Source organism: Rhizobium mulingense, from assembly GCF_029194105.1.
Lineage (GTDB): Bacteria > Pseudomonadota > Alphaproteobacteria > Rhizobiales > Rhizobiaceae > Rhizobium > Rhizobium mulingense.
On record NZ_JARFVE010000006.1, the window covers coordinates 1 to 55,108 of the forward strand.

The 55,108-nt window shown below is 60.7% G+C and carries 54 protein-coding genes, 1 tRNA gene and 2 pseudogenes (1 of these 57 cut by a window edge); 30 read left to right on the top strand and 27 right to left on the bottom strand.

Annotated elements, in window-relative coordinates:
• Positions 1–89: 89 nt before the first annotated feature.
• From PYR71_RS14920 to PYR71_RS14935, 4 genes are read left to right on the top strand one after another with little or no spacing between them, the layout of a single operon-like run.
• Positions 90–1,628 carry a GMC oxidoreductase gene (locus tag PYR71_RS14920; protein ID WP_275619904.1) on the top strand — a complete coding sequence of 513 codons (1,539 nt, stop codon included), beginning with the start codon at positions 90–92 and terminating at the stop codon, positions 1,626–1,628.
• Positions 1,629–1,637: 9 nt separating this feature from the next.
• Complete coding sequence (locus PYR71_RS14925; RefSeq protein ID WP_275619905.1) at positions 1,638–3,293, top strand: GMC family oxidoreductase; 1,656 nt, start codon at positions 1,638–1,640, stop codon at positions 3,291–3,293.
• A 24-nt stretch (positions 3,294–3,317) separates the two neighbouring features.
• Positions 3,318–4,487: a Gfo/Idh/MocA family protein gene (locus PYR71_RS14930; RefSeq protein WP_275619906.1), complete on the top strand. Its 1,170-nt coding sequence runs from the start codon at positions 3,318–3,320 to the stop codon at positions 4,485–4,487.
• A gap of 6 nt (positions 4,488–4,493) precedes the next feature.
• Positions 4,494–6,578: an FAD-dependent oxidoreductase gene (locus PYR71_RS14935; RefSeq protein ID WP_275619907.1), complete on the top strand. Its 2,085-nt coding sequence runs from the start codon at positions 4,494–4,496 to the stop codon at positions 6,576–6,578.
• Between the two features lie 16 nt (positions 6,579–6,594).
• Here the strand turns inward: PYR71_RS14935 and PYR71_RS14940 are convergent, their stop codons facing one another.
• The 4 genes from PYR71_RS14940 to PYR71_RS14955 form a co-directional block, all read right to left on the bottom strand.
• A complete protein-coding gene (locus tag PYR71_RS14940) occupies positions 6,595–6,777 on the bottom strand; it encodes a hypothetical protein (RefSeq protein WP_064683424.1) in 183 nt (60 codons plus the stop codon).
• A 209-nt stretch (positions 6,778–6,986) separates the two neighbouring features.
• Positions 6,987–7,778: an exodeoxyribonuclease III gene (xth, locus tag PYR71_RS14945; RefSeq protein ID WP_275619908.1), complete on the bottom strand. Its 792-nt coding sequence runs from the start codon at positions 7,776–7,778 to the stop codon at positions 6,987–6,989.
• Positions 7,779–7,809: 31 nt separating this feature from the next.
• Positions 7,810–8,211, bottom strand: coding sequence for a GFA family protein (locus PYR71_RS14950; RefSeq protein WP_275619909.1), 402 nt, complete (start codon positions 8,209–8,211; stop codon positions 7,810–7,812).
• An 11-nt stretch (positions 8,212–8,222) separates the two neighbouring features.
• The gene (locus PYR71_RS14955; protein ID WP_275620210.1) at positions 8,223–8,690 is read right to left on the bottom strand and encodes a hypothetical protein; all 468 of its coding nucleotides are present in this window, start codon (positions 8,688–8,690) and stop codon (positions 8,223–8,225) included.
• Between the two features lie 290 nt (positions 8,691–8,980).
• Between PYR71_RS14955 and PYR71_RS14960 the strand changes: the two genes are divergently transcribed.
• Complete coding sequence (locus PYR71_RS14960; protein ID WP_275619910.1) at positions 8,981–9,487, top strand: hypothetical protein; 507 nt, start codon at positions 8,981–8,983, stop codon at positions 9,485–9,487.
• Between the two features lie 92 nt (positions 9,488–9,579).
• Here the strand turns inward: PYR71_RS14960 and PYR71_RS14965 are convergent, their stop codons facing one another.
• From PYR71_RS14965 to PYR71_RS14975, 3 genes are all read right to left on the bottom strand, one after another.
• Positions 9,580–10,203 (bottom strand): response regulator, encoded by a 624-nt coding sequence (locus PYR71_RS14965; protein WP_010029651.1) that lies wholly within the window; start codon positions 10,201–10,203, stop codon positions 9,580–9,582.
• A 4-nt stretch (positions 10,204–10,207) separates the two neighbouring features.
• The gene (locus tag PYR71_RS14970; RefSeq protein ID WP_183916253.1) at positions 10,208–11,596 is read right to left on the bottom strand and encodes a sensor histidine kinase; all 1,389 of its coding nucleotides are present in this window, start codon (positions 11,594–11,596) and stop codon (positions 10,208–10,210) included.
• Positions 11,597–11,660: 64 nt separating this feature from the next.
• Positions 11,661–11,837, bottom strand: coding sequence for a hypothetical protein (locus PYR71_RS14975; RefSeq protein WP_183916251.1), 177 nt, complete (start codon positions 11,835–11,837; stop codon positions 11,661–11,663).
• Positions 11,838–11,999: 162 nt separating this feature from the next.
• Between PYR71_RS14975 and PYR71_RS14980 the strand changes: the two genes are divergently transcribed.
• Complete coding sequence (locus PYR71_RS14980) at positions 12,000–12,845, top strand: class I SAM-dependent methyltransferase (protein ID WP_275619911.1); 846 nt, start codon at positions 12,000–12,002, stop codon at positions 12,843–12,845.
• 58 nt (positions 12,846–12,903) lie between these two features.
• Here PYR71_RS14980 and PYR71_RS14985 read toward each other — a convergent pair whose 3' ends face one another.
• Positions 12,904–13,176: a hypothetical protein gene (locus tag PYR71_RS14985; RefSeq protein ID WP_183916247.1), complete on the bottom strand. Its 273-nt coding sequence runs from the start codon at positions 13,174–13,176 to the stop codon at positions 12,904–12,906.
• 198 nt (positions 13,177–13,374) lie between these two features.
• Between PYR71_RS14985 and PYR71_RS14990 the strand changes: the two genes are divergently transcribed.
• The 7 genes from PYR71_RS14990 (at position 13,375) to PYR71_RS15020 (ending at position 17,997) form a co-directional block, all read left to right on the top strand.
• A complete protein-coding gene (locus PYR71_RS14990; RefSeq protein ID WP_275619912.1) occupies positions 13,375–13,773 on the top strand; it encodes a DUF1236 domain-containing protein in 399 nt (132 codons plus the stop codon).
• 116 nt (positions 13,774–13,889) lie between these two features.
• On the top strand, positions 13,890–14,711 hold the full coding sequence (locus tag PYR71_RS14995; RefSeq protein WP_275619913.1) for a DUF1236 domain-containing protein: 822 nt from the start codon (positions 13,890–13,892) through the stop codon (positions 14,709–14,711).
• 52 nt (positions 14,712–14,763) lie between these two features.
• Complete coding sequence (locus PYR71_RS15000; protein WP_183916241.1) at positions 14,764–14,928, top strand: hypothetical protein; 165 nt, start codon at positions 14,764–14,766, stop codon at positions 14,926–14,928.
• On the top strand, positions 14,925–15,506 hold the full coding sequence (locus tag PYR71_RS15005) for a BA14K family protein (protein WP_275619914.1): 582 nt from the start codon (positions 14,925–14,927) through the stop codon (positions 15,504–15,506). Before PYR71_RS15000 ends, PYR71_RS15005 begins: the two co-directional genes overlap by 4 nt.
• 114 nt (positions 15,507–15,620) lie before the next feature.
• The gene (locus PYR71_RS15010) at positions 15,621–15,935 is read left to right on the top strand and encodes a hypothetical protein (RefSeq protein ID WP_097579025.1); all 315 of its coding nucleotides are present in this window, start codon (positions 15,621–15,623) and stop codon (positions 15,933–15,935) included.
• Positions 15,936–16,031: 96 nt separating this feature from the next.
• Positions 16,032–16,907, top strand: coding sequence for a hypothetical protein (locus PYR71_RS15015; RefSeq protein ID WP_275619915.1), 876 nt, complete (start codon positions 16,032–16,034; stop codon positions 16,905–16,907).
• Positions 16,908–17,004: 97 nt separating this feature from the next.
• A complete protein-coding gene (locus PYR71_RS15020) occupies positions 17,005–17,997 on the top strand; it encodes a L,D-transpeptidase family protein (RefSeq protein WP_275619916.1) in 993 nt (330 codons plus the stop codon).
• A gap of 45 nt (positions 17,998–18,042) precedes the next feature.
• On the opposite strand, the gene PYR71_RS15025 is transcribed toward PYR71_RS15020, so the two are convergent.
• On the bottom strand, positions 18,043–18,834 hold the full coding sequence (locus tag PYR71_RS15025) for a phenylalanine 4-monooxygenase (RefSeq protein WP_275619917.1): 792 nt from the start codon (positions 18,832–18,834) through the stop codon (positions 18,043–18,045).
• A gap of 124 nt (positions 18,835–18,958) precedes the next feature.
• Here PYR71_RS15025 and PYR71_RS15030 point away from each other — a divergent pair, with 124 nt between their 5' ends.
• Entirely contained in the window at positions 18,959–19,420 is a 462-nt protein-coding gene (locus tag PYR71_RS15030) for an Lrp/AsnC family transcriptional regulator (RefSeq protein ID WP_010030248.1), read from the top strand.
• Positions 19,421–19,462: 42 nt separating this feature from the next.
• Here the strand turns inward: PYR71_RS15030 and PYR71_RS15035 are convergent, their stop codons facing one another.
• Positions 19,463–19,963: an Lrp/AsnC family transcriptional regulator gene (locus tag PYR71_RS15035; RefSeq protein ID WP_275619918.1), complete on the bottom strand. Its 501-nt coding sequence runs from the start codon at positions 19,961–19,963 to the stop codon at positions 19,463–19,465.
• Between the two features lie 128 nt (positions 19,964–20,091).
• On the opposite strand from PYR71_RS15035, the gene hppD reads away from it, so the two are divergent.
• The 4 genes from hppD (at position 20,092) to maiA (ending at position 24,306) form a co-directional block, all read left to right on the top strand.
• Positions 20,092–21,201, top strand: coding sequence for a 4-hydroxyphenylpyruvate dioxygenase (gene hppD, locus PYR71_RS15040; RefSeq protein WP_183916226.1), 1,110 nt, complete (start codon positions 20,092–20,094; stop codon positions 21,199–21,201).
• 79 nt (positions 21,202–21,280) lie between these two features.
• Positions 21,281–22,642, top strand: coding sequence for a homogentisate 1,2-dioxygenase (hmgA, locus tag PYR71_RS15045; protein WP_275619919.1), 1,362 nt, complete (start codon positions 21,281–21,283; stop codon positions 22,640–22,642).
• Positions 22,643–22,660: 18 nt separating this feature from the next.
• Positions 22,661–23,686 (top strand): fumarylacetoacetate hydrolase family protein, encoded by a 1,026-nt coding sequence (locus tag PYR71_RS15050; RefSeq protein ID WP_275619920.1) that lies wholly within the window; start codon positions 22,661–22,663, stop codon positions 23,684–23,686.
• Positions 23,683–24,306 carry a maleylacetoacetate isomerase gene (maiA, locus tag PYR71_RS15055; RefSeq protein ID WP_275619921.1) on the top strand — a complete coding sequence of 208 codons (624 nt, stop codon included), beginning with the start codon at positions 23,683–23,685 and terminating at the stop codon, positions 24,304–24,306. Before PYR71_RS15050 ends, maiA begins: the two co-directional genes overlap by 4 nt.
• 58 nt (positions 24,307–24,364) lie before the next feature.
• Here the strand turns inward: maiA and PYR71_RS15060 are convergent, their stop codons facing one another.
• Positions 24,365–24,835, bottom strand: a complete 471-nt coding sequence (locus PYR71_RS15060) for an MEKHLA domain-containing protein (protein ID WP_275619922.1) — start codon at positions 24,833–24,835, stop codon at positions 24,365–24,367.
• Positions 24,836–25,173: 338 nt separating this feature from the next.
• Between PYR71_RS15060 and PYR71_RS15065 the strand changes: the two genes are divergently transcribed.
• Together PYR71_RS15065 and PYR71_RS30840 are read left to right on the top strand one after the other, a co-directional pair.
• Positions 25,174–26,508: a COG3904 family protein gene (locus PYR71_RS15065; protein WP_275619923.1), complete on the top strand. Its 1,335-nt coding sequence runs from the start codon at positions 25,174–25,176 to the stop codon at positions 26,506–26,508.
• 78 nt (positions 26,509–26,586) lie between these two features.
• Positions 26,587–27,854, top strand: a pseudogene (locus tag PYR71_RS30840) (patatin-like phospholipase family protein).
• Between the two features lie 146 nt (positions 27,855–28,000).
• On the opposite strand, the gene PYR71_RS15080 reads toward PYR71_RS30840, so the two are convergent.
• From PYR71_RS15080 to PYR71_RS15095, 4 genes are all read right to left on the bottom strand, one after another.
• Complete coding sequence (locus PYR71_RS15080) at positions 28,001–31,801, bottom strand: vitamin B12-dependent ribonucleotide reductase (protein WP_275619926.1); 3,801 nt, start codon at positions 31,799–31,801, stop codon at positions 28,001–28,003.
• 627 nt (positions 31,802–32,428) lie between these two features.
• Positions 32,429–32,923 carry a xanthine phosphoribosyltransferase gene (gene gpt, locus PYR71_RS15085; protein ID WP_183596633.1) on the bottom strand — a complete coding sequence of 165 codons (495 nt, stop codon included), beginning with the start codon at positions 32,921–32,923 and terminating at the stop codon, positions 32,429–32,431.
• Between the two features lie 200 nt (positions 32,924–33,123).
• The gene (locus tag PYR71_RS15090) at positions 33,124–33,966 is read right to left on the bottom strand and encodes a universal stress protein (RefSeq protein ID WP_275619927.1); all 843 of its coding nucleotides are present in this window, start codon (positions 33,964–33,966) and stop codon (positions 33,124–33,126) included.
• Between the two features lie 105 nt (positions 33,967–34,071).
• Entirely contained in the window at positions 34,072–34,848 is a 777-nt protein-coding gene (locus PYR71_RS15095; protein WP_275619928.1) for a competence/damage-inducible protein A, read from the bottom strand.
• A 247-nt stretch (positions 34,849–35,095) separates the two neighbouring features.
• Here PYR71_RS15095 and PYR71_RS15100 point away from each other — a divergent pair.
• Positions 35,096–35,181, top strand: a tRNA-Leu gene (locus tag PYR71_RS15100).
• Between the two features lie 316 nt (positions 35,182–35,497).
• A complete protein-coding gene (locus PYR71_RS15105; RefSeq protein ID WP_275619929.1) occupies positions 35,498–37,492 on the top strand; it encodes a hypothetical protein in 1,995 nt (664 codons plus the stop codon).
• Positions 37,493–37,958: 466 nt separating this feature from the next.
• Here the strand turns inward: PYR71_RS15105 and PYR71_RS15110 are convergent, their stop codons facing one another.
• Positions 37,959–38,333 carry a VanZ family protein gene (locus tag PYR71_RS15110; RefSeq protein ID WP_275619930.1) on the bottom strand — a complete coding sequence of 125 codons (375 nt, stop codon included), beginning with the start codon at positions 38,331–38,333 and terminating at the stop codon, positions 37,959–37,961.
• A gap of 199 nt (positions 38,334–38,532) precedes the next feature.
• On the opposite strand from PYR71_RS15110, the gene ilvA reads away from it, so the two are divergent.
• From ilvA to PYR71_RS15125, 3 genes are all read left to right on the top strand, one after another.
• Positions 38,533–39,783: a threonine ammonia-lyase gene (gene ilvA, locus PYR71_RS15115; RefSeq protein WP_275619931.1), complete on the top strand. Its 1,251-nt coding sequence runs from the start codon at positions 38,533–38,535 to the stop codon at positions 39,781–39,783.
• Positions 39,784–39,820: 37 nt separating this feature from the next.
• Complete coding sequence (locus PYR71_RS15120) at positions 39,821–40,141, top strand: HlyU family transcriptional regulator (RefSeq protein ID WP_275619932.1); 321 nt, start codon at positions 39,821–39,823, stop codon at positions 40,139–40,141.
• 240 nt (positions 40,142–40,381) lie between these two features.
• Positions 40,382–41,692: a GGDEF domain-containing protein gene (locus PYR71_RS15125; protein WP_275619933.1), complete on the top strand. Its 1,311-nt coding sequence runs from the start codon at positions 40,382–40,384 to the stop codon at positions 41,690–41,692.
• On the opposite strand, the gene PYR71_RS15130 is transcribed toward PYR71_RS15125, so the two are convergent.
• Positions 41,663–42,439 (bottom strand): glucose 1-dehydrogenase, encoded by a 777-nt coding sequence (locus PYR71_RS15130; protein WP_275619934.1) that lies wholly within the window; start codon positions 42,437–42,439, stop codon positions 41,663–41,665. The genes PYR71_RS15125 and PYR71_RS15130 overlap by 30 nt on opposite strands.
• 93 nt (positions 42,440–42,532) lie before the next feature.
• Between PYR71_RS15130 and PYR71_RS15135 the strand changes: the two genes are divergently transcribed.
• On the top strand, positions 42,533–43,108 hold the full coding sequence (locus PYR71_RS15135) for a TetR/AcrR family transcriptional regulator (RefSeq protein ID WP_183916195.1): 576 nt from the start codon (positions 42,533–42,535) through the stop codon (positions 43,106–43,108).
• Positions 43,109–43,163: 55 nt separating this feature from the next.
• Here PYR71_RS15135 and PYR71_RS15140 read toward each other — a convergent pair whose 3' ends face one another.
• Positions 43,164–43,778 (bottom strand): FMN-dependent NADH-azoreductase, encoded by a 615-nt coding sequence (locus PYR71_RS15140; RefSeq protein WP_275619935.1) that lies wholly within the window; start codon positions 43,776–43,778, stop codon positions 43,164–43,166.
• A 139-nt stretch (positions 43,779–43,917) separates the two neighbouring features.
• Between PYR71_RS15140 and PYR71_RS15145 the strand changes: the two genes are divergently transcribed.
• A complete protein-coding gene (locus PYR71_RS15145; RefSeq protein ID WP_183916191.1) occupies positions 43,918–44,886 on the top strand; it encodes a LysR family transcriptional regulator in 969 nt (322 codons plus the stop codon).
• 39 nt (positions 44,887–44,925) lie between these two features.
• Here the strand turns inward: PYR71_RS15145 and PYR71_RS15150 are convergent, their stop codons facing one another.
• The 4 genes from PYR71_RS15150 to PYR71_RS15165 all read right to left on the bottom strand — a co-directional run bounded on the left by PYR71_RS15150 (position 44,926) and on the right by PYR71_RS15165 (position 49,143).
• A complete protein-coding gene (locus tag PYR71_RS15150) occupies positions 44,926–46,914 on the bottom strand; it encodes a bifunctional 2',3'-cyclic-nucleotide 2'-phosphodiesterase/3'-nucleotidase (RefSeq protein WP_275619936.1) in 1,989 nt (662 codons plus the stop codon).
• Positions 46,915–47,242: 328 nt separating this feature from the next.
• On the bottom strand, positions 47,243–47,644 hold the full coding sequence (locus PYR71_RS15155) for a PilZ domain-containing protein (protein ID WP_183916187.1): 402 nt from the start codon (positions 47,642–47,644) through the stop codon (positions 47,243–47,245).
• 85 nt (positions 47,645–47,729) lie between these two features.
• Positions 47,730–48,611 (bottom strand): DMT family transporter, encoded by an 882-nt coding sequence (locus PYR71_RS15160; RefSeq protein WP_275619937.1) that lies wholly within the window; start codon positions 48,609–48,611, stop codon positions 47,730–47,732.
• A gap of 70 nt (positions 48,612–48,681) precedes the next feature.
• Complete coding sequence (locus tag PYR71_RS15165; RefSeq protein ID WP_183916183.1) at positions 48,682–49,143, bottom strand: Lrp/AsnC family transcriptional regulator; 462 nt, start codon at positions 49,141–49,143, stop codon at positions 48,682–48,684.
• A 156-nt stretch (positions 49,144–49,299) separates the two neighbouring features.
• Between PYR71_RS15165 and ald the strand changes: the two genes are divergently transcribed.
• Positions 49,300–50,418, top strand: a complete 1,119-nt coding sequence (gene ald / locus PYR71_RS15170; protein WP_275620211.1) for an alanine dehydrogenase — start codon at positions 49,300–49,302, stop codon at positions 50,416–50,418.
• Positions 50,419–50,434: 16 nt separating this feature from the next.
• Here ald and PYR71_RS15175 read toward each other — a convergent pair whose 3' ends face one another.
• Positions 50,435–50,944: a DUF1203 domain-containing protein gene (locus PYR71_RS15175; protein ID WP_275619938.1), complete on the bottom strand. Its 510-nt coding sequence runs from the start codon at positions 50,942–50,944 to the stop codon at positions 50,435–50,437.
• Here PYR71_RS15175 and PYR71_RS15180 point away from each other — a divergent pair.
• Entirely contained in the window at positions 50,943–51,092 is a 150-nt protein-coding gene (locus tag PYR71_RS15180; protein WP_275619939.1) for a hypothetical protein, read from the top strand. The genes PYR71_RS15175 and PYR71_RS15180 overlap by 2 nt on opposite strands.
• Before the next feature lie 373 nt (positions 51,093–51,465).
• Here the strand turns inward: PYR71_RS15180 and PYR71_RS15185 are convergent, their stop codons facing one another.
• From PYR71_RS15185 to PYR71_RS15200, 4 genes are read right to left on the bottom strand one after another with little or no spacing between them, the layout of a single operon-like run.
• Positions 51,466–52,026: a GNAT family N-acetyltransferase gene (locus PYR71_RS15185; RefSeq protein ID WP_183916180.1), complete on the bottom strand. Its 561-nt coding sequence runs from the start codon at positions 52,024–52,026 to the stop codon at positions 51,466–51,468.
• Positions 52,027–52,031: 5 nt separating this feature from the next.
• Positions 52,032–52,901 carry a 3-mercaptopyruvate sulfurtransferase gene (gene sseA / locus PYR71_RS15190; RefSeq protein WP_275619940.1) on the bottom strand — a complete coding sequence of 290 codons (870 nt, stop codon included), beginning with the start codon at positions 52,899–52,901 and terminating at the stop codon, positions 52,032–52,034.
• A 14-nt stretch (positions 52,902–52,915) separates the two neighbouring features.
• Entirely contained in the window at positions 52,916–53,653 is a 738-nt protein-coding gene (locus PYR71_RS15195) for an alanyl-tRNA editing protein (protein WP_183916176.1), read from the bottom strand.
• A 5-nt stretch (positions 53,654–53,658) separates the two neighbouring features.
• Positions 53,659–54,696, bottom strand: a complete 1,038-nt coding sequence (locus tag PYR71_RS15200; RefSeq protein ID WP_275619941.1) for a cysteine synthase A — start codon at positions 54,694–54,696, stop codon at positions 53,659–53,661.
• A gap of 238 nt (positions 54,697–54,934) precedes the next feature.
• On the opposite strand from PYR71_RS15200, the pseudogene PYR71_RS15205 reads away from it, so the two are divergent.
• Positions 54,935–55,108, top strand: a pseudogene (locus PYR71_RS15205) (cupin domain-containing protein); it runs 471 nt beyond the window's last position.

The following is a 55,108-nucleotide window of genomic DNA, read 5'->3' on the forward strand; positions in this document are numbered from 1 at the left end:
AAATACCCGCCTTGCCTTCAATCTCGACAAGGCCGTGTTCTTCGATCCAGACAGCCAGATGCGGATCGCGTGATGGCCTGGGGGTTAAGATGAGCAGTTCACCAGATATCGTCATCATCGGCTCAGGAGTCGGCGGCGCCACCGTCGCCGCTGGCCTGGCTGCGACCGGTGCTGACATATTGATCCTGGAAGCTGGCGATCACATTGCCGACCTTCCCGTCAATCGCGACCAGCGGGCGATCTTCCAGCGGGGGCATTTCCGCCCGACGGAAATCTGGTACGAGGCGAACGGCAAAGGCTTCAATCCCGGCAATTACTACAATGTCGGCGGCAATTCGAAATTCTACGGCGCCGTCCTGTCGCGCTATCGCAAAGAGGACTTCGACGTCATCGAGCACCGCGAAGGCGTGTCGCCAGCCTGGCCCTTTTCTTATGAGGAGTTGGAGCCCTGGTACTCGAAGGCGGAGCGGATGTACCAGGTCCGCGGCAGTCTCGGCGATGATCCGACGGAACCACATCACTCGACTGCCTACGAATTCCCGCCCGTGCCCGACGAGGCGCCGATCGCCGAAGTCAGGGCGCGCCTCAAGGGGAAAGGGCTGCATCCCTTTTCCCTGCCGCTCGGCCTCGATCTCGATGCCTGGCTCTCCAAGGCGCGTACGCCCTGGGATGCGCATCCGAATGCAAGGGACGGCAAGATGGACGCCGAGACCGCGGCGCTCGCGGTGGCGCTGAAACATAAGAACGTGCGGCTCGAAACCTATGCGCGCGTGACACGGCTCGACACCGGAGCCGGGAGCCGGATCGACCGGGTCACTTATATCAAGGACGGTGAGACGCTGACTGTCTCGCCTGACATCGTGATCCTTTCGGCCGGGGCGGTCCAATCGTCGGTGCTTTTGCTGCGGTCGAGAACCGACCGCTTCCCCAGGGGCCTTGCCAACTCTTCCGATCAGGTGGGCCGTAACTTCATGAACCACAACGCTTCCGCCGTGATCGCTGTTTCGCCACGGTTCAGGAACACCGCCGTCTATCAAAAGACGTTCGCCTTCAATGACTTCTATCTCTCCGACGGGGAGGGAGGACCGCCGCTCGGCAATGTGCAGTTGCTGGGGCGCATCTCCGAAAAGGTTCTGAAGGGCTCTCTGCCGCAGGCTCCGGAATGGCTTCTCCGTTTCATGACAGATCATGCCATCGACTTCTATGCGATGAGCGAAGACGTGCCCAATCCCGAAAGCCGCGTCATGGTCGATGGAGATCGGATTATTCTGCAATGGCAGAGGACCAACTGGGACGCCCATCTGGCGCTTGTCGCCAAGCTGAAGGCGATCCTGCGGTCGATCGGATTTCCGATCGTGCTGTCGAGACCTTTCGATAAGCGCACGCCGTCCCATCAGTGCGGCACGATCCGCATCGGCAACGACCCTGCGACGGCGCCGCTCGATCCGTATTGCCGGTCATTCGATCACGAAAACCTCTTCGTCGTCGACGCCGGCTTCTTACCCACGTCGGCTGCGGTCAATCCGGCGCTCACCGTCGCCAGCCAGGCACTGAGAGTTGCTGATCACATCGCATCGAAGGATTTGCAGACACGGACAGATCCGTTGGCGCGGGCCGGCCTCACATAGGACAGTAAAATGGGCTTCGACTATATCATCACCGGTGCCGGTCCTGCAGGCTGCGTCCTGGCAAACCGCCTCAGCGAAGATCGCGATGTCAAGGTGCTGCTTCTCGAAGCAGGCGGAGGCGACTGGAATCCGCTTTTTCATATGCCCGCCGGCTTCGCCAAGATGACCAAAGGTGTCGCCAGCTGGGGATGGCAGACCGTTCCCCAGAAACACATGAAGGGCAGGGTGCTTCGCTATACGCAGGCGAAGGTCATCGGCGGCGGCTCGTCGATCAACGCCCAGCTCTACACGCGCGGAAACGCGGCCGACTACGATCTCTGGGTCACCGAAGACGGCTGCGAGGGCTGGGATTATCGCTCGATCCTTCCCTATTTCAAACGCGCCGAGGACAATCAGCGCTTCGCAGACGACTACCACGCCTATGGCGGTCCGCTGGGTGTTTCGATGCCGGCTGCACCGCTGCCGATTTGCGACGCCTATATCCGCGCGGGCCAGGAGCTCGGCATTCCCTATAATCACGACTTCAACGGCCGCCAGCAGGCCGGTGTCGGATTTTACCAGCTGACCCAGCGCAATCGCCGCCGGTCCTCGGCATCGCTCGCCTATCTCTCGCCGATCAGGGACCGGAAGAACCTGACGGTGCGGACCGGCGCGCGCGTCGCGCGGATCATCGTCGAAGGAGGTCGAGCGACAGGCGTCGAGATCGCGACCGCGCGCGGCTCGGAGATCGTGCGAGCCGAACGTGAAGTCCTGGTGTCATCAGGCGCGATCGGGTCGCCGAAGCTTCTTCTGCAGTCCGGCATCGGGCCGGCCGATCACCTCAAATCGGTGGGCGTCAAGGTGAACCACGATCTGCCCGGTGTCGGCGGCAACCTTCAGGATCATCTGGATCTTTTCGTCATCGCCGAATGCACCGGCGATCACACCTATGACGGCGTCGCGAAGCTGCACCGCACACTCTGGGCGGGGGTTCAATATGTCCTGTTCCGCACTGGCCCGGTGGCCTCGTCGCTCTTCGAGACCGGCGGCTTCTGGTATGCCGATCCCGATGCGCGGTCTCCCGATATCCAGTTTCACCTCGGCTTGGGATCGGGCATCGAAGCCGGCGTCGAGCGGCTGAAGAACGCCGGTGTGACCCTCAACTCCGCCTATCTGCATCCGCGCTCGCGCGGCACGGTGCGTCTGTCATCCGCCGACCCGGGTGCAGCACCCTTGATCGATCCCAACTACTGGTCCGATCCGCACGACCGGAAGATGTCCCTGGAAGGGCTCAAGATCGCCCGCGAGATCATGCAGCAGGCGGCGCTGAAGCCCTATGTCATGGCCGAAAGGCTTCCCGGTCCAAAGGTCATGACCGACGAGCAGGTTTTCGACTATGGCTGCGCCAACGCCAAGACCGATCATCATCCAGTCGGCACCTGCAAGATGGGAACGGGGCCTGACGCGGTTGTCGGGCTGGATCTCAAGGTCCATGGCCTTGAAGGCCTACGGGTCTGCGATTCCTCCGTTATGCCGCGCGTGCCCTCATGCAACACCAATGCGCCGACAATCATGGTCGGCGAAAAGGGCTCCGATCTCATTCGGGGTCTGCCGCCGCTGCCTTCCGCAATCTTCGCCTACGAACGCAACGATACGAGGCCGCGAGCCCGTGCGGAAATCCAGTAAACCCTTTCAAGAGGAGTAACGACAATGTCTGAAGTGAGGGTTGCAGTGCTTGGCGCGTCGGGCTGGATGGGAAAGGTCCACACCATGGCCTATCAGACCTTTCCGCATTTCTTTGACGTCTCGGATGGAACGGCGCGAATCGTGACGCTTGTCGACGGCAATCCGAACGTCGCCGAGGATCTTGGCAACCGGGCGCCCGGTGCACGGATCCTTCAGGATTGGCATCCGGCCGTTGCCGATCCCGATGTCGACCTGATCGATATCTGTCTGCCAGACCATCTGCACTATCCGGTGGCCAAGGCGGCCCTGCTGGCCGGCAAACACGTCTATTGCGAGAAGCCGCTGACGAACACCGCCGATGAAGCGCGGGAGCTGGCTGATATCGCGAAGGAGAAGGGTGTCATTACGCGTGTTGGACACGCTTTTCCCCGAAACCCCGTCCATGATCTGGCGAAAGACATCATCGATTCAGGTGAAATCGGCGAGATCAAGCTGTTCCGCGGCTGTCAGCACGTCGATATGTATGGTGATCCCACGGCGCCCTTCATGTGGCGCGCCGATGGGAAGCTCGCGCCGACCGGGATCGTCGGCGACACCGGTTCGCACATTTTCAGCTTCATGGATTTCCTGGTCGGCCGCGTCAGTTCGCTGATCGCCGACAATCTGATCGTCACGCCGCGCCGTCCCGTCGTCGAGGACCTTGCCTATGGCGAACAGGTGAAACTGACAGGCAACGAATCCTGGGCCGATATCACCAACCCCGACGCGACCAACCTGCTATGCCGGTTCGCCAACGGCGCCGGCGGGATCGTCGATTTCAGCCGTGTCGCGACCGGGCGCAAGTTCATGCAGACCTACGAGGTCTACGGAACGAAAGGCAGCATCGCCTATAGCTATGACGAGATAAACCGGCTGCGTTTCTACTCCAACGACGACCGGACGGGACGGCGCGGTTTTCGCGAGATTGACGTGGGGCCGGAGAATCCCACCTTCCGAGCTTTCCTGCCTCTGCCGAATTTCGGCATCGGCTACAACGAAAGCAAGATCATCGAGGTCGCCGAGGTGATCCGCTCGATCGTGTCAAACAGGCCGATGTGGCCGACCTTCGATACCGGCCACCACATCTGCCAGATCGTCGACGCATGCATGGAGTCTTCCCGGCGGAAGCGCTGGGTCGACATCCCGCTCGGATAAATGCCGATGACCATAGACGTCCCGCAGGAAATTCTCGACGCGCTGACCGATGTCGATATGCCCAAGCTTCCACCAGAAGCCGGCCCTTCGGCAACGGCTCGGCTCGCCGGTATCGACGTGCCGATCTATCGAGCCGGCTGTGTCGTCGTCGGATCGGGTGCTGCAGGTCTGCGTGCGGCTGTGGAAATGAAGCGGCGCGGCGATGATGTCGTCATCGTCAGCCAAAGCGCCTGGGGCGGAACCTCGGCCTGCTCGGGTTCCGACAAGCAGACCCTGCACATGGCTAACACGGCGGATCAGGGCGACAATTACAAGGCGATGGCCCGGGCCATCCGCAGCGGCGGCGCCATGGACGAGGACACTGCCTATGTCGAGGCCGTGGGCTCGTCGCGGATGATGGCGTCGCTGCAGTTCTTGGGCCTGCCGCTGCCGCAGGATCCGCTCGGTGGAACGCTGCGATATCAGACCGATCATGACGAGGTCGGCCGCGCCACCAGCTGCGGCCCGCGCACTTCGCGCCTGATGGTCAAGGTGCTGGCAGAAGAGGCGCTCCGGCTCGATGTGCCGTTCTACAATCAGACGACCGCAGTCAAAATCCTCACCGAAGGCGAAGGAACGGATAGCCGCGTGGCCGGGATACTTGCCATGCGCGCCGCTGATCGCATGGAGGAGAATCCGCTCGGTATCACCTTGTTCGTCAGTAATGTGATCGTGCTCGCGGCCGGCGGACCGGGTGAGCTCTATCGCGACAGCGTCTATCCCAATGGTTGTTTCGGCGCCCTCGGCCTGGCGCTCGAGGCAGGCGTCGAGCTCGTCAACCTGACCGAAAGCCAGTTCGGCATCGGAACGCGCAGGGAAGGCTTCCCATGGAATCTGTCGGGCACCTACGTTCAGGCAATTCCGCATATCTACTCGGTCGATGCCGAGGGTGGTGAACATCATTTTCTGGCGCAATATTACCGCAGCACCCAGGAGCTGGCGTCGAACGTCTTCCGCAAAGGCTATCAATGGCCATTTCACGCGACGCGCATGCTGGATTTCGGCTCGAGCCTGGTAGATCTCGCCATCCATTGCGAAACCGCCGCAGGAAGGCGTGTCTTCATGGACTTCAATCGCAATCCACTGCCGGTGCCGGGTGACCTGCCGTTCAGCCTGGAGAGGCTGGACGAAGATGTCCGCCTGTATCTCGGCAAGGCCGGTGCCGATCAGGACATGCCGATCGATCGGTTGAAGCACATGAACCCGCTCGCGATCGAGCTCTACCGCCGCTACAAGATCGACATCGCCGCCGACCCACTGGAGTTCGCCGTCAATAACCAGCACATGAATGGCGGCATCATGGTCGACACCTGGGGCCGCAGCAATCTTGCCGGCTGTTACGCGGTCGGCGAAGCGGCGGGCACACATGGCGTAACGCGGCCCGGTGGCGCCGCGCTCAATGCCGGGCAGGTCTTCGGTACCCGGGCGGCCGAGCATATCAGCGCAAGCGGAAGGGCGAAGGGGGCCGCCACGGGCAATGTGTCAGGTGTCGCGGAGGCAGGGATCACCGCTTTGCTGGCTGCTCTTCGCAGCGAGAGCCCGCTCACTCTCAAATCGATCCGCTCGGAGGTGCAGGCGCGAATGAGCGAGAAGGCCGGCATTATCTGCGATCAGGAGAGCGTCGCCCAGGCCTTGATCGAAGCGCGCAAACTGAACGCCGCCATTCGTGCCGGGGGCGTCGCCTATGGCCGCGCCGCCGAAGCGGTGCGAGGCGTGCAATGGCGCCACATGGCGCTCGCCTCGGAAGCCGTGCTCAGCACCCTCGACTTCTTCATATGCAATGGCGGCGGTAGCCGCGGAGCGCGAGCAATATGTGATGCCCAGGGCGAATCCCTTCCATATGCGAGTGCAGGCCCTTTGGAGGAATATCGCTTCCGCAGAGAACGTGAAGCGCATCGGGACGAGCAGATCGTCGTTCGGCTCGATGGCGATAAGCTCAGGCTTTCAACCCGTTCGAACCGCCATTTCGACGAAAGCGCCAGATCCTTCTTCGAACGAGACTGGCCCGCCTGGTTGACGGGCCGCATCTACGATCTCGGCGCCGGGGAATAAGGTACCGCAATCGCAATCAATCGGGATTGGCAACCGGTGGCGGAACCCGGATGCGCTCCGTGTCGTCAGAGCCTTCGGCGACGGCCTCTTCGCTCTTGCGCACGCGCCTTGGCGGATCTTTTCCTTCGATCGGCTTCGGCGATAATTGGTCGTCGGCCTGGATCTCGTCGGTGTTGAGATAATTCTTGCTTTCACCCATGACGATCACTCCGGGGATGGAATTGGCAGCCATTATGCATGTCTTTCGAAACTATGCAGCGGTTCCGGGACAACGACATGCATAAAACAAAGGGCTAAAGCGCGTCGCATGAATCAAATTTGATGCGACGCGCTTTAGACAATCTCCTTCGCAAGCTAACGCCAGCTGGCATCGTGAGGTTCCGTCGCTCCTCCGCGAGATATCGCGGCTCAAACGCCGCCAGCTTCGGGGATGTTGAGCTCGATCATGACAGGCGCATGGTCGCTCGTATGCTCCCAGCCCCTTGGCTTTCGCCGGACGCTTGCCGATCGAAGCCACGGCGCCACTGCCGGGCTGAGCAGAAGGTGGTCGATCCTGAGCCCGGCGTCGCGTTCGAAACTGTTCCGCCAGTATTTCCAGAAGGTGTAGATGCGCTCGTTCGGATGCAGATGCCTGACGGCGTCCGTCCAGCCCTGGGCCACCAGCCGGGCATAGGCCTTGCGCACTTCCGGCCTGAAAAGCGCGTCGTCCAGCCAGCGCTCCGGCTTGTAGACGTCGATCTCGGTCGGCATGACATTGAAATCGCCGGCCAGGATCGACGGCACCTCGATTTCGAGAAGTTCGGCGGCATAGGCGTGCAGGCGACGGAACCAGCGGAGCTTGTATTCGAACTTGGCGCTGGGAAAGGGATTGCCGTTCGGCAGATACAGGCACCCGATCACAAGGCCGTCGACGACGGCTTCGATATAGCGGCTGTGGGTATCGTCAGGATCGCCGGGAAGGCCACGCCTTGTCAGGATCGGTGTCTTGCCCTTCGCCAGAATGGCAACCCCATTCCAGGATCTCTGTCCATGCCAGACGGCGCCGTAGCCGGCCCCTTCAGCCTCCTTCCGGGGAAATCTGGCGTCGTCGGTTTTCAGTTCCTGGAGGCAGGCGACATCCGGGGAATCCTCCTTCAGCCAGCGCAGCAGGATATCCAGACGTCCGTTGATCCCGTTGACATTGTAGGTTGCGATTTTCATGAGACCTATGTCGAGACGGTGCGGCCATAATCTAAAACCGCTCCTGAGTTTCCTCCTCCGGAAGTCCGCGCCCACCATCGGCCCAGTCAAGACGGCTCTCCACGCCGTAATGTCCCGCCGGCCGAACACGGTCGGGGTGGTCGAGCGAGCCGGCCGTCACGCGGATCAGCTCATCGCCGTCATATTGAAGAAAGAGCGGTGTTCCGCAATTGCCGCAAAAGCCCCGCATCGCAATAGGCGAGGATCGGTAGGCGGCGGGGGAGCCCCGTGTCCAGACGAGATCCTCGACCCTGGCCTGGACGAGAACTGCGAAAGGACCTCCGGTCGCCTTCTTGCACATATCGCAATGGCAATATCCCGAATGCGGTGGATCGCCGGCGAATCCGTATCGGCAAGATCCGCACAGGCAGCCGCCGGTCCATTGGGTAGCCATGTCAGAGGTTCTCAACGCGTCGCGCCCAAGACGAAGGCGATGCCGGCGACGATCGCTGCGGCGGTCAGCGGCTGCCGGCGTATCCGGTCCTCGATGTCCTGGACGAAACTCTTCGCTTCCGCCTTTGCCAGACGGGCCGTTCCGGACGCCAGTTCCGAGGCGGACTCCGCCATCCGGCCAGCTTCTTTCTGTAGTGCCCGCAACTCCTCGCGCTCGTAGCCGGTCGGGCGCAGGGCTTGATCGACCAGCGGATAATCTTGATCCAGCGCGGTCGGATCAGGCTCGCGCTTCACGCGCTCAGCCGCCTCGACATCGCTGCGGCCGACGGGAATGGAGGTATGGGTGGCCGACACCGGATCGGATGCGGGAAACGTGTCTTCGATCGCCTTGTCGAGATCGCCCCTTCGGGCCTGCTTTCGCTGCTCTGCCTGTTCTTTTTTCATGGATTGGACGGCAGGGGATTCGTTCGGGTTTGGCATCGGGGCTTCCTCTGTTGCACTTTGATAAACAAAGCGATGACAAAGAAAGAAGTTCCAGAAAAATGCGTCCACGCCTCAGGCAGCAACACCTTGGTAAGAAAGGCGAGAATATTACAGCCAAAAGGCCGCTCACGTTTTTTGCGTCCATCCATTTGGTAGTCTGGCGCCGGACCAAAGTCCCGCCTTTTGTAGTACCTAGGTCCGGTTGCATTTAATGGTCGGAAAAGCGAAAATTCTCGTGCGTCCAATAACGGTTGGAATGGCGAAGAACAGATGAACGAGGCTACGGCATGACTGTCTCGAAACGCGATTTTCTGAGATGGGGCGGCAACGCGGCCGTCGCCCTCATTGTTGCCGCATCGCCTTTGTCGATCAACCTCGGCGGCTCCCTTCCCCATCTGGCGGTGAAGCACGCGCAGGCAAAGGATGGCAATAACGGCAACGGCAATGGCGGCGGCAACAGCGCTGGCGGCGGCAATAGCGGAGGGAGTGGGAACGGCAACGGGGGAGGGAATAGCGGTGGGGGCGGAAACAGCAGCGGTGGATCCGGCAACAGTGGTGGCGGAAACTCCAGCAGCAACGCGTCATCCTCTTCCTCCGCCGCCGCGTCGTCGAGAGAATTGGGGACGAGAGCGACCGCGGGTTCCGACGGATCGATCAACGTTCGCCACGCGAACGGCATCACCGAGAGCCTGCGCAGCGGCCGCTATGTCATGAAGGACGCGAAAGGCAGGACGATCATAAGTCGTCAGGCGACGGCCAACGACACCCGCCGGCTGAGCCGCTTCCTTCGCTAGCTGGTGCCGAAAAGTGTGAGCGGTTTTCGGGCGACATCATGCCCTAATTCTTTAATTGAGAACAAGATTCAGAATTATGGCTGACCCCGGCGCTACCGCCGTTCGCGCCATTGCAGGGCCGCTTCGGTCCTGTTCGAGACGCCGAGTTTGCTCAGAATCTGGGTCATATGGTGCTTCACGGTCTTTTCCTGCAGATTAAGGCGCAAACCGATATGCTTGTTGGAAAGGCCTTGAGCGACAAGATCCATCACCTCGCGTTCCCGTGGCGTCAGACCGTTCTTGTCGGAGGCTGCGCCATTCAGCGAATTCTCCATGACCTTTGCCGACATCGTCGGCGAGATATATCGTGATCCGCTGAGGACGGTCTGGATCGCCTCGGCGAGACCACGGGAGCCGACACCTTTGAGAACATAGCCCATCGCCCCGCGTTGCAGGGCGCCAAGCAGCGTGTCCACTTCTTCGGATACGGTCAACATCAGCACTTTCGTCGCTGGACTGTGCTCCAGGACATCGCTGATCGCAGCCAATCCGCCGCCGGGCATAGAGACATCGAGAAGCATGACGTCGGGGCGGTTGTTCGAAGCGATCATGGCGGCGTCTTCGCTGCTGGCGCCTTCGCCGATAACCACGAAGTCGCTCATCTCCGACAAGCTGCGTGTTACGCCCTCGCGAAAAAGCGGGTGGTCGTCCACGACGCCGACGGTGATTGCTGTCATCTCTCTAATCTCCAACTTCCATGGGCTCGAAGGTCATGGTCACGGTCGTTCCTCCTTCGCCTGTCTTGATATCGAAGGAGCCCCCCAGGCTCTCGATGCGTTCGCGAAGTCCCACCAGGCCGAGGCTTGTTGGCCGCACTTCCGCCGGATCGAAACCATCGCCACGATCGCTGACCTCGACACGGATATGACCGTTGTGCGACACGGCTTTCACCGTCTGCTCAACGCCGCCGCCATGGCGATAGGCGTTGTTCAGGGCTTCCTGAATGAAGCGATAAAGACAGATCTTTACGGCAGTCGCGAGTTCGGGTCCATCCTCGTCGACGATCGTTTCGACGAAGGTTTGGGTCTTGTGCTGATGCGCTTCGACGACCCGCAGCACGATCTCGCTGATCGTGGATTTTTCGATCTGCGGCAGCACCAGTCCGCTGCAGATATTGCGGATCTCCGTCATCGCCTCGGCGAGGCTCGAGCGGATCCAGGCAAGTTCCCTTTCCCGGGCTTCAGGTTTGGTAGACGCGTTGATCAAGAGGTCGCTGTCGAGTCGCAATGAAGCATAGGCGATGTGCTGTGCCGGACCGTCGTGCAGATCGGCGCCGATGCTGCGCAGATATGTTTCGTTCAGTGCCGCCACCCGTTGCGAGGCGCGCTGCAGCCGCCGCTGCAGCCCGCGATTTTCGGAGAGCAACGCCGACAATTCCGTCACCCGTTCTTTGAGATCCTTGCGCTGCGCTTCGATCGTGCGGCTGCCGCGAAACACCAGAGCGGAGAGAACGAGGAAAAACAGCCCTGTGACAGCGGCGACTGCCCCCCAGCTCCGCAGCCTCGCATGCGCCAGACTGTCGGCCAGACCTTCCGCCGTCTCGTAGAATTCGAGCACGGCGACCGCTTGGCCGGACCACGGCTGCAGAACCGGATTGTAGATTTCCATCAACGGCTTGCCAAGCGCACGCTCGACACCGCTTTCCGGGTCGTCGGCGATCTCGTAGCGCGCGACGAGCGATCCGGCGAATGCCCTCTGCAGCTTGTCGCTTACGGGAAACTTCCGGCCCACCAGGTCTTTCTCGTTCGAATAGAGAATGGTGCCGTCGCTTCGCCACAGCTTGAACGAGACAAGGCGCCTGCCGAGCGCGCCCTGGCCGAGCGTCTCGTCCAGCGCCTGAGCGCTGCCTTCGTCCAGCAACGATTCCGTTTGCATGTCGGGAAGCAGCGGCGCCACGACGCTGTCGACGTAAAGTGCTGTTGCTGCGCCGGAATTATGAATGACGGCATCCTCGATCAGATGGGTCACGAGAACGCCGACCAGAAACATGGCGGCGATCGAGACCAGGCCGCCCGCGATGAAAAATTGGGAGGCGAGGGAGCGGGCGTTCCAGCGGCGAAGCCAATTCATTTTGATACCGGCAAGTGACTTTGCCGACTAACCTACAGCGTCTTCAGAGTTTTTCCAGACAGGATCAGGGCAGATTCCTGGTATCGAATACCTCGGCGCCTCTGACGCTCTCGGTCAACCGGAGGCTATCGCCTGACATGGCTGCGCCGAAGGCGTAGAGAAGGCCGGCCAGAACGACGACGAGAGCGATGACGGAGACGTTCCAGGCGTCATTCACATGGGATCTGTTATTGCGGTTCATGTGCGGATCTCCTTCCGTGACTTTCAAACGACGCCGCCAGACCCCCCGTTCCACGCCGGGGACTTCGGTCGAAGGGGCTTGGGACCATGGTCCGACCCCGTGGACAATGTCCGATTCAGCCATATTTTCTTGTTCGACGGAGTTGGTTTTGGAGACTTATGAGTGGCTGCGGACATCGAAGGCGGCGCAGACGCCGCATTTGCCACCTCTCCGACACCGTTCGGGGAAGGCGTCGCCGACCTTTACCAAGCGCTTCTCGTGCCAATCCTTTTCGAACCCTATGCGTCGGAAATGGCGATCGTCGCCGAACGGTTAAAACCCGTCAGCGTGTTGGAAGTCGCGGCGGGGACAGGCGCCTTGACACGCGCTCTGCGCGCCAGGCTCGATCCGGCGGCCGAGATCGTCGCCACCGATCTCAGCCAGGCAATGATCGACGTCGGCGCTCCGTCCTTGACGCTGTCGCGGACCCATTGGATGCATGCGGACGCGCAAAATTTGCCCTTCGCCCACGCAATGTTCGATCTCGTTATCTGCCAGTTCGGCGTCATGTTCTTTCCGGACAGGCCGAAGGCCTATGGCGAGGCGAAAAGAGTTTTGCGGAGCGGAGGCGGTTTCCTGTTTTCGACATGGGATGCGCTTGCGGCCAACGACTTCGCAAGCTGTGTGGACGAATGTCTGAGAAGGCTGTTTCCGTCCGATCCTCCGGACTTCTTCGAACGTTTGCCATACTCCTATTTTGACGCCGGAGCGATCAAGGCAGAGGTTTCTTCGGCGGGATTCGAGGCGGTTTCTTGCGATCGGGTGACGTTGACCTCGGTCGCGGCCACCGCCCACCACGTTGCGGCGGCATTCTGCAAGGGTTCGCCTCTCAGAGGAGAGATCGAATCGCGGGCGCCGGAGCGCATGTCCGAGATCGTTGATGAGGTGGCGGAGCAGGTAGCGTCGCGCTACGGCGCGAACCCTTGCGGAGATATGAGCGCGTTCATCGTCACCGGCCGCGTTCAGTAACTGTTCCAGCCGCAGATCAAAATGCAGAGCGGACGCCTGATCGGCGCCGAGGCTTTGATCAAGGGACCATCCAGTAGTTTGTACGGGAGGGTTCGTGCATCGCGTCGATGACGTGCTGCTCGATCTCGAGACAGGTCTCGTCATATTCCCGCACCAGCTTGAGATTGAACCGTCGCCGCCGAAGACGATCGCGTGCCTCGACCGCCATTTGATAGGCTTCGAAAAGCTCGAGCTGCCAGGGCTCGCGCGCCTCCATGATCAGCGTCCGTATCTGCGGCAGGCGCATCGCCAGGCGCCTGCGTCCAGCTTCCCGGCGGTTGGATCGTGTCATCTCCCTCAGTCTCCTGCCATGCCCACAACGCGGTGGCCCAGCGATCCTTAAATAGCGCCGGCAACGATTATTGAAATGGGGTTCGGACCTAGGGCCGGGCCCCCTCAGACTGAGGTCCGAAAGCTGGAACGACCTGGCGCGCAGCTAGTTGGTCTGCCAGCGGTCGCGAAGACCGTGTTGAAACAGAAGGAGGAAAATATGCTCTTGAAGCTTATTGCCGGCGCGGCAACCGCCGTGTCACTAATGTCGGGCGTCGCATTCGCCCAGTCCTCGACCGTCAACGGGGCGGCGGGCGGCGCGGTCACAGGAGCGATTGTCGGTGGTCCCGCCGGCGCTGCTATCGGCGGCGTTGCCGGCGCAGTTGTCGGCACGGCGATCGATCCGCCACCGGAAAAGGTTGTCACCTATGTCCGCGAAGCTCCGCCACCGTCGACGCGCGTGGTCGTGAAGGAAAAAGTTGTCGTCGGCCAGCCGTTGCCGAAAACGGTCGTTGTGACGCCGATCCCGGATGACCCGACATATGCTTACGCGGTGGTCAATGACGAGCGCGTCATAGTCGAACCGTCGTCTCGCAAGGTGATCCAGGTTATCAAGTGACCTGATCGTACACGCGGCTCTGCCGCGCCTCGCTTCCGAAAATCACCATTCAGAACCAGCCGCACGATGGACGGCAGCGTCGTCGTGCGGCCGAAAATAGCAGAGAGATCGTTGTTATGAACACCAAGACATTTGCCGTCCTGATGACAGCACTCTCCATCGGCGTTTCGCCGGTTGGCCTCGTCGCCGCCTCGGCGCAGGATGCGCCGATCATCCCGAAGAAGGGTGCCGCTCAAAGCGGCCAGTCCGCCGGCGCTGCGACTGAGCAGCCGGATGCGGGCGCCGCTGCGCCGGGCGGCACGGGCACGGCGGCTGACCCGGGCACAGCGACTGCCCCGGGCACAGCGACTGACCAACAGCCTTCCAACTCCGGCGGAAGCTCGGCGGGTGCATCCTCTGGATCCACAACGGATAGATCCTCTGGCCAGGCGACCGAGCCCGGCGCCAAGACGCAGTCGGATGCGAAGACACAGAGCGGAGGCTACGGCGGAACTTCGGACAGCTCGAAGACGACCGATCCTGGCCAACCTTCGACTGAAAGCCAGCAGCCTGCCGGTAGCAAGGACGCCGGCACATCGACCGGCTCCGGCGGTTCGACCGAGTCGAATAGCAAGGCGAACGTCGAGAACAGCAACACCTCGGTCGACAGCAGCAAGACCCAGACGAACACCACGACCAATGTGAACATCCCGGTCGAGCAGCAAACGGAAATCCGCAGCGTCGTGAAGGAGGTTTACGTCGAGCCGGTTCGGGAGACCGATTTCACCGTCTCGGTTGGTACCACCATCCCGAAGAAGATCAGGCTAGAACCGCTGCCGCCGCGGATCGTCGAGATCGTACCGCAGTACAAGGCCTATCGTTTCTTCATCCTGGCGGACGGGCGGATCGTCATCGTCGATCCCTCCTCGTTCACCATCGTCTACATCATCTCGGCGTAGAGCGCCGCGGTGCCCGCGGCAGTTTGTGCCGCCGGGACCAAGGAGAAGGACCATGATCTATTCCGAAGAAAAATCCGCCGGCCTGGCCGTGCCGCTGATCGCCATCCTGCTCGCAATCGCCGGCATTCTCGCCGTACTTGTCGCCACCGGCGGCCACAGCAGTGCCGGTCCACGCGTTTGGGTTCCCCAGGCACAACAGCAGGAGGCGGGTCAATGAACGCCATTGCATCCGTCGCCTTCGGCATCGTCAGTTCGGTTGGCGCCTGTATGGCTGCGGCATCGGTTGCTTCGCACGTCGTGGCGAATCCCGAACCGCACGCTTTTCCTGAATTGGCCGGGAGCGATCTATGGACGGCGAGCCCGGTGAAAATCGATCCTCGGCAACAGCACTATGAACGGATTGCCCCGCTCTATTCCAGCTACGTCACCGAAGCGCCGGCGAACGTGGCGTCGACAACGACTGCGCAGCCCGCTCCCCCGTCGAGCGAACCGCAGACGCCGCGGCCGGAATTGTCCCTCCAGCATCTCGCCTGGTGTTCGCAGCGTTACCGCTCCTTCAATCCGGCGACCAATAGTTACCGATCCTATAGCGGCGAGACCCGCGAATGCTCTTCGCCTTTTCAGCAGAATATCGCCGAAAGCGATGAAGGCGGCAGCACGAAAGTGAATGCGCAGGCAGCTGCCCGATGCGCCGCCCGCTATCGATCATACCGGCCGGAAGACAATAGCTATCAACCCTGGGAAGGACCGCGGCGAAGCTGCGAGATGTCGGATCTGATAGCGACCAGCAACTAACCATGGCCGGGGCGGGGCGCACGAAATCGCGCCAAGCAGGCAGGCCAGACTAAAGTCCGTGTTGTAATCGCACCGGTTGTGATATCCGGTTGTATTTGAGGGCGGAGAGTGGGGATGGCGACGACGCTGATAGCAGAAATCCACCAGGCGCAGACAAGGCTTCCGTTCCTGAGCAGGGCGGAGCGGGGAGCTCTTATCATGCGCATCCTTCGTGAGCTGAAGACGCTGCGTCAGGAGGTTCTCGGAAACGTACCGGCCGATCGCTGTGTATGGATCGACAGGCTTATTGCATCGGTGTCCTCGACGATATCGGAAATCGTCACCATGCAGGACGCAGAGTTCAATCGGGTTCTGAACGAGTTCGAAAAGCTCATGGCGACGCTGCATAACATTTCCCGCCCGGAAAAGCCGTCGAGGACGGTTCACTAGCTTCGATCCTGGCAATGACGGGACCGGGGCCTTTCAAAATGACCCGGCGGGCCACTGCGCTGGAAACCGATGCCGGTACGCAAGCGTTCTCCCCGCATGACCGAATCAAAATCTCCCGACGCGGCGCCCTCAGGCGAAGACGATCGAAAGCCCGGTGCGGATGTCTCCTTTCCCTACGACAGGGTGACTGTCGAGCAATTCCGACGACGCTTCCCCCGCGCCCGATGGAGCGATGATCGCAAGGCCTGGTTCGTTCCCGGCAGCACGGCATCCCGCCGCATCGGACGATGGTTTGCCGAGCGGGAGGCCGAGGCCGACGCGCATGCGGATGCGAAGGGGCGCGATGCCTTCGCCTTCGATCCGATCGACAGTCCATATCTTGAACTCGGCAAGGCAGGCTTTCGAATCCGCACACCCTATTCCAAGACAGTCGTCGACGAATTGCGCGAAGTGCCGTTCTCGCGGTGGGACGGCGACCTTCGCTTATGGCACGTCCCCTTCCGATCCTATGAGGATTTGAGACGTCGATGGCCCGACATTGAAGCGGCGGCTCGCAGAAACGAGCCGGAGGAGAGACGACGGCGCGCCGAGGAGCGTAAGGGGACCGAACAGGATCTGCGCAGCAGGCTTCGCTCGGCCGAACGAAAGCGCTATCGTTACCCACTTCCCGCCGGCGACTTGCCGCCGATAGGACGCCCGGTGGCCACCTCCTATGGGATCGTCGTGTTTACTGATGTCACCGGCGAATTGGTCGATCCCCAGTCTGTTGCGGACTTCTATCCCGGCGTCAACGAGGATGATCTCTGGGGATATTGGCGGCTGCCGACATTCGAAGAGCTTGTCCGTACGTGGCCGGCAAAAACACCGCCCCTTCAAGGTGCCAGATGGTGGCTGCCGACGATCGAAGAGCTGAGGCCGGCCCGCCGCGCGGCAAGATCACGCGACGCCAGGAAGCGCGCCAGGGCGCCGTGACCGCAGCTGTCGCAAGGGGCTGGACCTGTCGCAGAGGCAGTCCCGGGCCTACGCAGCCCGCGTGGGAACAAATTCCCACGTCGGCCATTTGTCGTCCATGAAAACAACCCTGCCGATGTCGCTGCTCGCGCTGGCCATCTCCGTTGGCGGCGCCGCCGCGCGGGATCCCCGACCCGAAGCGATTAACGCCGCCTCGATTGCCGACATCGAGACGGCAAAGCCGTCGCCCGCAGATCCGGACCCGGCGATCGTCCGTCTTCAGGTCCTGCTCGACCGGGCGGGCTCGTCTCCCGGCGTGATCGACGGCCTATCCGGGGAGAACGTCAATAAGGCCGTGGCCGGTTTCGAGGCCATGAACAAACTTCCTGTCGACGGTAGGCCGGATCCCGAGGTCGTTTCCCGCCTGGAAGACAATGCCGCGATTATCAGGAGCTATGTCGTCTCGCCCGAGGACGCCACGGGTCTCGTCGAGACGATCCCCGAGGATTACGGCGACAAGGCTAAGATGCAGAGCCTCGGCTATACCAGCGTTGCGGAGAAATTGTCCGAACGCTTCCATATGGGTCTCGATCTGTTGAACGCGCTCAACCCGGCTTCGCAGTTTGCACCTGGAGACACGGTGTGGGTCGTCGACCCCGGTCCCGCAAGGGAAGGCAAGGTGAAGAGAATCGAGGCCGACAAGAAGCTAGGGCAGGTGCTGGCCTATGCCGAGGACGGATCTTTGCTGGCCGTCTATCCCGCGACGATCGGCAGCAAAGACAATCCGTCGCCCTCAGGAAAGCACAAGGTCAAGGGCGTCGCGAGAATGCCGGTCTACCGATACGACCCGAAGCGCAACTTCAAGCAGGGAAAGAACGACAAGGTCCTGACGATCCCGAAGGGGCCGAACGGGCCGGTTGGCAGCGTCTGGATCGACCTGACCGAGCCGACCTATGGAATCCATGGGACGCCGGAGCCGAAGCTCATCGACAAGGTCGGCTCGCATGGTTGCGTGCGGCTGACGAACTGGGACGCCGAAGAGTTGGCCGGCATGGTCAAGCCGGGCGTCCTTGTCGATTTTGTCAATCGCAGCCCGGCCGCTCCGAAGTGAGACGCGGCATTTTGCAGGCCGACTGTTTCCCCCGCTGAGGAGCTATTACGAGGCCTTGGCTTCGAAGGCCGGAGCGAAGTCACCCAGCGTTTTCGCCTTGAGGATCATGCCGCCGATATCTTGGTCCACGATCGCTTCAAGATCGGCAAAGCTGTCGATGACATAGTAGATCGGCTGGAGGATATCGATTCGATAGGGGGTCCTGAGAACGCTCAGCAGATCGAACGGCCGGAATTCGCAGGCCGTGCCTTCCGTTGCTGCCTTTGCTTCACTGGGCGATGAGACGATGCCGGCGCCGAAGCAGCGGCGGCCTTGCGGCGTATTGATCAGGCCAAATTCGACCGTGAACCAGAAAATGCGGAACAGATGCCATGAATAGCCCTTGCCGAGGCGCATGGCCGTTTCGCCGAAATGCCGGACGAAATTGGCATAACTCTGGTTGGTCAGCAGCGGGCAGTGGCCGAAGACCTCGTGAAACAGGTCCGGTTCCTCGATATAGTCGATATGTTCGCGACGGCGCAGGAAGGTTGCCAGCGGGAATTTGCCTTGCGACAGAAGTTCGTAAAAGCGCGAGGGCGGAATGAGCGCCGGCACGCCCTCGACGCCGAAGCCGGTGGTCTCGTTGAGGCGTCTGTTCACATCGAGAAGCTGAGGCACTTTCTCCGGCTGGAGCCCAAGCAGTTTGACGCCATCCAGATATTCCTGGCAGGCCGTGTCGGCCAATATCTTCATCTGACGCCGGTAGAGTTCGCCCCAGATCGCATCTTCTTCGGGGCTGTAGTCGTAGAGGCCGTCCGGGCCGGGCAGTTTGGCGGTGTAGCTGCTTTCTTTGGTCATCGGCCTGATCCTCCCGAGAATGGCGCAATTTCTGCGATTATGCTGCGTGCCGGGTGGATTTTCTTTCCTTTTGTGCCGCGTCTCGCCATAGTGATGAAAAATATTCTCGATGAAGAGAGTGAAAATGAAAGAAACCGGGAACTTTCGCCGCAAACTTTTGAAGCTCATCCAGGCCGATGGCAGCCTGTCGCTGGCGGACCTGGCGGAGAAGGCCGGCATGTCGCAGAGCTCCGCCTGGCGGAAGATCCAGGAACTGGAAGCCGACGGCGTTATCCGCAAGCGCGTGACGCTGCTCGATCCCGGCAAACTCGATCTCAAACTCTGCGTGATCGCCCATGTCACGCTGGAGGATCACCACGAAGAGGCGGTCGCGTCCTTCGCTTCGGTGGTGCTGGAACGCCCGGAGATCATGGAATGCTACGCCTTGTCGGGCGCCTTCGACTATATGCTGAAGATCCGGGCCAGCGACGTCGAAAGCTACGAAGCCTTCATGACGCGGTACCTCATGCGCAACCCGCATGTGCGCACGGTGGTCTCGAGCTTCGTCCTGCGCGAGCTGAAATTCTCGACCGAACTGCCGCTTTGACGCTTATTGCTAAGCGGGTCGCCGATCGGTGACAAGGGGAGATCAACGCGCGCTGTCGCCGTGCCAGCTACCGGGTATGCGTACCGGAAAGCCCTCGAAGGTCTTCAGCGTGTCGAGCACGATCGAGGTTTTCACGTGCTGCACCGACTCGTGCGGCAACAGAACGTCGTTGACGAATTTGGAGAGGTCGGCGAGCCCGCGGGTCGCGACCTTCAGGTGGTAGTCCATTTCACCGGTCAGCGCATAGGCTTCGAGAACCTCCGGCAGCCCGTTGATCAGCTGGGAAAACCGCCGGGCATTATCCCTGTTGTGGGTGGCAAGCGTCACCGAGATGACCACCAGCATGTCCAGCCCCAGCTTCTCCCGATCGAGATAGGCTCGGTAGCTGCGGATATAGCCCTCGGCTTCCAGTCTCGTGCGCCGGCGCGAGCATTGCGAGGGTGAAAGGGCGATGCGATCGCCAAGTTCGTTGTTCGTCAGCCTGCCATCCTTTTGCAGTTCCTGGAGCAGGCGCAGATCCAATTTGTCCAGCTGTTCATCCATTGCGCAAAATCTCCAAAATACTCACGAACCGTGCATAATATCTTCTGTACGCATAAAGAATGCAAGAACTTTGCGCGCGTTTTGGGCCACACTTTGCACAGTCAAACTTCAATCGTCAGGAGGAGAAAATGGGTCCTTTCCCGCATGATGCACCGCCGTCGGAAATCACCGCCGACAACCCGGCCGGCACCGACGGCTTCGAATTCGTCGAGTTCGCGCATCCCGAGCCGGAGAAGCTCAGCGAGCTCTTCACACGCATGGGCTACGCTGCGGTCGCCAGACATAAGACGAAAGACATCACCGTCTGGCGCCAGGGCGACATCAACTATGTCGTCAATGCCGAACCCGGCAGTCATGCCGCCCGCTTCGTCGAAAAGCACGGTCCCTGTGCCGCATCGATGGCCTGGCGTGTCGTCGACGCCAAACACGCTTTCGACCATGCGGTGTCGAAGGGCGCCGTTCCCTATGAAGGCGACGACAAGATGCTGGACGTCCCGGCGATTGAAGGTATCGGCGGCTCGCTGCTTTATTTCGTCGAGACCTATGGCGCCAAGGGATCGGCCTACGATGCCGAATTCGATTGGTTGGGTGAGCGTAACCCGCGCCCTGAGGGGATCGGCTTCTACTACCTCGACCATCTCACGCACAACGTCTTCCGCGGCAATATGGACAAATGGTGGGATTTCTACCGCGAGCTGTTCAACTTCAAGCAGATCCACTTCTTCGATATTGATGGCCGCATCACCGGTCTGGTCAGCCGTGCCATCACCTCGCCCTGCGGCAAGATCCGCATTCCGCTGAATGAATCGAAGGACGACACCAGCCAGATCGAGGAATATCTGAAGAAGTACCGGGGCGAGGGCATCCAGCACATCGCCGTCGGCACCGAGGATATTTATGGGGCCACCGACCGGCTTGCCGACAACGGGTTGCGCTTCATGCCGGGTCCGCCGGAGACCTATTACGACATGTCTTATGAACGTGTGAACGGCCACAGTGAACCCATCGAGCGCATGAAGAAGCACGGCATCCTCATCGACGGCGAAGGTGTGGTGAATGGCGGCATGACGAAAATCCTGCTGCAGATTTTCTCGAAAACCGTCATCGGCCCGATCTTCTTCGAATTCATCCAGCGCAAGGGTGACGAGGGTTTCGGCGAAGGCAACTTCCGCGCTCTTTTCGAGTCGATCGAGGCCGATCAGATCAAGCGTGGTGTCATCGGCACCGCAGCGGAGTAAACTCTAAGGGCGCCCGTGCGTCTGAAGGGCGCGCGGCGCCGGAGTTTTCGGCCTTGAGTTTTCGGGGAGGAGTTGAGCAATGGACCAGACATCGATCCAGGCTTCCGGCGGTGAAGCGGCGGCGGCAGACAAAGTGAAATATATGCCGGGCTTCGGCAACGACTTCGAAACCGAGTCGCTTCCCGGCGCTTTGCCGCAGGGCCAGAACAGCCCGCAGAAATGCAATTACGGCCTCTATGCCGAGCAGCTTTCCGGCTCGCCGTTCACCGCCCCGCGCGGGACGAACGAGAGGTCCTGGCTTTACCGCATTCGCCCGAGCGTGCGCCACACGCGGCGCTTCTCGAACGCGTCCTATCCGCTCTGGAAGACCGCGCCCTGCCTCGACGAGCATTCGCTGCCTCTCGGACAGCTTCGCTGGGACCCTATCCCTGCGCCCACCGAAAAGCTGAATTTTCTGGAAGGCGTGCGGACAATCACGACGGCCGGCGACGCCACGACCCAGGTGGGCATGTCGGCCCATGCCTATATCTTCAACGAGGACATGGTCGATGACTATTTCTTCAACGCCGATGGCGAATTGCTGATCGTGCCGCAGCTCGGCGCCATCCGGGTGTTCACCGAAATGGGCATCATGGATGTCGAGCCCGCCGAAATATGCCTCGTCCCCCGCGGCATGATGTTCAAGATCCTCACATCAGGCGAGCAGACCACCTGGCGTGGTTATATATGCGAGAACTACGGCGCCAAATTCACGCTGCCGGAGCGTGGCCCGATCGGTGCCAACTGCCTGGCAAACCCGCGCGATTTCAAGACTCCTGTCGCCGCCTATGAGGACAAGGAAACGCCTTGCCGCGTTCATGTGAAGTGGTGCGGCAAATTCTATGTCACCGAGATCGGCCATTCGCCGCTCGATGTGGTGGCCTGGCACGGCAATTATGCCCCGTTCAAATACGATCTCAGGACATTTTCTCCGGTCGGCGCCATCCTCTTCGATCATCCCGATCCGTCGATCTTTTCGGTGCTGACCGCGCCGACCGAGGATGCCGGCACAGCCAATGTCGATTTCGTGATCTTTCCACCGCGTTGGCTGGTGGCCGAGCATACATTCCGCCCGCCCTGGTATCACCGCAACATCATGAGCGAATTCATGGGTCTGATCCATGGACAGTATGACGCCAAGGAAGAGGGTTTCGTGCCGGGCGGCATGAGCCTGCACAACATGATGCTGCCGCATGGGCCGGATGCGCTCGCCTTCGAAAAGGCAGCCAATGTCGAGCTCAAACCGGTGAAGCTCGATCACACCATGGCCTTCATGTTCGAGACCCGATACCCGCAGCAACTGACGAAATACGCCGCCGAGTTGGAAACGCTGCAGGATGATTATCTCGAGTGCTGGGACGGTCTGGAACGCAAGTTCGACGGAACCCCCGGTATCAAGTGACAACATCGGAATTGGAACATGAAACTTGCGACCTTGAAGGACTCCACCCTGGACGGCCGCCTCGTCGTCGTTTCCCGCGACCTGACCCGCTGCTCGGAAGTCGGTCATATTGCCCGCACGCTGCAGGCAGCCCTCGACGACTGGGAGCATGTGGCGCCGAGACTTGCAGGGATTGCCGAAGGCATCGAGACCGGCGCCCAGCCGACACTCCGCTTTCACGAGCATGACGCTACGTCACCTCTGCCGCGGGCCTATCAATGGGCCGATGGTTCCGCCTACGTCAACCACGTCGAACTGGTGCGCAAGGCGCGCGGCGCCGAAATGCCGGCAAGCTTCTGGACCGATCCCTTGATGTACCAGGGCGGTTCGGACAGTTTTCTTGCGCCGCGCGATCCGATCGTGATGGCAGACGCCGCTTATGGCATCGACATGGAAGGCGAGGTCGCCGTCATTACCGGCGACGTCGCCATGGGATCGGACCCGCAGGCGGCGCGCGACGCCATCCGCCTGGTGATGCTCGTCAACGACGTGTCGCTGCGCGGTCTGATCCCCGAAGAGCTCGCCAAGGGGTTTGGTTTCTTCCAGTCCAAGCCGGCCTCGGCCTTTTCGCCGGTCGCGGTGACGCCGGACGAGCTTGGCGACGCCTGGGATGGCGGCAAACTGCATCTGCCGCTGCTCGTCAGCCTGAACGGCAAGCCTTTCGGCAAGGCCAATGCGGGTATCGACATGACCTTCGATTTCGGCCAGCTGATCGCCCATGCCGCCAAGACCCGTCATCTCAGCGCCGGAACGATCATCGGTTCGGGTACGGTTTCCAATAAGCGGGACGGCGGCCCGGGCAGGCCGGTCGAAGACGGCGGCGACGGCTATTCCTGCATCGCCGAAATCCGGATGATCGAGACGATCGAAAGCGGCTCGCCGAAGACCCCCTTCATGCAGTTCGGCGACCAGGTCCGCATCGAGATGAAGGACCGTGCCGGCCATTCGATCTTCGGGGCGATCGAGCAGACCGTCGAACGCTATGGAGGAGCGGGACCGCAATGAGCGAGGTCGTTCTTTACGACTACTGGCGATCGTCGGCGAGCTATCGCGTCCGCATCGCCCTCAACCTGCTTGGGATCGACTACAGGACGGTGCCGGTCAACCTCTTGGAGGGCGCGCACAGGAAACCGGACTATCTCGCACTCAACCCGCAGGGGCTCGTGCCGACCCTGGTGATCGATGGAAGGCCCCTGACGCAGTCGCTGGCGATCATCGAATATCTGGCTGAGATTCGGCCGGAATGCGGATTGCTGCCAGCGGACAGTGCCGATCGCCAGCATGTGCGCGCGCTTGCCTATGCAATCGCCATGGACATCCATCCGATCTGCAACATGCACGTCGTGTCGCATGTCATGACCCTGACCGAGAAGGCGGATGCCCGCGAGGAATGGATGAAGCATTTCATCGCCGACGGACTGCGCAAACTGGAAGCGATGATCGGCGAAGCCTTCTGCTTCGGCGACACGCCGACAATGGCGGATCTCTGCCTTGTCCCCCAGGTCTACAATGCCCGCCGCTGGGGCGTCGACCTCACGGATTTCAAGCGCATCGTCGCGATCGACGCCAGCTGCGCCGAACTGCCGGCCTTCCGGGCGGCGCATCCCGACCGCGTGAAGCCGTGAGGTCACCGGTGGGGTACAAAGCATCAGGCTGAGGCCGCACGGTAACTGCACGGAGAACTTACGCGTCCCGCCACGAAGGGAATATCGCAGCTTGGCCCAACCGTTTGCCGCTTTCGTCAATAAGCTGCCAGACGGTCACGTTCTCGATCCAGAAACGCCGCCCCGATTTCGCGATCCTGAGGCCGCGGCCATTCTCGACAAAACCGTCGCGCGTGACGCTATCCAGCAACCGCTGACGCTCGGCGCGATCCGGCTGCTCGGCCGAAAGCCGCGACGGCAGCGAGGTGAATTCGTCCCAGCTGTATTCGAAGCAGCTCTGCGCCGTCCTGTTCGCGTAGATGAAGCGCGGATCGGGCTTGGTATTGTGCGCGAGGACCACGAAAGGCGCATCGTGGTAAAGCCAGTCCGGCCCCTGTCCGTCCCGGACAAGAGGACGGTCAACGATGCGCATGTAGCTTCCGGTGAGCAGAGAGAAGAACTCGGCGTCGCTCGTCAGGTCGAGGGCGTGATTGTCATAGGGAGAAGTCACGAACTGCCTCGCTGGTCAAATGCTTCGCTGCAGGCGACATAGCCGATATTCATTGCACACGTCTATGATGCCTTGTGAACCGCAATCCTTCCCGGCCAGCACCGCCATTTACCCTGTCTCAATACTTCTGATTGTGACGCTTGTCAGAAGATCGCCCGTTATGCATTGATCTTAAGCTGCCGGGGTAGCTATCAACACTCTCTGCGAAGCGATTGTTCTCCAGACCGTAATCGGCGTCGGCTGGGCGCGGACGGGCGGGTTTCACGGGGGCAGGTGATTTCGTCATCCGGCTATACCATGCGCAAGCTAGGCTGCGAGTGACGACAGGAGAAATACAGGTGCTTGAGGGCTGGGGAAGAATGCGCAAATCCGCCTCGTTGACAGCGATCCTGCTGGCGTTCGTCGCTATGGCGGGTGAGGGGCATGCGGCAATTTCCTACCAACGTCTGGACGGCGCGCCGGGAGAGCGTGGCCTGGTGATAAAGGGCGTGTTTGAATTCTTCGACGATCCGATGACGTTTGTCGACGAATATACGCAGTACCACCCGGACTACATCAGCTTTGACTCGCCCGGCGGAAACGTGGTCGCTGCGATCCGGTTCGGCCGGGCTCTTCGCGCGCTGAATGCAAAAACGCTCCAGATCAGAGCCCTGGAATGTGCATCGGCTTGCGCCTTCGCCTTCGTCGGTGGCGTTGAACGGTTTGCCGAGCCGGGCTCCATCGGCGTACATCGGGTTTCACTATCCGACGATGTTCCCATGGACAACAAACTGGCAGTCTCGACCGTTCAAGTGATGACCGGGGAGATCATCGGCTATCTCACCGACATGGGGGTAAGCCCCAGTCTGCTGCAGCTCAGCCTGTCGATCGACAGCACCGATATAAGGTATCTCACTGCTGCGGAAATGCGGAACTGGAACATCAACACGCCCGAGGACATGCCTGCGCCGCAGGAAAACGCGTCGCCACCTGAGGACGCGGCGCCTGAGGTGAGCGCAGCGCCCGCCGTCACGCCATCGGACTCAAGCGCTTCCGAGGAGGCGGCCGCATCCGAACCCGGCGACCTGACCACGGAAGCGGTTGATTTCGTCAACCGATACAATGACGAATGGTCAAAAGACAACGCCTCGGCGCTTGATTTCATCAAGAGCATCTATGCCGATCAGGTCTCCTTCTTCGGAACCTCGGTCGACAAAGACGTCGTGCTAAAGGACAAGGCGACCTTCGCCCAGCGCTGGCCGCAGCGCATCTACAGCGTCAAGCCCGGCTCCGTGACTGCGAGCTGTGCCGGAAAATGCGAAATGTCGGGAATTGTCGAGTGGTTTGCCGGAAACAGGGACACGAGTAAGACTTCCTCCGGCATGGCGGAATTCTCTTTCGTGTGGAACACGGCCTCTCTACAGATCGAGTCCGAGACCGGAAAGGTGCTCGCCACGGACAAGGGAGCCAAGGCGCCGGACCGGTTGATCCATCAGTGGACAGGACTGGACGACTTCTGCCGCACGAGTGTCGATCGCGAGGGCGCCGAGACGCTACGGGCATGCAAACGGCGAGACGAGCTCGGTCCGCTGCTCAATCGCGTCGACTGGTGCTACGGCCACGAAGGCGAAGCCGGAATAAACTGGGAGTGGCACAAATGCGATGCCACTTCCCGCCAGTATACGAGGAATTAGCGCGCCCAAAGACGAACGACCGGTGGTTGCCCGGAGGAAGAAATGTTGGGAAACTCACATTCCTGAGTGAGGCCGAGCATGTCAGAAGACGAGCATCCCGCGGAAAACAGCGTCCTGTCTGGACCCGACGAGCCCGAGAAGCCGACGGATCGTTATCAACTCGGCCTTTGCCTTTCGGGCGGCGGCTATCGGGCCATGCTGTTCCATGCGGGATCGCTGGCAAGGCTGAACGAGGCCGGTCTTCTGGCGAAGCTCGATATGATCTCCTCGGTATCGGGCGGATCGATCGCCTCTGGCCTGCTGGCCTATGTATGGCCGCGGTTGGTCTTTCAGAACGGGGTCGCTGTCAATTTCAAAGCCGAGTATTTGGATCGTATCCTGGCCTTCAGCCAGGTCTTTGCGGATGGGCCGAGCTTCCTGAAGGGCGTGTTCAATCCCTTATCGAGTGCGGCGGAGGAAGCCGCCAAACTCTACGAGCGACATCTGTTCGACGGAAAGTCGCCAAGCCTGAATGACCTGCCGGAATCGCCCTGGTTCGTCTTCTGCGCCAGCAATCTCAGCACTGGTTCGCTCTTCCGCATGTCCAATCGGTATATCGCGGATTACCGGATCGGCCTCTCGTTTCATCCGGCGCTTCCGCTCGCGACCGCAGTTGCCGCCTCGGCCGCATTCCCGCCCGTGCTGTCACCGTTGCGATTGGACCTGTCGCAGTTTTCATGGAAGAGAGAAAAGCTCGATGACACGGTCGGCGAACCTGTCGCGCCGGGCAGGGCGTTATTGAGCGATGGCGGCGTTTACGACAATCACGGCATTGAGCCGGCGCTGAAACGCTGCGACTGCCTGCTCGTCAGCGATGCCGGCGCGCCTTGGCGGTCTTCCACCCGCGGATATTGAACTATCTTAGCCAGCTCAAACGCGTGCTCGACACGGCGGACAATCAGGTGAGGGCGCTGAGGCGGCGGGACCTGATCGGCGGCTTCAAGGCCGCAAAACAGGCTGATCTGCTTGGCCTCGACGATCTTACAAAATCGGCTCTGCGCGCAAGAACGCACGGCGTCTATTGGTCGATCGACAGCAGGGACGCCGAACTCGCGCCCTATGCTTCTTACCCGCTGCCGCCGTCGTCGGTCCTTCCCGCCGACGTCGGCACCTATCTTCATTTTCTCGGCGCGCGAGAGACGGAGCGCTTGGCGAATTGGGGGCACTATGTCTGCGACGCGATGCTCAATCGGTTTTACCCATCGCCGCTGGTCCCATCGCCCGGCCCGCCGTTGGCGGCCGGAACCGTGAAGCCCTACTGGGCGGCGAGCGCAAGCAAGCGCCTGTTCGATTTCCTGCCTTTGTGACTTCCGGGCCGCGACCAACGGCTAAGGGGTCGCCGTGAACGACAAAGCCGGGCGTGGCAGCCCGGCTTTCTCGGCCTTCAACTCAAGGTCGGCTGTCAGAGTTCAAACGCGATGATTGCGAATGAATGAGCGCTACTTAGGCTCTCTCAACTGCACCCGCTCGTCGCTCCACACGTGTCGCACTTCTCACACGTCCCGTTCCGCACCATCGTGAAGTTCTGGCACTCCGAGCACATGTTGCCGGTATAGCCCTGCATGATCGAGCGCTGCCGGCGTTCGGCTTCCACCTTCTTGGCTTCGGTCTTGGCCGTTGCCGCGTCGGCTGCCGCCTTGTCGGAGAAGAGGGCGGTGGCGTCGCTGGTGATTTCTTCCAGCACCTCTTCGGCCAATTCCTTGGCGCGCTCCTCGTAATCGCGCTTGAAGGCGACGATTTCGGAGGTGGAGATGGCGACCGTCGGTTCCAGCTTGCGGGCAGCACTGCCGGCAAAGGCGGTGACGGTGCCGGTGGACGCGGCGCGGGCAGGGGCTGCGGTGGCAGCACCCTTGGGTTCGCCCGCCTGACGTTCGCCAGTGCCGGAGACGAGCGTCGGCTTGTAGCCGCGGGTCCAGCCGGTGGAGAGCAGGTTGGTCTTGCCTTCCTGGATGCCCTTGCCGAGTGCGGTGTTCGAGAAATCCGACGTATCGACATGGGCAAGGTCATGGCGGCCGAGATAGGAGACGGCAAGCTCGCGGAAGACATAGTCGAGGATCGAGGTGGCGTTCTTGATCGCGTCGTTGCCGATGACCATGCCGGCCGGCTCGAACTTGGTGAAGGTGAAGGCCTCGACATATTCCTCGAGCGGCACGCCATATTGCAGGCCGAGCGAGATAGCGATGGCGAAATTGTTCATCATCGCGCGGAAGGCGGCGCCCTCCTTGTGCATGTCGATGAAGATCTCGCCGAGGCGGCCGTCGCCGAATTCGCCGGTTCTGAGATAGACCTTGTGCCCGCCGACCGCGGCCTTCTGGGTATAGCCCTGGCGGCGGTTCGGCAGCTTCTCGCGTTCGCGCGAAACGCGTTCGATCACCCGCTCGATAATCTTCTCGGTGATGGTGACGGCCTGTGCGGCGACGGGGGCCTGCAACAGTTCCTCCAGCGCATCCTCGTCGTCCTCGTCCTCGATCAGCGAGGCATTGAGCGGCTGCGACAGCTTCGAGCCGTCGCGATAGAGCGCGTTGGCCTTGAGGCCGAGCTTCCAGGACAGGAGATAGGCGTTCTTGCAATCCTCGACGGTCGCCTCGTTCGGCATGTTGATCGTCTTGGAAATCGCGCCGGAGATGAAGGGCTGGGCGGCCGCCATCATGCGGATGTGGCTTTCCACCGAGAGGTAGCGCTTGCCGATCTTGCCGCAGGGATTGGCGCAATCGAAGACCGGCAGGTGCTCGGCCTTCAGGAAGGGCGCGCCTTCCAGCGTCATCGCACCGCAGACATGGATGTTGGCGGCTTCGATGTCCTTCTTCGAGAAGCCCATATGGTCGAGCAGGCTGAAGCTCATGTCAGTGAGCTGTTCGTCGGAAACCTTCAGCGTCTCCTTGAGGAAGTCGGCGCCGAGCGTCCACTGGTTGAAGACGAACTTGATGTCGAAGGCGCTCTTCAGCGCCGCGTTGACGGCTTCCACCTTCTCGTCGGTCAAGCCCTTGGCCTTCAGCGTCGACGGGTTGATCGCCGGCGCCTGGTTCAGGTTGCCGTGGCCGACGGCATAGGCCTCGATTTCGGCGATTTGGCTCTCGGAATAACCGAGCGTGCGCAGCGCTTCCGGCACGGCGCGGTTGATGATCTTGAAGTAGCCGCCGCCGGCGAGCTTCTTGAACTTGACGAGGGCGAAGTCGGGCTCGATGCCGGTCGTGTCGCAATCCATGACGAGGCCGATCGTGCCGGTCGGCGCGATGACCGAGACCTGGGCATTGCGGTAGCCATGCTGCTCGCCGAGCTCGAGCGCCTTGTCCCAGGCTGATTTGGCATGGGCGGCAAGATCCTGATCCGGGTTTTCCGAATGGATCAGCGCGATCGGGTCGATCGACAGCGCCTCATAACCTGAGGTTTCGCCGTAAGCGGCGCGGCGATGGTTGCGGATGACCCGCAGCATGCTTTCGCGGTTCGGCGCGAAGTTCGGGAACGGCCCGAGTTCGGCTGCCATTTCGGCCGAGGTCGCATAGCAGATGCCGGTCATGATCGCGGTCAACGAACCGGCGATGGCGCGGGCTTCGGCGGAGTCATAGGGAATGCCCGAGGACATCAGCAGGCCGCCGATATTGGCGTAGCCGAGACCGAGCGTGCGGTATTCGTAGGAGAGTTCGGCAATGCGCTTCGACGGGAACTGCGCCATCATCACCGAGACTTCGAGCACGACGGTCCACAGGCGAACGGCGTGTTCATAGTCGGCGATATTGATGCGCTTGGTGGCCTTGTCCTTGAACTGCAGGAGGTTCAGCGAAGCAAGGTTGCAGGCGGTGTCGTCGAGGAACATGTATTCCGAGCACGGGTTCGAGCCGCGGATCGGGCCGCCGGCCGGCGAGGTGTGCCAGTCGTTCATCGTCGTGTTGAAGTGGATGCCCGGATCGGCCGAAGCCCAGGCGGCATAGGAAATCGTTTCCCAGAGGTCGCGCGCCTTCAGCGTCTTCATCACCCGGCCGTCCTTGCGGGCGGTCAGCTTCCATTCGCCGTCATTCTCGACGGCGCGCAGGAAGTCGTCCTTGATCGAGACGGAGTTGTTGGAGTTCTGGCCGGAGACCGTGAGGTAGGCTTCCGAATCCCAATCCGTGTCGTAGGTCTTGAATTCGAGATCCTTATAACCCTGGCGGGCGAACTGGATGACGCGCTGGACGTAATTCTCCGGAACCTGGTCCTTCTTGGCGGCGCGGATTTCGCGCTTCAGGGCAGGGTTCTTGGCCGGATCGAAGCAATCGCCGTTGTCGCCGCCGTCGCAATTGACGCAGGCCTTCATGATCGCCTTCAGGTGCCGGGCGACGATCTTCGAGCCGGTGACGAGGGCCGCGACCTTCTGCTCTTCCTTGACCTTCCAGTTAATGTATTCCTCTATATCCGGATGGTCGATATCGACGACCACCATCTTGGCGGCGCGGCGCGTCGTGCCGCCCGACTTGATGGCACCGGCGGCGCGGTCGCCGATCTTCAGGAAGCTCATCAGGCCGGAGGAGCGGCCGCCGCCGGAAAGCTTTTCGCCTTCGCCGCGCAGCATGGAGAAGTTGGAGCCGGTGCCGGAGCCGTATTTGAACAGGCGCGCTTCACGCACCCAGAGATCCATGATGCCGCCTTCGTTGACGAGGTCGTCCTCGACCGACTGGATGAAGCAGGCATGCGGCTGCGGATGTTCGTAGGCCGACTTGGACTTGGTCAGCTTGCCGGTGAAGGGATCGACATAGAAATGGCCCTGGCCGGGGCCGTCGATGCCGTAGGCCCAATGCAGGCCGGTGTTGAACCATTGCGGCGAGTTCGGCGCAACGCGCTGGGTGGCGAGCATATAGGCAAGCTCGTCCTTGAAGGCGGCAGCATCTTCCTCGGAAGAGAAATAGCCGCCCTTCCAGCCCCAATAGGTCCAGGTGCCGGCGAGACGGTCGAAGACCTGGCGCGCATCGATTTCGGAGCCGGTCTGCTCTTCCTTCGGCAGGGTCTTCAGCGCGGCATCGTCGGGAACGGAACGCCACAGGAAGGACGGAACGTCGTTTTCCTCGACCTTCTTCAGCCGCGTGGGAACGCCGGCCTTGCGGAAATACTTCTGCGCCAGAACGTCGGTCGCGACCTGGGAGAATTGGGCGGGAACGTCGATATTCTCGAGGCGGAACACGATCGAACCGTCCGGGTTCTTGATCTCGCTCGTCGCCTTGCGGAATTCGATATCCGCATAGGCGCCTTGGCCGGCCTTCGTGAAACGACGTTCGATGCGCATAGTCTTGACCTCGCGTTGGCGCCTGTCCCCAGGGCGCAAAATTCCTATCCGGCGGCACTTTCTGTCATGCAGCCAGTCTCGTTTCCGTATCGTGACAGGGGTGTCATCCGGAGATGAGCTTCCTGTATATTGTGGTGATGGTGGCTGCAAACACTAAATATAGTATTAACAGCTTATTATCGCCAGTCCCGATGTCACTTTTTTTGGAGGCTGAAAACCGCACAGAAATCCTGTCGGGCCTGAACCGTTTTTCGGTGCAGCACCTGATTCCGCGTCCTATTTTCAAAAGGGAACCGGGCTCGTTACCTCCGGTCCTGTCGCCGCCGCAACATCAGGGACAGTAAAGTTTGAAACAGCTGATTCCGTCAAGGGCTGGGCTTTAATTGATTGCTAACCACAACATCTTGTGGATGCACCTGTGGAGATTGGGGAAAGCCGGGGAACGCTGAAATTACAATGGCTTGCGGGCGCTGCCGGCCAAGGAAAATGCCGGAACCACAAAAAAGCGTCCTGCGGCAAATCTTGTGATGGCATTTCCGGCGCAAATGCGCATGGCGATTCGCCGGAAATATCGGGGCTGTCGAACTGCTCCGGCGACGCTGCCGGCGCGCTCCGAAAGGGGGGCGGTCAGCGCGCCCCCTTGGCGATCGGCTCCTGATAGGTGAAGCCCATATCCCAGGGGAAATAGATCCAGGTATCCTGGCTCACCTCGGTGATGAAGGTGTCGACGGTCGGCACGCCCTTCGGCTTGGCATAGACGCAGGCGAAATGGGCCTTCGGCAGCATGGTGCGCACCTGTGCGGCGGTCTTGCCGGTATCGGTGAGGTCGTCGACGACCAGCACGCCTTCGCCGCCGTTTTCCGCAAGCTCGGGCGCAATTCCCTTGAGCAGCACCATGTCACCCTGGTTGGCATAGTCATGATAGGACGCGATGCAGACGGTTTCGATCAGGCGGATGTTCAGTTCGCGCGAGATGATCGCGGCCGGAACGAGGCCGCCGCGGGTGATGCAGACGATCGCCTTGAACGTCTGATCAAGGCCGGCAAGCCGCCAGGCAAGGGCGCGCGCATCGCGGTGGAACTGATCCCAGGAAACGGGAAAGGCTTTATCGGGAAGGGACATGGGGCTGCTCCGCGGCATGATAGAGATGACACGCCGTTTGCCGGCGACCGGACGGGCTTGCGGCGGCGATCGGCAAAACAAGAAATCGCGCGAGCCGGAACTGCGCGAGATCGGCCGAGGCTCGAAGCCCTCATCGGTCGCCGCAATTAGCGGGATTTGCCGGTAAAACGCAAGAGCGCCCAACTATTCCGGCAAGAGGATCAACGCGACAGAAGCGTCAGCGCCGTCATCGATTGCAGCAGGGTCCTCGTCGTGCCGCCGAAGATCATCTGCCAGAGCCAGGAGTGGGTATAGGCGCCCATGACGAGGAGATCGATGCTGTCGTCGGAAAGCCGGTTCTCAATGACATGCGAGGTGTTCTTATCAATGCTTCGAGCCGTCGAAAGCGTCGTCTTCACGCCGTGGCGGGCAAGTGTCGCGGCGATCTCGGCGCCTGGGATCATCGATGATTGCGGCGCCATCTCCGCCGGATCAACTGAAAAGATCTCCACGGCCTCGGCCGCCTTCAGGAACGGCAGCGCGTCGAAGGTTGCGCGCGCCGCCTCCTTCGAACCGTTCCAGGCGATCAGTACACGTTTGATCGGCTTCGGCTGACGGATGATATAGGGGATCATCAGCACCGGCCGGCCGGTTTCGAAGAGGAAACTGTCGAGATCGACATGGCTGTCGGATGGGTTGGCCGGATCGGCTTGTGACGCAATCAAAAGATCGACGCTGCGCGCGCTATCGATCAGCGGCGCCGAGCCGTAGCCGGTCGATGTGGCAAAGCTGCGCCATTCGGAGGAGGCGCCGGCGGCCTGCGCCTTGGCGCGGAATATGCCCTCGACGGCGGTCGTTTCGCCATGCGCCATGTCTTGCAGCGCCTGCACGGCGACGGGATCGGGAATTTCCATCGGCGCCACCAGCGGCACGGCGGAGACGTTTTCGGCGTGCAGTCCGATCACATGAGCGCCGTTTTCGGCGGCAATGGCAAAGGCGAAGTCGGCAACCGCGGCGCTATTGTCTCTCGTATCGAGAATGGCGAGAATGGTTTTGTAAGACATATCAATTCTCCTTGCGCTGAAATGGCGGGCGCGAGGGAAGGAAAGCACCGGTCCTCTCTCCTGTTCCTTGACCGATATCAAGGAGGGCCAGTTCCCGTACTGTCCTCAAGCCTCGGCGGAATGGTTCTCAGTGACCTCCTTTTTCCGGCGGATGGCGTCGATCATCGCATGCACCTCGGCGCCGGCCGCGTCGATTGCCGCCTGCGCGCGGCCGCGCACGACGATCTCGGTCGAGAATTTCTGGCCGATATAACGCGGGTAGGAACCGATGCTGGTGTCCGGATGGGCTTTCTGGATGGCGGCGAGCGGCGTGCCGATATCGCCTTCTCCGTAAGGGCAGGCGATAGCGAGCGACAGCACCGGCGTGCCGGTTCGAAGCGTCGGCAACACATTGTCGACCATCGCCTGAAAAACCTGCGGCACGCCGGCCATGACATAGACATTGCCGATGATGAAGCCCGGCGCGGTCGAGACAGGATTGGCGATATGGGCCGCCCCGCGGGGCATGCGCGCCATGCGCTGGCGCGCCTCGGTGAATTCCATTTCGCGGCGGCGATACATCTCGGCCAGCAGCGTCATGGCCTCCTCGTCATGCTCGCAGGGCAGGCCGAACGCCTTGGCGATCGCATCGGCGGTGATGTCGTCATGCGTCGGCCCGATGCCACCAGAGGTGAAAACGTAATCATATCGGACGCGAAGCGCGTTCAGCGCCTCGACGATCGCCTCCTCGTCGTCGGCGACGATGCGCACCTCCTTGAGATCGATGCCGGAAAGCGTAAGGAGCTCGGCGAGATGACCGATATTCTTGTCCTTGGTGCGACCGGAAAGCAGTTCGTCGCCGATTGCGAGCATGGCGGCGGTGACGACGGTGTCATGGCTCATAGGGTGTTCCGTGATGTGAGGCTGGTCAATAGGTAGCGCCCTTCGGCCGCTTTGCAAACACTCAAGCATGATGCGGAAATGTGAGCGGCACGGTCGCCTCACAGATGTGCAATGTCTGGGGCTTGGCGGTCGCCCTCGCGAAGGAATGGTATTTGGGAAGCTTGCCTTGTTCGTGCGATAAGAAGCCTGATATAGGCGATTGCGCGTGGCATCCGTTGAGTCGCGCGCATGCATGGATTGAAAAGCAGGCCGCTTGCCGAAATTGGTAGACGGAAGGCACTTAAAATGCCTCGGGCTACGCCCGTGCGGGTTCGATTCCCGCAGCGGCCACCAATGCCAATTGCATAGCACAGGTTGAGGTCGAGCGCTCTCCCAATCGTCAACCGCGCCGCTTGCAATGAGGAGCGTGTCGTTTGCGACATAATTCACAGCGTTTCCCGGGTTGCAGCCAGTTGGTTTACAAGCTATCGCGATTTTCAAGATGACAAAGCTGTTGGATCGACGTGCAGACCTCCCATACTTTTGAGTATTTCGCTATGTTCAGGCAGTCCGCCGTCCAGATATCCGTTTTCGGTCAAACGGTTCGTGGGTTCGCATCCATGCTGCCGGCGAAGTGGGGCGCTGCATCAGGTGGGAGGAGCGCCAGGCCATGACCGTCCTTGCCGCCTGGCTTGTCGTGGCAGCGATTTTGCTGTTCGGCCTGATCTTTCATCGCACCCTTGCGCTTCAGGTGAACCGCGGCCTCAATCCACCTGTTCGTGACGGCACGGACCTACTCTTAAGCGGCATCTTGCCGGGAATTGCGCTCGTCGGTGGTTTGGCAACCGTTCTTGGGGCGATACATCTGTTGCGCGTGGAGGTCGTGCTGCCACTCGCCGCCCTTCTCATGATCTGGCGCCGGAATGACCTACTGGGTATTCTCGCCGATTTGCGCGGTTTGGCGGTGGCGGGCGTGCGGGTGACCGCTAAGGGCGATCCGTTTCCTCTCCTGGCGGCCCTGGCATTTATCGGCTTGGCCTGCGTCATATCAGTTACCGCTCTTTTCCCCGCGGCATCAGCCGACGTGTGGGCTTTTCAAATTCCGCTCGCACAAAGCATCGTTTCCCACGGCGGGTTTGTGACGCCGCAGGTGGACAGCAACTTTTACGGAAACATACCCCTTTTCTTCAATGTGCTTTTCGCTTGCACATTGCTGTTCATCGATCATTGGCTGGCGGCGGGTCTGCTCAACGCGGCGATCTTCCTCGGATTCCTGCTGTTGCTAGTAAGCTGCGCGCACCGCTGGCGGGCGGCCGGATCATTGCTGGTCTGCTTCCTGATTGCCTTCCAGCCCTTTTTTACACCGGGGGCTGCAGTTCCTCTCACGGACCTTCCAAGATCGTGTTTTTCGGTCGCCGCCGTCCTTTATCTTTGGCGGTACCTCGAAACCTTACGGCCTTCGGAGCTTGTCTCCTGTGCTCTCGTCCTGGGCGGGGCCGTCGGTGGCAAATACACGGAACTTCAAATGGTTGGGTTGATCGGCTTGGCGCTCTTGCCTTCGATCTGCCGCGGAAAGCTGCCATTGCCACTTTTCCTGACATGCGTTGTCGCCTTTTTGTCCCTAGCCGGCTATTGGTACGCCAAAAATCTCATCGTGCTCGGCAACCCCATCTACCCTTTCATGTTCGGACATCCCGGGCTTTCGGATCAATGGATGGCGGACTATACGCTTGAGCTCGGACGCGCTTTCGATCCGGCAAATCGGGTTTTTGTCACCGATCTGACAACCCGCCAGGGCTGGCACGATTTTTTCTTCATCATGCATGATTGGTTTCTGGATCGCAGGCCCTATGCGATCGTCGCACTCATCCTCATCATCGGCGGCTTAATCGCGTCCCCGAGACGGATATTCATGCTTGTTGCAACGACTGCCGCGATGTTCATCATGTGGTATGTCGTCATGTTCAACCATATCCGATGGGCGACGCCGGCTTATTTGCTTTATTTTTCGACTGCTTATATCGGCGCGAGCCTGATCGCGGAGAAAATTGCCGTGAGCAAAACCGCTCAGCCGGGCGGGTTTGTGTTCGATATGTCCGCACGTCTGCTGGCAGGAAACAAGGCTGTCAGCAGCTATTTGTTTGCGTTTGGAGTGGCGGGCGTCACTCTCGTGGTATTCTGCCTTCCTGCCATCAAATTCGTTTACCGCCCCAGCGGCCAGCCCTATTCCTGGATGGAGCAGGGGGTGATGGATGTCCTGGTCGGCCGGCAGGGGCTCGATGATTTTCTCGGCGCCCAGCGCGAAGGCTATGTCATCTACCGCTATGTCGCGGCAAATGATTTGAGGACCGTTTTCCAGCCATTCGATACGGGTAGCACTCTGTACGCGGCCGCCTACACCGGAGGACGGGATAAGGGATGGTTGTTGCCGCCTTATATATTTCCTGGATCCGAAGGCGACGTGGATGCTTTTATCACACGCAACAACATTCGTTATTTCATCCGGGTAACCGAAAAAAAGGAATTATTGGCTGACCGCATTGGCGGGCCCAAGTTCGTGTTGGCGGAGGAAACTATCTCCCGAATGCTGCCGAAGTCGACTTTGTTGCTGAAAGACGGATTTGGATGGGAATTGTATCGGTTCGACGGGTTCTCCGCGCAATAATGGCGGCCACACCAGCTGCAATCGATTTACCGCATCCGCATCAGCCCATTAGGCCTTCCATCCACGGCGTAGATGCGCCTCTTGCTCGTGTACATCGCCCAGAATTCCGTTGAACATGCATGTATATTGTGCATAGAGGCGAGTTATCGCTTGACAAGTGCATTTTGGGTGCAAGCATTGCGCCGCGACAGTTGAGTAAGTGTTGTCTTGTGGGAGTAAGGCGATGGTTTACGATTGGAGTGGGACTAAGGTTCGGCGCATCCGGATATTCAAGGCCGGTGTTGCGCTTGTTCTGGGAACTGCGATGGCCGCAATCCCGCTGTTCTTGTGGGCGGTGCAACTGGCCGATTTCTAGAGTGTCCTTAGCGCGTCGGAGAGGACGCGTTAAGGACACTCTGTCACTTCCGAACCGCACAGATTCCGAATTGGACTTTCGGCCTGACCGGTGGTCTGTTCCCTGTAATCGTCAGCGTTCTGTGAGCGGAACGGGGCGCGGCGCCCTGGTTTCACGCCACCTGTTGATTACCCAACCGGCCAGCAGCCCGAGGGTCGCTCCCATCGCCTTGACGCCGGCGTCATGCAGACGCGGATGGCGGGTCGGCGTGAAGTACTGCAGATATTCGATGGCAACCGCCCCTGTAATCAGCAGCACGGCCACCAGTTTCCACTGTCTGGGATAGGCGACCGCGAATGCGAGGCCGAGGAGAACATAGGCGCCGCCACGATCCGTATCGACGGTCGTTACCGTATGCGGTCTCAGCCCGATCGGCGAAACCGTGACAAAGAGAATCAAGGCGAGCAGCAGCCAGGCAATCGGTTTTGCGAATTTGAAGATCATCATCGCTCCATATAAGTGGCAGGCCTTTGCATTGACAGTTAAAATCAGTTCATCTGCCGCCGAAACGCTTCCCGAGGCCGGAACCGGCATCAAGAGATGAGCGGCTCGGTCAGCGAACCGGAAATGGCCGCAGCCGGCTTTCTTTTTCCGGCCGGCCTGTGCCATAGCGGCGGCGGTTAATCTTTAGGAATGGACCACGCCCGTGACAAGACTTGAAGTCGAAAGCGCCGAAGCGGCAATGCGCAGCCTTTTCCCGGCGACGCCACTGCAGCTCAATGACCATCTCTCCGCCCGCTACGGCGCCGATATCTGGCTGAAGCGCGAGGATCTGTCGCCGGTGCGCTCCTACAAGATCCGCGGCGCCTTCAATTTCTTCCGCAAGGCGATCGGGCAGGGTGCTTCAGGCAAGACCTTCGTCTGCGCCTCGGCCGGCAATCACGCCCAAGGCTTCGCCTATGTCTGCCGCCATTTCGGCGTACCGGGCGTCGTCTTCATGCCGGTGACGACACCGCAGCAGAAGATCGACAAGACTCGCATGTTCGGCGCCGAATTCATCACCATCCGGCTGTTCGGCGATTTCTTCGACCAGTGCTACCAGGCCGCGCGTGACCATGTCGAGGCGATCGGCGGCGTCATGGTGCCGCCCTTCGATCACGCCGATATCATCGAGGGGCAGGCGACCGTCGCCGCTGAAATCCTGCAACAGTTGCCTGATGGAACGTTGCCTGACATGGTCGTGCTGCCGGTCGGCGGCGGCGGCCTTGCCGCCGGCATTACCGGTCATCTCGAAGGCATCGTGCCGAAATCGGCCTTCGTCTTTGCCGAGCCCGCCGGTGCGCCGAGCCTCAGGCGCAGCATCGAGGCGGGTCAAGTGACGACGCTTGCCAAGGTCGACAACTTCGTCGACGGCGCCGCCGTCGCCCGCATCGGCGACCTGAATTTCGCCGCTCTGCGCGATTTCCCGGCAAGCCAAGTGCATCTGATGCCGGAGAACGCCATCTGCGTCACCATTCAGGAGATGCTGAATGTCGAGGGCGTCGTGCTGGAGCCAGCCGGCGCCCTGTCGTTGACGGCGATCGCCGCGATGGATCCCGATGCGATCCGCGGCAAGACCGTCGTCGCCATCGTCTCCGGCGGCAATTTCGATTTCGAGCGCCTGCCTGACGTAAAGGAAAGAGCCATGCGTTACGCAGGGCTGAAGAAATACTTCATCCTCAGGCTTGCCCAGCGCCCGGGCGCGCTCAGGGATTTCCTCAATCTGCTCGGTCCCGACGACGATATCGCCCGCTTCGAATATCTGAAGAAATCGGCGCGCAATTTCGGCTCGATCCTGATCGGCATAGAAACCAAGGCACCGGAGAATTTCGCCCGGCTGATCGCAAATTTCGAAGCCGCCGGCATGGGTTACGAGGATATTACCGAAAACGAGATCCTCGCCAGTCTGATCATTTGACTTGGCGAGCGCGATACCGCCGTGTTAGAGACGGATCATGGCTTCGTTCCTTTCAAATCTCTTTTCGATGTTCTCCGGCGGCAAGGCCGCTTCGGAGGCAGGCCCCTCCGGTGAGCCGCAGCTTTACGGCGATTGCACGATCTATGCGGAGCCACGCAAGGAAGGCAGCCAATACCGTCTGGCCGGCCGCATCGAAAAGAAAGTCGGCGACGAGGTGCTGGTGCGCAATTTCATCCGCGCCGATCTCTTCTCCTCCTCCGACGACGCGATCGAGTGCACAGTGCGCAAGGCGCACCAGATCATCGACCAGCATGGCCCGTCGCTCTTTGGCGACGGCGAAAAGATTCGCCAGGTCTGAAGCCGCGATCGTTCCGACCCGGGGCGCCGAACAGAAATTCCTTGCTTTTCATTCGTATGACTTGGCGTTCATCCGAAATATAAGAAGGCGCTCACGCAATCTTAAAGGATTGCGGTGAAAGCTATGGCCTGCAGGATTGCAGGGCGCCCTCGTGTGTGACTTTTTCGGACGATCGATCAAAGGATCCGCAGCCGCGATCGCCGCGTCGGCGCGACGCCGGCCTGTAGCCGAGGTGTCGTAATGGAGGCGCTGAACCTCGTTCTCTTCGTCGTCGAAGCCGTGGCCTATTTCGTGCTGATGGTGACGCTTCTGCACTTCCGCCATCGGCTCGGTCTCGGGGTGTTCCTGACGGCGCTCGGCGTCATGCATTTCATGGAGACCTATCTGGCCGCGGTCTTTTACGTCTCGCTGCCGTTCGGGGATGTGTCGCCGGGTTCATCCGTCTTCTTCTCCGGCAAGCTGATGATGATCCTGATGTTATACCTGTGGGAGGATGCCGCCACGGTGCGGCAGCCGATCTACGGCCTCTTCCTCGGCAACCTGCTGACAGTCGGCATCGCCTGGGTGCTGCAACTGCACCAGCCGCTGCAGCTGTCGTCAAACCATACGCCCGACATCGATTTTCTGAAGGAGATGGGCTGGCTGATGGTTTGGGGCACGGCGCTGCTCTATGTCGATTCGCTCGGCATCATCCTGCTCTACGAAAAACTCGGCGATTTCTTCCGCAGGCGCGTCGTGTTGCGTTTCATGATCTCGGGCTTCGTGCTGCTGACCTTCGACCAAGTCGGCTTCTTCGCCGCGCTGCATTTTTTCCTCGATGTGCCGATCGCCGTGTTCTGGGGAGGCTGGAAGGCGAAGATGCTTTCCGTCTGCCTCTATGGGGCAATGTTTGCGATCTATGAATATCGGATCCGCCGCCTTGGCGCCGACGCCGCCGCGCGCTCCATCAGAGACGTCTTCGGCGACCTGACATTCCGCGAACGCTATAACGACCTTCTGGAGCGCACCGGCCGGGATATGCTGACTGGCGTCTATGACCGAACGCGCATGGAGCTCGAGGCGCCGCTGATGCTGCGTGAGGCATTGAGGCAGGGGCTGTTTGCCACCGTTCTCATTATCGACGCCGATCACTTCAAGGATGTCAATGATGGCTACGGTCATCTCCAGGGTGACGCGGTGCTGAAATCGATCGCCGCCCGGCTCGGCACGACGCTGCGCTCCAGCGACCGCATCTTCCGCTTCGGCGGCGAGGAATTCGTCGCCGTCTGCCCCGGCACAAGCCATGAGGAAGGGCTGCTGCTAAGTGAGCGTCTGCGCTGGACGATCGAGACCAGCGTCAAGACCCCGGATGAAAAGCCCGTGACGGTCAGCATCGGCGTTGCGACGGCCGACGAGGACGGTGCCAGTTTTACGACGGTGCTCGCAGCCGCCGATGGCAGGCTTTACGAGGCAAAGAAGAGCGGCCGCAACCGCGTCGTCGGCCGCTCATCATCTTGGAACCCAGTTAGCCCTCCGGTTCGATCAGGCGGTGCGGAAGATCTTGGCGCCTGAAGGCGCGCTTGTCATGCCGCCATCGACGGTGATCTCGATACCGGTGACGTTGGATGCGTCATCGGAGGCGAGATAGAGCGCGGCTTTGGCAATTTCGTCCGCTTCGCTCATGCGCCCGAGTGGGCTCATGCCGCCGATACGGGCTTCGAGCGCCGACATCGCGTCTTCCGTCTGGGCCATCGGCGACCAGATCGGCGTCTTCGTGCCGCCGGGCGTCACCTGGTTAACGCGGATGCTGCGCGGTGCGAGCTCGGACGCCATATTGCGCGTCATCGCCCGGACCGCGGCTTTAGTCGCCGCATAGGCCGTCCAGCCGGGAGCGCCGAGCACGGCATGCACCGAGCCATTGAGGATGACCGAGGCGCCGTCGTTAAGATGCGGCAGGGCCGCCTGCACGGTGAAGAAAACGGCCGTGAGATTGGTGCTGATGATCCGATTGAACTGTTCCGGCGACGTGTCAGCCAGCGGTGTCGCGCCGCCGATGCCCGCATTGGCAAAGACGATGTCAAATCTGCCGACCTTTGCGGCGGCTTCCGCAAAAGCCTTTTCGGTGGCGGCTGCATCGGTGACGTCGAGGTTGAGCGCCACGACGCCAGCCCCCAGGACCTTTTCGGCGGCAGCGAGCGTTTCCGGATTGCGGCCGGTGATCACGACCTTGGCGCCCTCATCGATGAAGGCCTTGGCGGTCGCAAGACCAATGCCGCTATTGCCACCAGTGATCACGGCGACCTTATTTCTTAGACGCATGATTCATGCTCCTCTTGGAAATGAAAACGATCTAGATTATGATCGCTATCTATAAGGATTATGATTGTAATCCACATTAGTCAAGAGGCACCTATGGGGCGTTCGCAGCTGGAAAAACAGAAGACGCATGAGAAGATCGTGGAGACCGCGTCAAGGCGGCTGCGCGAAGCGGGACTCGACGGTATCAGCGTTGCCGACCTGATGAAGGAGGCCGGGCTGACCGTCGGCGGTTTCTACAAGCACTTCGCATCCCGTGACGATCTGGTCGCCGAGGCGATCCAGTCGGCTTTCGATTCATGGGGAAGCAAATTGGAGGCCGAGGGGATCAATCCGGCGGAGATGACGGCTGCCGATATCGCCGAGCGTTATATCAGCACCTATCACCGCGACAATCCCGGCGAGGGCTGCCCTTTTGCTGCGCTGACCTCCGATATATCGCGCAGCGGCCAGAAGGCGCGAGCGATCGCGACGGAAGGACTCCGGCGCAATTTCGCGGGATTGGGGAGCAAAGCCGCAGGAGCGGATGAAGGGGAAAGGCGGCGCAAGGCGATCATGGCCTTCGCGATGATGGCAGGCGGCATCGGCCTCGCCAGGATTTCCTCAGACGAGGCTCTGTCGGCCGAAATCCTCGAGACGATCCGCGATTTTGTTGGCGCCATCGACAAATGACAGATGGCCGGCGAAGGGCCGGCCGTTGCATTACACCTTAGGGTTTGAGAGCCGATCAGGCGGCCAGCGCGATTTCCTGGACACGCGACTTGGCCGCGTCAACGGCCTTTTCCGCGGCTTCGGGGCCGAAGGCGAGGCCTTCGACATAGATGGTCTCGATGTCTGTGATGCCGAGGAAGCCGAGGACAGACTTCAGGTAGGGCACGGCATGGTTCAGGGGAGCGGCCGGACCCTGCGAGTAAACGCCACCCGAGGCGAGAACGACATAAACCTTCTTGCCGGTGACGAGACCGACGGGGCCGCTTTCCGTGTACTTGAACGTCACGCCGGCGCGGGCGATGTTGTCGATCCAGGTCTTCAGCGACGAATAGATGTTGAAGTTGATCAGGCCGGTGCTGATGACGATCGTGTCGGCGGCAAACAATTCGGCCACGAGTTCGTCGGAGATTTTAACCGCGGCGACCTCTTCGGCACTACGGGCTTCCGCCGGCTTGCGGATCGCGCCGGTAAAGAGGTCATCGATATGCGGCAGCGGGTTTGCGGCGAGGTCGCGGCGAACGACGACGCTGCCAGGCTTCTGGTTCTTCAGCTTTTCGGCGAGATCGACGGCGATCGGGGTCGAGAGCGAGTCGGCACGCGGGCTGGACGTCAGAAGAAGGATGGACGACATGCTGCATTTCCTTTCGAATTGAATTGGACGGCTCGTTGCTGGGAGGTGAGCCGCGGTTTCGAAGAGGAAAATAAGACTGGCCCGCTATCGAAAAAACGGTGATAATGTCGATCCAAATTATCGATGGAATGGATGGAAGATGCTTCCGAACCCGACTTTAGACCAGTTGCAGGTGTTTTTGACCGTAGCCGAAACCGGCAGCTTTTCGGCCGCATCGCGGGCGCTGAACCGAGCGCAGTCGGTCGTCAGCTATACGATCGCCAATCTGGAGGCGCAGCTGGAAATGCCACTTTTCGAGCGTTCCGGCGCACGCCAGCCGAAGCTGACGGAGGCCGGCAAGGCGATGCTCGAGGATGCGCGTCGCATTCTCGGCGACCTGCAGGTCATGCGGGCGCGGGTCAAGAGCCTGAGGGAGGGCCTCGAAGCCGAGGTTTCTGTTGCCATCAGCGTCATGGTGCCTTCCCGCGCGGTAGTGGATGTGCTGCACGAATTCCGCGAAAGATACCCGACCGTTTCGTTAAACCTCAATGTCGGTGAACTCGGAATGGTCATGGATCTCGTTCTGAGCGGCAAGGTGACGATCGGCATTGGCGGCGCGGTCCTCAAGCCGGACGATTCGATTGTCACGGAACGGATCGGCCATTCCTTCATGCTGCCTGTCGCCGCGCCCAACCACCCGCTTGCCGCGATCGGCCGGCCGCTCACGCTCGGCGACGTGCGCGAGGAAGTGCAACTCGTCGTCACCGACGCGTCAGGCCGGACAAAGGGGCGGGATTTCAACGTTCTGTCCTACAAGACGTGGCGCATCAGTGATATTGCGACAAAGCACCAGCTCATTAAGGCTGGGCTTGGCTGGGGCGGTCTTCCGGCGTCCATCATACATGACGATCTGCGCAGCGGCGAGCTCATCCATCTCGACCTGGAGGCCTATGAACAGGGTGAGTATGCCATCTATTCGATGCGCCAGCTCGCCAACCCACCCGGACCGGCCGCCAGTTGGATGATCGACGCCTTCCGCACACGGCTTTCCTATTGCCCGAACCAGGCCGATTTTCATGCTGAGATGGCTGAACTGCGTGACACCACGCAGCCGCTCGCGGCCGAATAACGAGGGCGCGGAGCCGCGCCTTCGCTACTATGCCATCGGTTAAAGAACGAGCCGGAACTTCGAAAAACCGTCGGCGCCGTCTCCGGCCTCCTCGATCTTGACGCTCTTGACCGCAGCGAGGAACTGCTTTGCCTTGGGGCCGCTTTCGAAGGTCGCCGTCGTGCCCGGCAGCGGCTTGAAGGTCCAGTTCGCGTCGGCCGACGGATTGATCGTGCCCTGCTCGTGGACGTAGCGCACGATGACGTCGCGGTTGGTGTCCGGCGCCTGGAAGACCACCTTGTCGGCGGCGATCTCCGGGAAACTGCCGCCGCCGCCGGCGCGGTAATTGTTGGTGACGACGACGAACTTCTGGGCCGGATCGATCGGCTTGCCTTCGAAGGCGAGGTTCTGGATACGGTTGGCATCCGGATTGATCGCCTTGCCGGACGAATCATATTTTGGGGGCTGCGACAGGTCGATCTGATATGTAACGCCGTCGATCACGTCGAAATTGTAAGACGGGAAATCGGCGTTGAGCAGCGGCGCGTCCTTCGCGCCGGCGTCGATGTGATTGAACATGCCGGCCGACATTTCCAGCCAGTTCTTCACCTGAGCGCCGGTGATCGCGACAGCCTGCACCGTGTTCGGATAGAGATAGAGGTCGGCGACGTTTTTGATCGCGATATCGCCGGCCGGCACATCGGTATAGTAGTCGGCGCCGCCGCGGCCGCCGGCCTTGAAGGGGGCTGCGGCCGAAAGCACCGGCAGATCCTTATACGGGGTGTCGGCGAGCATCTGCTTGATGTACCAGGTCTGGGCCTGGCTGACGACCTGCACTGAAGGATCGTCGGCGACCAGCGCGAAATATGAATAGAGCGGAGCCGACGTCTTGCCGACCGGCGTGCGCACATAGGCGAGCGTCGCCTCATGCTCGGCCTTGGCGGCTTCGACCACGTCCTTCTTGTCGATGTAGTCAGCGACCACTTTCTTCTTGTCGTCGCGATGGTAGATCGGTCGCGCTTCCGAGGTGAAATCGACGATCTTCCAGCTGTTGCCGTCCTTTTCCAGCAGCAGGTCGATGAGGCCGAGATGCGAACCCCAGAACCCGGCCATCACGGCGGGCTTGCCGTGCAGCGTGCCCTTGACGGGATCGGCATTGGCGATGCCGTCCCAGCTCTTCGGGCCGGGGAAAACCAGATGCTGGTGGCCAGTGAAGATCGCGTCGATCCCTTCGACTGCGGCAAGATGCAGCGAGGCGTTTTCCATCTTTTCGGACTGTGCTGCTCCGTCGATGCCGGAATGGGAGAGCGCGATGACGATATCGGCGCCGGCTTCCTTCATGGCGGGAACCCAGGACTTGGCGGCCTCGACGATGTCGCGGGTCTGCGCCTTGCCTTCGAGGTTCTTGATGTCCCAGAGCATGATCTGCGGCGGCACGAAACCGATGAAGCCGATCTTGACAGGGCTCTCCTTGCCGGCGCCGTCTTTGATCTGCTTTTCGACAATGATGTAGGGTTTGAAGAAGAGGTCGTCCTGTTTGGGATCCGAGGCGAGCTGGCCCTTGGTCAGGTTGGCGCAGACGAACGGGAAATTTGCGCCGGACAGGACCTTGAACATGAAGTCGAGGCCGTAATTGAACTCGTGATTGCCGAGCGTCCCGACCGTGTATCTGAGCGTGTTCATCGCCTTGATCACGGGATGAATGTCGCCGTCCTTCATGCCGTGCTGATAGGCCATGTAGTCGCCCATCGGATTGCCCTGCAGCACGTCGCCATTGTCGATCAGCAGCGAGTTAACCGCCTCTGCGCGGATATTGTCGATGATCGTGCCGGTGCGCGACAGGCCCATCGTGTCGTTCGGCTTGTCGGCGTAATAGTCATAGGGGAAGACGTTGACGTGAATGTCGGTCGTTTCCATCAGCCGCAGATGCGCCTGGTTGGCGTTGGCACGGGCGCTGAAAGGGTGCAGCAGCACCAGGGCGGAAGTCGCGGCGAGGCCGCCGAGCAGGGAACGGCGGCTCATGACGCCGACATCAAAAATGGAAGACATGGAACTCTCCTATAGGGATCATGCAATCGTCCGGCCCGTCAGAATTAGGACGAATTGGCGAGGAGTACACTGCGAAAATGACAGGACGTCAAAACAATCGGCAGCAAAGGCGATATGATTTTAAAAGGCAATATATCGCACAGCGCTCCGGCTGAAATCCATCGGCGGCGGGTCGTGATTGGCGTGGTCATAGCCTGACCGCCATCGATAGAGGACCGCGGCGTCAGCTTCGTGCAGACGCAAGGCCGCCATTGCGCACGACGTCAATGTCGATGGCGGCTGCCGGAACGATTGTCAGCCGCTCCTTCGGCGCAAAAGTGAGGCGGTCCTACGATTTCAGCGTCAATGTCGCCAAACGCGGCGGGCGGTCGCCGTGGGTCATGGCTCTTAGTTGACGCACCGCCAGTACCGGCCGGATTTCCTTATGAAAAAAGCGGAAATAGGAGGAAATCTGCGCCCTCGCATTCGAATTCACGTCGAACTGGATGCCGATGCGGCCATTGTGCTTCCAGCGAATGATGCCTTCGAGCAGTCCAAGGTTTTCGGCTTCGATGCGCACCTTGCTGCCGGAAGCGGCATGGAGCGGCGTCTTGGTCTCCAGGGCGGCGCCGGTCACCGACAAGTTGAGAATTCGCACATCCACTTCGCTGTTCAGATATTTGACGCTGCCGAAGACGCGGCAATTCTTCCGATCGGCCTTCCGCGCGGTGATTTTCAAGTTGCTGCTCATGCTGTCTCCCTATGAAACGCGAGGGGAGCATAGCGCCAGGAAATTGAAATGGTTTTAGGGGCTTGGCTAAAATTGCAGTGAAAGTTCAGTTGGCGGCCGCCGCCCTGCGCCCCACCACATGTTCGCGCCAAATGGTGAAGATGCCGGCGGCAACGACGATGACCGAGCCGATGATCGTGTTGAGACTGAGCGTTTCGTCATAGATCGTCACACCGATGATCGAGGCGTAGACCAGTGACAGATAGGTCAGCGGCTGGACGGCGGCGGCATCGAGAAGATCGTAGGCGCGGATCAGGAAATAGTGGCTGGAAATGCTGGTCATGCAGACGAGCGCCATCCAGCCCCAGTCGCCTGGCGACATCCAGCTCCAGTAGAACGGGCCGACGAGCGTCATCGTGATGCCGCCGATAACGCCGGTATAGAAGAAGCTGGTCATCGACGAATCGTCGCGGCTGACGAAGCGGGTGGCGATGACGTAGAAGGCGAAGTTGAAGCAGGAAAGAATGGCGAGAAGCAACTTCACGTCGAAAAACTCGCCTTCCGGCTTCAGGATCAGCAGTACCCCGCAAAGCCCGACGCCGATCGCCGTCCACCGTCGCCATCCGACCCGCTCACCGAGGATCGGCATCGACAGCAGCGCGATCAGGATCGGCGTCGCGGAAAAGATCGCTTGCGAGCGGGCAAGGCCGATCACGGCAAAGCAGGTGATGGCTAGAACCACCTGGGCGGCAAGCAGCACGCCGCGCACCACCTGAAGAAGCGGGCGTTTTGTGCGGGCCGTCGCCTGGAGGCCGCCGCGCATTTTCGAAGCGAGGACGATCGTAAACAGCGCGAAGGCCCAGTAGCGGATCATCGTCACGAAGATCGGCGGATAAGTCGACGCCAGATGTTTCGAGATGGCGTCCTGCAAAGAGAAGATGGTGGTGGCCAGCAGGGCGAAAATATAACCGTGGGTCTTCGAAGTCATGTTGTGCCGTAAAAGGGAAAGTGCGCGAGCCTCGAAAGTCTGGGCAGCGTTTCGGCAAATAAGCAAGGCCTCAAAGCCCCACATTCGGCCTGTCAATGATTTCTCTGAGCGCGAAGCTCGAATTGATCTTGACCACATGGGGAAGCGCCGACAGCCAGTCACGATGGATGCGCTCGTAATCCTCGAGGTCACGGGCGGCGACCCTGAGGATATAGTCGTATTCGCCCGACATCAGGTAACAGACGAGCACGTTCGGGCAGAGCTTCACAGCGGCTTCGAATTCCGCCAGCGTTTTGGCGAACTGACCGGAGAGCGAGATATGCACGATGGCGATCATCTTGTAATCGAGGGCCTTGTGCGAAAGCCGCGCATGATAGCCGCCGATGACACCGCTTCTTTCGAGGATGTCGAGCCGGCGCGAACAGGCCGAAGGCGAGAGACCGATCCTTTCAGCAAGCTCGGCGTTGGTGATGCGTGCATTGGCCTGCAGGACCTTGAGAATCGCAAGATCGATGGGATCGAGATCAGTCATTCGAAGAACTTTCGAAAAATAATGATAATGGCGCAATAATCAGCGAAAAATTGCTTCTTTGCAAATCGTCTTTGCAAGGACATTTCGCTGTCTTGGTGGTTGGATTCATCGGGCGAGGAGATCCGCGGCTGCGGAGACAAAATGAGAGGAACGCAAATGCGTGTCGGTTGCCCGAAGGAAATCAAGAACCATGAATATCGCGTCGGCCTGACACCGGCTTCGGTGCGCGAATACGTCGCCCATGGCCACGAGGTCTGGGTGGAGACGAAGGCGGGCGCCGGCATCGGCGCCGATGACGCCGCCTACGCGGCGGCTGGCGCGAAGATCGCCGCCTCCGCCAAGGATATCTTCGAAAAGTGCGACATGATCGTCAAGGTGAAGGAGCCGCAGCCTTCCGAATGGGCGCAGCTGCGCGACGGTCAGCTTCTCTACACCTATCTTCATCTGGCGCCCGATCCCGAACAGACCAAGGGTCTGATCGCCTCCGGCGTCACCGCGGTCGCCTATGAGACGGTAACGGACGAACGCGGCGGCTTGCCGCTGCTGGCGCCGATGTCGGAAGTGGCAGGGCGCCTGTCGATCCAGGCGGGAGCCACCGCGCTGCAGAAGGCCAATGGCGGTCTTGGCGTCCTGCTCGGCGGCGTACCCGGTGTGCTGCCGGCCAAGGTCACGGTGATCGGTGGCGGCGTTGTCGGCCTGCACGCCGCCAGGATGGCCGCCGGTCTCGGCGCCGATGTCAGCATTCTCGACAAGTCCCTGCCGCGCCTTCGCCAACTCGACGACATTTTTGCCGGCCGTGTGCACACCCGTTATTCCAGCATCCAGGCATTGGAGGAGGAGGTCTTTTCGGCCGACCTCGTCATCGGCGCTGTGCTCATTCCGGGGGCGGCTGCCCCGAAGCTCGTCACGCGCGAAATGCTGTCCGGCATGAAAACGGGCTCCGTTATCGTCGACGTCGCCATCGATCAGGGTGGTTGCTTCGAGACCTCGCATGCGACGACCCATTCCGATCCGACCTACGAAGTCGACGGCGTGGTGCATTATTGCGTCGCCAACATGCCGGGCGCTGTGCCCGTCACCTCGGCGCACGCGCTAAACAACGCCACACTGGTTCATGGCTTGGCGCTCGCCGATCGCGGCCTGCGCGCCATTGCCGAAGACAAGCACCTGAGAAACGGCCTCAATGTGCATAAGGGCCGCATCACCAGCAAGCCGGTCGCCGAAGCGCTCGGCTATGAGGTTTTCGCGCCGGAGAGCGTGTTGAACGTAGCGTAAGCTGCCTGACTCAGGGTTAGGCGAGGGCGCCGGTCTCCACAAGGGCCGGCGCCTTTACCTTGTCGATCCGGCATTGAAAGCAGTTGTTGCGGGCCGAGCGCACATGCATGTAGGCAATTTCGGGCCGGGCCAGCAATGTCTCGGCATAGGCCGGGATATCGGCGATAGCGGTCACCGCGCCGGTGCCATAGACGATGCGATCATTGGCGCTGTAGCCGCGGACGATGAAGTCACGGCTGGTCGTCAGCACCGGCGGCAGGATTTCCTCGGCGGCATAACGCGGGCAAGGCTGCTTGTGCAGGAAAATCGGCCCGGTTTCGGCATAGGGCTGCAGCTCCGGGAAGGGCCGGTAGGCGAAGACCAGCAATTCCTCGCCCTCGTCGATATTCCTCAGGCAATGGCGGCAGGGATGACCCGGGCCATCGGAAACCATTGTCTCGGGCAGCCCGTCATAGGCGTCGCGGCCGCCGCTCCAGAGGGCTCTAGCATCGGCAGTCGGCATGGCGGCAAAACGAATGGCGGTCATGGAAGATCTCCTGGTGATTGCCATGAAATGCGCCCGAACGAGCGCGCAAGCGACCCGATTCTTGCGCATGCTGTTGCCTGTCGAGATCACCGCAGCAAAAAGCCAGGAATGCCAATTCATCAACGGTTCCCCCGACAAGTCAGTTTAGGCCGTGACTGGCATTGTTTGGTTTCACTGGTGGGGCGGCGCAGACGCGGGCGTCTGCACTGTGAATGGATCTCCTGCCCACCCCACCCTCCATCATGCTCGGCCTTGAGCCGAGCATCCACGCCGCATCCATCAGCAGCAGTTGCATGGATCCCAGGCTCAAAGCCTGGGATGACGGAGAGTGTGGTTGGCGTTCTTGCCAAACTCCACGGCAGCTTACAGAGACACACCACCACGAGTGCTTCATTTAGGCCGGCACTCATTACACCCCTGTGCGCGTTACAGGGATGAGGGCCCGGGAGGGCGGTTTCACCGCACGGCTGTGTACCTGAGATGGTTAGCAGTCAGATGCACCGGAAAAGCAAACCGAACCCTCAGCCTTTCCGCGCGATCTCCAGCAATTCCTTGTCGCTCAGCGGCCGGACGATGCCGGTGCCGGTGGAGACCGGGGAGAAGCCGTACATCTGGTAGAGTTGCAGCGCGCGCGGATGGTCGAGATTGTTGGTGGTGGTGGTGACCCGCTTCGGATTGAGCGACCAAATGGCATAGAGCGCCTGCAGCAGGAACCATTTGCCGATGCCGAGGCCGAGCGCATGTTCGATCAGGCCGAAATGGCTGAGTTCGATCGTATCCTCGTCCTCGCAGAAATATTCATAGAAGCCGGCCGGCGCGCCGTTTACATAGAGAACGCTGATATTGTTGCGCTTGTCGTTCAGCGTCTGGGTAAGCTGCTCGTCGCTCATCCGCAACCGGTCTACCCATTGCCAGCGCGCGCCCACCTGCCGGTAGAGATAGCGGTAGAAGGGCAGCGGTATGCCGGGCGCACGCATGATCGCCGTCTGGATATTGACCGGCACCGGCATGCTGGTTTTCGGCGCCGCCGTCATTTCGAGACGGGTGATGTGAGCTTTCAGCGAAGCGGGTGTCTTCCCCATGGTGATCAGGCTTTGAGCGGCGTTGGCGGGCCGGTGACAACGGGCGTATCCTCACGGCTGCCCCATTCGCTCCATGAACCGTCATAAAGCTTGTTGTCGTGATGGCCGAGCGATTCCAGCGCCAGCGTGATAATGGCCGCCGTGATTCCCGAGCCGCAGGAGGTGACGACCGGCTTCGAAAGATCGATGCCGGCCTCCTCGATCGTCTGGCGGAGTTCAGGCAGCGACTTGAACCGACCCTGGCTGGCAAAGACGCCGGAAGGCAGGCTACGGGCGCCGGGCATATGGCCGGAGCGCATGCCGGCCCGCGGCTCAGGCTCGGTGGCGGCGAAGCGGCCGGCGCTGCGGGCATCTGCGATCTGCATCGCGCCGCTCGAGACGATGTCGCGCATGGCATCGAGCCTCACCACGCGGCTTGCATCGAAGTTCGGCGTGAAGGTCGTCGGCGCATGGCCGGGCACCGCAGTTTCGAGCGGACGACCCTCAGCCTTCCAGCCGTCGAGACCGCCGTCGAGCACGAAGACGTTCTTTGCCCCCATCACCCGGAACAGCCACCAGACGCGGGGCGAGGCGAACAGGCCGATGCCGTCATAGACGACGATGCGATCGTTCTCGCTGATGCCGAGCCGGCCGGCCTCAGTGGCGAAATAATCGGGCGAGGGGATCATGTGCGGCAGCGACGTCGAATGGTCGGCGATCTTGTCCTGGTCCAACCGGATGGCGCCGGGAATATGGCCGGCCGCATATTCGGCATCGGCATCGCGTTTCTGCGCCGGCAGATAGAAGGAGGCGTCCAGCACACGCAGATCCGGTTTGCCGAGCTCGGCCTGCAGCCAGTCGGCGGAGACGACGAAACGGCTCTTGTTCTCAGTCATTTGGGTCTCCCTTGTCAGGCTTCTTCGCCGGGCGCACCGAAGCGGATGCGGAAGCGCCGGTTCTCCTTGCCCTTCTTTTCGATCTTGGCAACGTGAATCTGGCCGACTTCCTGCGTCTCCGAGACATGTGTGCCGCCGCAGGGCTGGCTGTCAATCGAGGAGTTCTTGCCGATGCAGACGAGGCTGACACGACCGAGGCCGAGCGGCGGGCGCACGTTCTTCGATTTGACGATATCAGGATTGGCCGCAAGCTCGTCGTCGGTGATCCATTGCAAGTAGACCGGATGGTTCTGACCGACCAGTTCCATCAGCCTCGCCGTGACCTCGTCCTTGTCGATCGTCTCGCTCATATCGAAGTCGATGCGGCTCTCCTCCTCGCCGACCGCGGCCCCAGTGATCGGATAGGAGCAGACGACGGACAGCAGGTGGCAAGCCGTGTGCATGCGCATCAGCCTGTAGCGGCGCGGCCAGTCGACATGTAGCACCAGCGTCTCGCCGATCTCGGGCTGCGGCTCATTGTCGAGCGGCACATGGATGATGATATCCTTGCTGGCGCCATGTTTCGTCGGGCCGAGCGCGATCTTGCTGCCGTCGGCGCGTTCAAGCTGACCGGTGTCACCGGGCTGGCCGCCCGAAGCCGCATAGAAGCAGGTCTGGTCGAGTTCGATGCCCCCGTCGTCGTGAACGGCGGTGACGACCGCCTCGCATGTCGAGAGATAGAAGTCGTCACGATAGAGGGCATTGACGGGCATGGGTCTCACACGGGTTCGTAGGGAACGTGTATGTCGGACGACTTAGCCATCCAGCCCGGAACGGGCAGTCCTTTCGAGCTGAGGAAATCCGGATTGAAGAGCTTCGACTGATAGCGGTTGCCGTAGTCGCAGAGGATTGTCACTACCGTGTGACCTGGCCCGAGATCCCGGGCGAGATTGACGGCGCCGGCAATATTGATAGCAGTCGAGCCACCGAGGCACAGGCCCTCGTTTTCGACGAGATCGAAAAGATAGGGAAGGGCTTCGGCATCGGAGATCCGATAGGAAAAGTCCGGCGTGAAGCCCTCGAGATTGGCGGTGATGCGGCCCTGGCCGATGCCCTCGGTGATCGATGAACCTTCGGATTTCAGCGTGCCGTTCTGGTAGAATTCATAGAGAGCGGCGCCATCGGGATCGGCGATGCCGATCTTGACATCGGCCTTGAAAGCCTTGAGGCCGGCAGCGACACCTGCCAGCGTGCCGCCGGAACCGACGGAGCAAATAAAGCCGTCGATTTTGCCGTCGGTGTCCTTCCAGATTTCCGGCGCAGTCGTTTCGACATGCGCCTGCCGGTTGGCGACGTTGTCGAACTGGTTCGCCCAGATCGCCCCGTTCGGATCGCTCTTTGCCATTTGCTCGGCGAGCCGCCCGGACACCTTCACATAGTTGTTCGGGTTTTTGTAGGGAACGGCGGGCACTTCGACGAGTTCGGCGCCAAGCAGTTTCAGCGCGTCTTTCTTTTCCTGGCTCTGCGTTTCCGGGATGACAATGACGGTGCCGTAGCCGAGCGCCTTGGCCACCAGTGTCAGCCCGATGCCGGTATTGCCGGCCGTGCCTTCGACGATGACGCCGCCGGGCCGAAGCAGCCCCTTGCGCTCGGCGTCGCGGATGATGTAGAGCGCGGCACGGTCCTTGACCGACTGGCCGGGGTTCAGGAACTCCGCCTTGCCGAGAATAGTGCAGCCGGTTGCCGCCGAGGCGCCCTTGAGTTTGATCAGGGGCGTATTGCCGATGGCTTCGAGGACGGAGGGGTGGAAGGTCATGGAATCTGCCTCTTTCGAACTCTTACTTTAAGAACGGTCTTTTCCCTTCACAAGGCTGTGTTGGCAAGAAATGCTATTCCATGCCTCTGTCGACCACGACAAAATATCGCTTTCCCCGCCCGAAAAAGCGCATCGCCCGCCATCCGGGGGTTGCGCGGTGATCCGAAGATTGATTTTACCCGTACGGATGACGACAAAGCGAAACGGAGCGCAGCACACAGCGCGTGACAAAATCGACATGGTTCACGAGCAGATCGATAGGATCGACGCATTGATGGCGCATTACGTCGCCGGTTCTTTGTCCGAGCCGGGACGGGTGCTCGTACGATCCCATCTGCAAATGAAGCCGGGTAATCGAAGCCTGGTGAGCAGCCTCGAGCTTTTCGCCGGGGGAGCCCCTGGAAAGCACCCC

What these genes read in the sequence shown, in the direction of transcription:
- PYR71_RS15155 (WP_183916187.1), bottom strand. Translation starts at nt 47,644, where the DNA reads ATGAGCAGCAACTTGAAAATCACCGCGCGGAAGGCCGATCGGAAGAAT.
- PYR71_RS15035 (WP_275619918.1), bottom strand. Translation starts at nt 19,963, where the DNA reads ATGGATGAACAGCTGGACAAATTGGATCTGCGCCTGCTCCAGGAACTG.
- PYR71_RS15160 (WP_275619937.1), bottom strand. Translation starts at nt 48,611, where the DNA reads ATGACTTCGAAGACCCACGGTTATATTTTCGCCCTGCTGGCCACCACC.
- PYR71_RS14985 (WP_183916247.1), bottom strand. Translation starts at nt 13,176, where the DNA reads ATGACACGATCCAACCGCCGGGAAGCTGGACGCAGGCGCCTGGCGATG.
- PYR71_RS14960 (WP_275619910.1), top strand. Translation starts at nt 8,981, where the DNA reads ATGACTGTCTCGAAACGCGATTTTCTGAGATGGGGCGGCAACGCGGCC.
- PYR71_RS15020 (WP_275619916.1), top strand. Translation starts at nt 17,005, where the DNA reads ATGAAAACAACCCTGCCGATGTCGCTGCTCGCGCTGGCCATCTCCGTT.
- PYR71_RS15185 (WP_183916180.1), bottom strand. Translation starts at nt 52,026, where the DNA reads ATGGGGAAGACACCCGCTTCGCTGAAAGCTCACATCACCCGTCTCGAA.
- PYR71_RS15030 (WP_010030248.1), top strand. Translation starts at nt 18,959, where the DNA reads ATGAAAGAAACCGGGAACTTTCGCCGCAAACTTTTGAAGCTCATCCAG.
- PYR71_RS15000 (WP_183916241.1), top strand. Translation starts at nt 14,764, where the DNA reads ATGATCTATTCCGAAGAAAAATCCGCCGGCCTGGCCGTGCCGCTGATC.
- PYR71_RS14970 (WP_183916253.1), bottom strand. Translation starts at nt 11,596, where the DNA reads ATGAATTGGCTTCGCCGCTGGAACGCCCGCTCCCTCGCCTCCCAATTT.
- PYR71_RS14950 (WP_275619909.1), bottom strand. Translation starts at nt 8,211, where the DNA reads ATGGCTACCCAATGGACCGGCGGCTGCCTGTGCGGATCTTGCCGATAC.
- PYR71_RS15080 (WP_275619926.1), bottom strand. Translation starts at nt 31,801, where the DNA reads ATGCGCATCGAACGTCGTTTCACGAAGGCCGGCCAAGGCGCCTATGCG.
- maiA (WP_275619921.1), top strand. Translation starts at nt 23,683, where the DNA reads ATGAGCGAGGTCGTTCTTTACGACTACTGGCGATCGTCGGCGAGCTAT.
- hmgA (WP_275619919.1), top strand. Translation starts at nt 21,281, where the DNA reads ATGGACCAGACATCGATCCAGGCTTCCGGCGGTGAAGCGGCGGCGGCA.
- PYR71_RS14935 (WP_275619907.1), top strand. Translation starts at nt 4,494, where the DNA reads ATGACCATAGACGTCCCGCAGGAAATTCTCGACGCGCTGACCGATGTC.
- PYR71_RS15140 (WP_275619935.1), bottom strand. Translation starts at nt 43,778, where the DNA reads ATGTCGTCCATCCTTCTTCTGACGTCCAGCCCGCGTGCCGACTCGCTC.
- PYR71_RS15125 (WP_275619933.1), top strand. Translation starts at nt 40,382, where the DNA reads ATGGAGGCGCTGAACCTCGTTCTCTTCGTCGTCGAAGCCGTGGCCTAT.
- PYR71_RS15180 (WP_275619939.1), top strand. Translation starts at nt 50,943, where the DNA reads ATGGAAGATCTCCTGGTGATTGCCATGAAATGCGCCCGAACGAGCGCG.
- gpt (WP_183596633.1), bottom strand. Translation starts at nt 32,923, where the DNA reads ATGTCCCTTCCCGATAAAGCCTTTCCCGTTTCCTGGGATCAGTTCCAC.
- hppD (WP_183916226.1), top strand. Translation starts at nt 20,092, where the DNA reads ATGGGTCCTTTCCCGCATGATGCACCGCCGTCGGAAATCACCGCCGAC.
- xth (WP_275619908.1), bottom strand. Translation starts at nt 7,778, where the DNA reads ATGAAAATCGCAACCTACAATGTCAACGGGATCAACGGACGTCTGGAT.
- PYR71_RS15110 (WP_275619930.1), bottom strand. Translation starts at nt 38,333, where the DNA reads ATGATGATCTTCAAATTCGCAAAACCGATTGCCTGGCTGCTGCTCGCC.
- PYR71_RS14965 (WP_010029651.1), bottom strand. Translation starts at nt 10,203, where the DNA reads ATGACAGCAATCACCGTCGGCGTCGTGGACGACCACCCGCTTTTTCGC.
- PYR71_RS14920 (WP_275619904.1), top strand. Translation starts at nt 90, where the DNA reads ATGAGCAGTTCACCAGATATCGTCATCATCGGCTCAGGAGTCGGCGGC.
- PYR71_RS14925 (WP_275619905.1), top strand. Translation starts at nt 1,638, where the DNA reads ATGGGCTTCGACTATATCATCACCGGTGCCGGTCCTGCAGGCTGCGTC.
- PYR71_RS15095 (WP_275619928.1), bottom strand. Translation starts at nt 34,848, where the DNA reads ATGAGCCATGACACCGTCGTCACCGCCGCCATGCTCGCAATCGGCGAC.
- PYR71_RS15120 (WP_275619932.1), top strand. Translation starts at nt 39,821, where the DNA reads ATGGCTTCGTTCCTTTCAAATCTCTTTTCGATGTTCTCCGGCGGCAAG.
- PYR71_RS15050 (WP_275619920.1), top strand. Translation starts at nt 22,661, where the DNA reads ATGAAACTTGCGACCTTGAAGGACTCCACCCTGGACGGCCGCCTCGTC.
- sseA (WP_275619940.1), bottom strand. Translation starts at nt 52,901, where the DNA reads ATGACTGAGAACAAGAGCCGTTTCGTCGTCTCCGCCGACTGGCTGCAG.
- PYR71_RS15090 (WP_275619927.1), bottom strand. Translation starts at nt 33,966, where the DNA reads ATGTCTTACAAAACCATTCTCGCCATTCTCGATACGAGAGACAATAGC.
- PYR71_RS14955 (WP_275620210.1), bottom strand. Translation starts at nt 8,690, where the DNA reads ATGCCAAACCCGAACGAATCCCCTGCCGTCCAATCCATGAAAAAAGAA.
- PYR71_RS14995 (WP_275619913.1), top strand. Translation starts at nt 13,890, where the DNA reads ATGAACACCAAGACATTTGCCGTCCTGATGACAGCACTCTCCATCGGC.
- PYR71_RS14940 (WP_064683424.1), bottom strand. Translation starts at nt 6,777, where the DNA reads ATGGGTGAAAGCAAGAATTATCTCAACACCGACGAGATCCAGGCCGAC.
- PYR71_RS15015 (WP_275619915.1), top strand. Translation starts at nt 16,032, where the DNA reads ATGACCGAATCAAAATCTCCCGACGCGGCGCCCTCAGGCGAAGACGAT.
- PYR71_RS15105 (WP_275619929.1), top strand. Translation starts at nt 35,498, where the DNA reads ATGACCGTCCTTGCCGCCTGGCTTGTCGTGGCAGCGATTTTGCTGTTC.
- PYR71_RS14930 (WP_275619906.1), top strand. Translation starts at nt 3,318, where the DNA reads ATGTCTGAAGTGAGGGTTGCAGTGCTTGGCGCGTCGGGCTGGATGGGA.
- PYR71_RS15175 (WP_275619938.1), bottom strand. Translation starts at nt 50,944, where the DNA reads ATGACCGCCATTCGTTTTGCCGCCATGCCGACTGCCGATGCTAGAGCC.
- PYR71_RS15195 (WP_183916176.1), bottom strand. Translation starts at nt 53,653, where the DNA reads ATGCCCGTCAATGCCCTCTATCGTGACGACTTCTATCTCTCGACATGC.
- PYR71_RS14975 (WP_183916251.1), bottom strand. Translation starts at nt 11,837, where the DNA reads ATGAACCGCAATAACAGATCCCATGTGAATGACGCCTGGAACGTCTCC.
- PYR71_RS15165 (WP_183916183.1), bottom strand. Translation starts at nt 49,143, where the DNA reads ATGACTGATCTCGATCCCATCGATCTTGCGATTCTCAAGGTCCTGCAG.
- PYR71_RS15135 (WP_183916195.1), top strand. Translation starts at nt 42,533, where the DNA reads ATGGGGCGTTCGCAGCTGGAAAAACAGAAGACGCATGAGAAGATCGTG.
- PYR71_RS15150 (WP_275619936.1), bottom strand. Translation starts at nt 46,914, where the DNA reads ATGTCTTCCATTTTTGATGTCGGCGTCATGAGCCGCCGTTCCCTGCTC.
- PYR71_RS15005 (WP_275619914.1), top strand. Translation starts at nt 14,925, where the DNA reads ATGAACGCCATTGCATCCGTCGCCTTCGGCATCGTCAGTTCGGTTGGC.
- PYR71_RS14990 (WP_275619912.1), top strand. Translation starts at nt 13,375, where the DNA reads ATGCTCTTGAAGCTTATTGCCGGCGCGGCAACCGCCGTGTCACTAATG.
- ald (WP_275620211.1), top strand. Translation starts at nt 49,300, where the DNA reads ATGCGTGTCGGTTGCCCGAAGGAAATCAAGAACCATGAATATCGCGTC.
- PYR71_RS15010 (WP_097579025.1), top strand. Translation starts at nt 15,621, where the DNA reads ATGGCGACGACGCTGATAGCAGAAATCCACCAGGCGCAGACAAGGCTT.
- PYR71_RS15130 (WP_275619934.1), bottom strand. Translation starts at nt 42,439, where the DNA reads ATGCGTCTAAGAAATAAGGTCGCCGTGATCACTGGTGGCAATAGCGGC.
- PYR71_RS15025 (WP_275619917.1), bottom strand. Translation starts at nt 18,834, where the DNA reads ATGACCAAAGAAAGCAGCTACACCGCCAAACTGCCCGGCCCGGACGGC.
- PYR71_RS15200 (WP_275619941.1), bottom strand. Translation starts at nt 54,696, where the DNA reads ATGACCTTCCACCCCTCCGTCCTCGAAGCCATCGGCAATACGCCCCTG.
- PYR71_RS15145 (WP_183916191.1), top strand. Translation starts at nt 43,918, where the DNA reads ATGCTTCCGAACCCGACTTTAGACCAGTTGCAGGTGTTTTTGACCGTA.